This window comes from Arthrobacter sp. EM1 (assembly GCF_029964055.1).
GTDB lineage: Bacteria > Actinomycetota > Actinomycetes > Actinomycetales > Micrococcaceae > Arthrobacter.
In genome coordinates this window covers 1205114-1261711 of sequence record NZ_CP124836.1, presented here as the reverse complement: position 1 = coordinate 1261711, position 56598 = coordinate 1205114, and the positions used below count along the sequence as shown (strand labels likewise).

Sequence of the window (56598 nt, the reverse complement as noted above, 5' to 3'; positions counted from 1 at the left end):
GCCCGCAAGCCCGGCGCCCCTACTGTCCGGGGAGCCCGCGGATCCGACGCGGCGCCCGCCGGCCGAAAAGAACCATATCCCGAGGCCGGCAAGCAGCAGGACCCCGACGATCAGCAGAAGCCAGAACATCCACGCCCAGCCCATGTCAGATCCGTATCCACCCATCATTTACCTGTCTCCTTGTTCCGCGAAACCGGTACTGACCGGCATGCAGTGATATTTATGAGGCTACACCCTCATACCCGTGGGGGTATATTGTTTTGTGTTCTCGTGATGAAGACGCCGAACAGGACCATGACCGGGTCGCGCATCGCTGGGGTCAGGGGGCATTAGCGGGACGGAACGTGATTCCGCTGTCGGTGGAGACGACGAGCCCGCTGGCAGTGGCGGCCCAGATCCAGAGGCCTTCATCCGGGCCTTTCACTGCCGCCACTGCCGCCACTGCCTGGACCGTGTCCTGGATTTTGCCTTTTCGGGTCCAGGTCGCGCCGGCGTCTGCGGAGGTGTGGACTGTCCCGCCGGGTTCGACTCCGACCGCCTCGGCGGGGCTGGCGAAGGCGGCAAACTGGACCACGGGTCCGGAGTCCACCATGGTCCAGGTTTGACCGCCGTCCGTTGAGCGGCGGATCCCTTGCTGGGTGGTGGCCAGTACGGTGTCGCTGGTGGGGTTTCCGGCGAGGACGGCCGGGACGAAATCAGCGGCCACCGTGTTCCAGGTCTTGCCGTCCGGGCTGGTGCGAAGTGCGCCGTCGAAGCCGACGATCCTGGATTTGGTCGCGGTGAGCGCGTGGAAGTCGGATTCACCCTGGCGGGAGAGCGTTTCCCACGTTCTACCGGCGTCGGTGGATCTGATCAGCCCGATCGGGTTGGACAGGTCGGAGCCCTCTCCGGGGTGTCCGGATGCGTAGAGGACGCCGTGGTCCGTGCCGCCTGTGAAACCCATCAGGTCGTTGGTGGCGCCGATTTTGGTGGCGGGTTGTTTCGTGACGTCAAATAGGCCATCGTGCGTGGCCAGCAGCACCTGGCTGGTCTCGCTGTTGACGCTCAGCCCGTGAACATGGGCGTCCGGCAGGCCGGTGCCGGTGCCGGCCGGTGAGGGTGCTGCCGTGCCGGAGGAGGGACTGCACGCCGAGAGGGCAAATATGAGGCTGGCGCCGGCTGCCAGGACGGCTGCGGCGCGGCGCCGGGGACGGGAGGGACGGGGCATGGGGACTCCAGGGATTCAGGTGGGGCATGGCAAGGGCGTTGGCGCCGGCCCGTGAAGGGCCGGCGCCGGAGGACACCGGTCAGAGGGTGGCCAGCAGGTCCTGCATTTCCTTGATTTCCGCTGTCTGGGAGGTCAGGATTGCCTTGCTCAGCTGGATGGCGTCGGGGTTTTTGCCTTGGCTGATTTCAGTCTGGGCCATCGTCACGGCGCCTTGGTGGTGGGCGATCATCCCGCCCAGGAACAGCTTGGCCGCTTCGGTTCCCTGAGCGGCGTCGAGCTTCTTCAAGTCGTCATCGCCCATCATCCCGTCGCCCATGCCATGGCCGGAAGCCATCTGGGCCGGTTCGTTCCAGGTCTTGAGCCAGCCTGTCATCTGCTCGATTTCGGGTGCCTGCGCGGCCTTAATCTTGGTGGCGAGAGCGGTGATCCGGGCATCCATGCCCTGTTTCTTGAGCATCACGTCGCTCATCTCCACGGCCTGGGCGTGATGCGGGATCATCCCTTGGGTGAACATATTGTCCGCCGCGTTGTGTTCCGAGGCAGCCGGGACTGAACTGGAGGACATCCCCATCCCGTTTTGTCCCATGCCCGGCATGGAGCTGGCAGGTGTATTTCCGGAGGTCCCCGCGCAGCCCGATAGGGCTATGACGGCGGCAATTCCAAGGGCAGAAATGGTCAGAGTTTTCTTCATGGAGTTCAAGTCCTTTAATCATCAAATCGTCGTTGTCGCACGACTGCGGATAACACGCCCATCACCGGCCTGAACAGCCGGAAGGTGCGTATCGGGTAAGCGGGGCGCGCCGAGCAGGATACGGCGCAGCTTGGCCGTTTACGTCCGGCTGATGGAAAGTTGGCCCGGAGAAGGACTTCGCGGAATGAACCCGTACCCGGTAGGGGAATCGCCGGTGATGGGCCCGCCGCTGGAAGTCAGGGGCGTTGTGCCCGGCGGCGGAGCTTCCAGTGGCGTGTTCCCGGGAGAGGGGACGCAGTTCCCGCCCATGGCGGAGATCATCGTGCACCCGCCCGTATCGGCGCATGACAGTCCTGGTGCGTGCGTGATACCCGGCGCTGCGGTGGTCCCCGGGACCGCGGTGATGTCCGCGAAGTGGCCGCGGTGCTCCGGGGCCTGCATGTGGGGCAGCGCCGCCCCGGTGTCATGACCGGTGGCCGACGCCGGCATGGCATGGAGCGCCCCGGTGTTATGACCGGTGGCCGGCGCCGGCATGGCGTGCGTGCCGGTCATGATGTGCATCCCCAAAATGCCGGCGACGAGCGCCAGCGTTCCCGCGAGAAGGGCCGCACCTCGGAGAAATGCCGTGGCACGCCGGGCTGAGATGGCGGTCATGGTGTTCCTCCTTCCGTGCGGTCTGGTTGGCTTCAAGGTTACCGGCCCGGGACGGGCCCGGGCGGCTGCCGGGGCTCAGCGGACGTGGGAGGGATTGAGTTTCAGCCGGCGCAGAAGCTGTGCGTTCAGGGCGACGACGATGGTGGAGACGGACATCAGTACCGCTCCCGCGGCGGGGGAGAGGACGACTCCGGCGAAGGCCAGCACACCGGCGGCGAGGGGGACGGAGATGATGTTGTAGCCGGTGGCCCAGATGAGGTTCTGCCACATTTTCCGGTAGCTGGCCCGGGACAGGTCCAGCATCGACAGGACGGCCCGGGGGTCGTTGCCGGCCAGGACCATGACCGCCACGATCGCACAGGTGATCGATCAAGATCCGCTCTGGGTCGTCGCCGCGCTGCCCGCCCAGCATGCGTTAACGACGGAGGAGGCAGAGATCATCGGGGTGCTGGCTTTGGATTCGGGGACCGGCTCCCACCGCCAAAACAGCGAGGACAGCGATGCAGGATACCCAGAGGCCGGATGCGGCGATGACGGGGACAATGATGGCTGCAGCGGCCGGTTAACTTTTTGGGAAGGCCATGGCAGCAGGGCCTACCAGTTCCTTCAACCCGCCCTCGAGGCCGGCCCGCCTAACGACTGGCCAGGCTCAGCGAGCTCGTGGTCTGCTCCGGATCAATTGCCATGTCATGCCGCTCCCCCCGCATTCCTGCATGAACTGGTATCAGAGCGGAAAACCCGGACCGGCCGCAACCCAAAGTCGATCTAAAGAATAATCAGCAAGTCATGTTGTACGCGGCCCTGGCCGCCATGAAATGGTGTACGCGTAAACCCAAGGGAGGACGAACGAGGATGAACCCCCAGCAGAGACCCCGCAAGGAGGCAACCGGCCGGCCGTAGTCAGCCCACTCCCCCACAACCGAATAGGTCTATCCGGGACCCAACACATCCGGAACATCAGATCAGAGGCGAGAGTGTGGACACTGTCCACACGAAGAAACACCAAAAGCCTCTGACCTGCGGAAACACTGTGCCCGAGGTGGGACTCGAACCCACACACCTTTCGATACCGCATTTTGAGTGCGGCGCGTCTGCCAATTCCGCCACTCGGGCGCGGAGTACACCAGGAAACAATCGCAGAGACACAGTGCTGTGAGCAAGGCGATCGCTTCCAGTGCGCGAAATTACTCTACATGCAGATAGGCTGAATTCCAGAATCGCGCCAGTGACGCCGCATCGAACATGTCCGGTCCCAGCAGCGCAGCGGTGACAACCTAAGATGGTCTAGTTCCCGCCGCACCTTTCCAAGGAGTTCCCGTGTCAGAACAGACGGAGTCAAACACCACGTCCAAGCCGGCGCGCCGCGTGGTTGTCGCCGAGGACGAGACCCTCATCCGGCTCGACATCATCGAGATCCTGCGGGGTGAAGGCTACGACGTCGTCGGTGAAGCGGACAATGGCGAAAAGGCCGTCCAGCTCGCCGAGGAACTTAAGCCGGACCTCGTCCTGATGGACGTCAAGATGCCAATCATGGATGGCATCACCGCTGCTGAGAAAATCGTCAAGGCCCGGATCGCCCCCGTGGTCCTGCTCACCGCATTCAGCCAGAAGGAACTCGTCGAGCGCGCCCGCGACGCCGGCGCCATGGCCTACGTGGTCAAGCCCTTCACTCCGGCGGACCTCATCCCCGCCCTGGAGATCGCACTCTCCCGCCACGAGGAGATCAAGGCCCTCGAAAGCGAAGTGACCGACCTCCAGGAACAGTTCGCCACCCGCAAGCTTGTGGAGCGCGCCAAGAGCCTCCTGACCACCAAGATGGGACTGACGGAGCCGGAGGCGTTCCGTTGGATCCAGAAAACCTCGATGGACCGCCGCCTGAGCATGCGTGAGGTGGCCGAGACCATCATCAACCAGGTCAACTAGCCGGGCCGGGAACACCATAGCCTGATTCGCACGACAAAAGGGAGGGTCCCCGCCAGTGGCGGGGACCCTCCCTTTTGTCGGCAGTGACGGAACTAGATTTTGCTGTTCCGCTTCTTCCGTTCCGGCCACGGGCCCACCTTGTCCTTGGTGACCTCGGTGTTGCCGTGGCTTCCGGCGTCCGCGAGGTCGCCGACACGGTGTACCTTCAGCATATTCGTGGAACCGGCCTTTCCGGGAGGCGAACCGGCGGCAATAACCACCATGTCACCGTCGTCAACGAGGTCCATGTCCAGCAAGCTGCGGTCAACCTGGGCAGTCATCTCATCCGTGTGGCCCACCATCGGGACCAGCACCGGCTGGATGCCCCACGTGAGCGCCAGCTGGTTCCAGACGTGCTCCACCGGGGTGAAGGCGAACACCGGACGGATCGGACGCAGGCGCGACAAACGCCGTGCCGAGTCGCCGGACTGGGTGAAGGTACAGATGTACTTCGCATCCAGCTGATCGGCGATTTCGACGGCGGCACGGGTGATGGCGCCGCCCCGGGTCTTGGGCTTGGTGCCCAGCGGGGGGACGCGTTCCAGGCCGTGGACCTCGGTTGATTCGATGATCCGGGCCATCACCTTGACGGTCTCGATCGGGTACTTGCCCACGCTGGTCTCGCCAGAGAGCATCACGGCGTCGGCACCGTCGAGCACTGCGTTGGCGCAGTCAGAAGCCTCAGCGCGGGTCGGGCGCGGGTTGTCGATCATGGATTCGAGTACTTGGGTTGCCACGATGACCGGCTTGGCCCAGCGTCGTGCAAGTTCGACGGCTCGCTTCTGCACGATCGGCACTTCCTCCAGGGGAAGTTCCACACCGAGGTCGCCACGGGCCACCATAATGGCGTCGAACGCGTCAATGATCTCCGGGAGCTGCTCAACGGCCTGGGGCTTCTCGATCTTGGCGATCACCGGTACGCGGCGGCCTTCTTCGTCCATGATCTCGTGGACGCGGGTGATGTCCGAGGCATCGCGGACGAAGGAGAGGGCCACCATGTCCACGCCGCGGCGCATGGCCCAGCGCAGGTCGTCCTCGTCCTTTTCGCTCAGTGCCGGGACGTTCACGGCAACGCCGGGCAGGTTGATGCCCTTGTTGTTCGAGACGTACCCGCCAACGATCACCTGGGCAACCACCTTGACGGCGTCGACGTCGATCGCCCGAAGGGCAACCTTGCCGTCGTCGATCAGCAGCGCATCGCCGGGGTTGACGTCCTCGGTGAGGGTCTTGAGGGTCGTGGAGCAAATGTCCTTGGTGCCCGGGACATCCTCGGTGGTGATGGTGAAGGTGTCGCCTACAGCCAGCAGGTGCGGCCCGTCCACAAACCGGCCGAGGCGGATTTTCGGCCCCTGCAGGTCGGCCATGATGGCAACTGCCTTGCCCAGCTGACCGGCAGCCTTGCGGACGTTCTCGTATGTGTTGTCGTGCACGGCGTAGTCTCCGTGGCTCATGTTCATCCGGGCCACGTCGACCCCGGCTTCCAGCACGGCGAGCGTGTTGTCAAAGCTCGCGATCGCCGGTCCGAAGGTGGCCACAATTTTTGCGCGTCTCATATACCTACCCTAGTTGTCTCTTGGTTGTTTTAAGTTGTCGCGGGGACGAACGGCTGGCGTCCGTCCCGGCACCGGGAGGGGCCGGACTACAGGACGGCCATGGCCCGGTCGCTCGGGGATACTGGTGCCGGAAGAATGGTGCTGCCCATCAGGAACTTATCCACCGCCGCGGCGCAGGCGCGTCCCTCCGCGATGGCCCAGACGATGAGTGACTGGCCGCGGCCAGCGTCTCCGGCGACGAAGATTCCCTCCGTGTTGGTCATGTAGTAGCCGTCGCGGGCCACGTTGCCGCGGCCGTCGAACTCGGCGCTGACCTGCTCGGTAATCCCTGCCGGTTCCGGACCGGTGAAGCCGAGCGACAGCAGGACCAGATCGGCCGGGATGATCCGCTCGGTGCCGGCCTTCGGGAGCCGCTTGCCGTCGACGAATTCGGTTTCGGCTACCTTAACTCCGGTAACTACGCCGTTCTCGCCTACGAACTCCACTGTGGAGGCGAGATAGGTGCGCTCGCCACCTTCCTCGTGCGCGCTGGCCACTTCGAACAGGGTCGGGAACGTCGGCCAGGGCTGGTGGCCGGCCCGCTCCGCCGGCGGCTGCTTACCGATCGCCAAGGTGGTCACCGACGCAGCCTGGTGCCGGTGCGCGGTCCCGAGGCAGTCCGCGCCGGTGTCGCCGCCGCCGAGGATCACCACGTGTTTGCCGGCCGCGCTGATCTGGTTCTCCACGCTCTCCCCCGCCACCACACGGTTGGCCGGGACAAGGTAGTCCATTGCGAAATGCACTCCCTCAAACTCGCGGCCCGGGATCGGCAGGTCACGCGGTACGGTGGCGCCGGTGGCGACGACAACTGCGTCGTACCGGCGCCGGAGCTGCTCCCAGGTCACGTCGCTGCCGACGGCGACGCCGGTCCGGAAGCGGGTGCCTTCGGCCTTCATCTGCTCCAGGCGGCGGTCAACGTGCTCTTTCTCCATTTTGAAATCAGGGATTCCGTACCGCAGGAGGCCGCCGATCTTGTCATCGCGCTCGTAGACGGCGACAGTGTGGCCTACCCGGGTCAGCTGCTGGGCGACGGCGAGTCCGGCGGGACCGGAACCGACGACGGCGACCGTCTTACCGGACAGGCGGGCCGGCGCCAGCGGGTTGACCCAACCATTCTCGAACGCCTGGTCAACGATCGAGACCTCCACCTGTTTGATGGTGACTGCCGGCTGGTTGATCCCCAGCACGCAGGACGCCTCGCAGGGTGCCGGGCAAAGCCGGCCGGTGAACTCGGGGAAGTTGTTGGTGGCGTGCAGCCGTTCCATGGCTTCCTCGCCCTTATCCCGCCAGATGAGGTCGTTCCACTCCGGAATGAGGTTGCCCAGCGGGCAGCCCTGGTGGCAGAACGGCACACCGCAGTCCATGCAACGGCCGGCCTGGGCCTTCAGGACACCGTTTTCCTGCGCCTCATAGACCTCTTTCCAGTCCATGATGCGGACCGGGACGGGGCGGCGCGGCTGTGTTTCGCGCTGACGTACTTTCAAAAATCCGCGTGGATCAGCCACCGGTCACCTCCAGGATTCGAGACCAAACTTCTTCACCGTCGGGGTCCAGCCCCTCTTCGATGGCATCAAGACGGGTTTGCAGGACTGCCGCATAGTCGCGCGGCAGCACCTTGGTGATGCGGGCCGCTGTGTCGTCGAAGTTCTCCAGCAGCCGTGCCCCCAGCAACGACCCGGTTTCCTCGGTGTGCTTGAGCAGCAGTCCGTGGACTATATCCCGGTCCTCGGCATCCAGCTCGTGCAGCTGCAGTTCGCCGGATTCCAGGGCCTGCTTGTTCACGCGTTCGGTCTTCAGGTCCAGCACGTAGGCCGTCCCGCCGGACATGCCGGCACCGAAGTTTCGGCCGGTACGCCCGAGGACGAGCGTCTGGCCGCCGGTCATGTACTCGCAGCCATGGTCGCCGATTCCTTCAGCCACCGCCGTAGCGCCTGAGTTGCGGACCATAAACCGTTCGCCGACCTGGCCCCGCAAATACATCTCGCCGCTCGTGGCACCGTAGCCGATCACGTTGCCGGCGATCACATTGCGTTCCGCCGGGAAGACATTTGTGCGGTCCGGCCGGACAATGATGCGGCCTCCGGAAAGCCCCTTGCCGACATAGTCGTTGGAGTCGCCGAACATCCGCAGCGTAATACCGGCCGGCAGGAAGGCTCCAAGTGACTGCCCAGCGGTGCCCGTCAGGGTGATGTCGATGGTGTCCGTCGCCAGCACGTCGGTGCTGAAGGTCTTGGTGACCACATGACCGAGCATCGTGCCGACAGAGCGGTCGGTGTTGATAACATCCACGGCGATCCGAACCGGGGTCCGGTCACTTAGGGCTTCCGCAGCCATCGCAATCAGGCGCTGGTCGAAGTGCTTGTCCAGCTCATGGTTCTGTCCGGTGAGGTTGCGCAGCGGGGCCTCGTCGTCGAACTCGAGCCCATGCAGAATCGGGTCCAGGTCCAGCCCGTCGGCCTTCCAGTGATTGATCGCTTCGCGGGTGTCGAGCATCTCGGCGTGGCCAATCGCTTCCTGAATGCTCCGGAAGCCAAGCTCGGCCAGGATCTCCCGGACCTCCTCGGCGAGGAATTCGAAGAAGTTCACCACAAATTCCGGTTTACCGCTGAAACGGGAACGCAGCTCCGGGTTCTGCGTTGCGACGCCCACCGGACAGGTGTCCAGGTGGCAGACACGCATCATAATGCAGCCGGACACCACCAGCGGGGCAGTGGCAAAACCGAACTCCTCACCACCGAGCAGCGCGGCGATCACAACGTCCCGGCCGGTCTTGAGCTGCCCGTCCACCTGCACCACCACGCGGTCGCGCAGCCCGTTGAGCATCAGGGTCTGCTGGGTTTCGGCGAGTCCGAGTTCCCACGGCACACCGGCGTGCTTCAGCGAGTTCAGCGGCGAGGCGCCGGTTCCGCCGTCGTGCCCGGAGACCAGCACAACGTCGGCCTTGGCCTTCGTCACGCCGGCGGCTACCGTGCCGATTCCAACCTCGGAGACCAACTTGACGTGCACCCGCGCGGAGGGGTTGGCCCGCTTCGCATCGTAAATCAGCTGGGCGAGGTCCTCGATCGAGTAGATGTCGTGGTGCGGGGGCGGGGAGATGAGCCCGACGCCGGGCGTCGAGTGCCGTGTCCGGGCCACCCAGGGGTAAACCTTCTGTGCCATCAGCTGACCGCCTTCGCCGGGCTTGGCACCCTGCGCCATCTTGATCTGGATGTCATCGGCGTTGGTCAGGTAGAGGCTGGTCACGCCGAAACGCCCGGAGGCAATCTGTTTGACCGCCGAGCGCCGCGTCGGGTCGAGCAGCCGGTCCACGTCCTCGCCGCCTTCACCGGTGTTGGACTTTCCGCCCAGCCGGTTCATGGCGATCGCGAGGGTTTCGTGGGCCTCCTGGGAGATCGAGCCGTAGCTCATCGCGCCGGTGGAGAACCGCTTGACGATGCTGGAAACAGATTCCACTTCCTCCAGCGGGACCGCGGGACGCAGCCCGGCCTTGAACTTCAGGAGCCCGCGAAGGGTCATGAGGTTCTCGGACTGGTCGTCAACGCCGCGGGTATAGGCCTTGAAGATGTCATAGCGGCGCTCACGGGTGGCGTGCTGCAGCCGGAACACGGTCTCCGGGTTGAACAGGTGCGGCTCGCCATCGCGGCGCCACTGGTACTCACCGCCGCCGAGCAGCGGCTGGTGGGGCTGCTCAATGCCGTTTTCGGGGTATGCCATCCGGTGGCGGGCGGCGACCTCCGCGGCAATGACGTCCAGGCCGATCCCGCCGAGCTGGGAGTGGGTGCCGGAGAAATACTCGTCCACCAGGTCCTGGCCCAGGCCAAGGGCTTCGAAGGTCTGGGCCCCTGTATAGGAGGCCACTGTGGAGATGCCCATCTTTGACATGATCTTCAGGACACCCTTGCCGAGGCCCTTGATCAGGTTGTAGACACCGTCATGCTGGGTGACCCCAACAACGTCGCCCGCGGAGATCAGCTGTTCCACTGATTCCATCGCCAGGTACGGGTTCACGGCGGAGGCACCGTAACCGATCAGCACGGCGACGTGGTGCGTTTCCCGGACGTCGCCGGCCTCGACCACAAGGGCAGTCTTGGTGCGGTTGGCGCTGCGCAGCAGGTGGTGGTGCACGGCGCTGACAAGCAGCAGCGAAGGGATCGGCGCCCACTGGGCGTTGGAGTCGCGGTCCGAGAGTACAACGTACTGCACTCCGCGGTTGATGGCACCGGACACCTGCTCGCAGATTTCAGTCAACCGAGCGCGCAGCGCGTTCTCGCCGCCCTCGGGGCGGTACAGGCCGCGGACCTTCATGGCGACCCTGTCCCCGTCGGGGCTCTCGATGTTCGCGATCTTGGCGAGCTGGTCATTGTTGATCACGGGGAACGGCAGCGAAACCTGCGGCTGGCGGACCTGCTTGGTGTCCAGCAGGTTACCGTTTGGGCCGATGGCACAGGTCAGCGACGTGACCAGTTCCTCGCGGATGGCGTCCAGCGGCGGGTTGGTGACCTGTGCGAAGGACTGCACAAAATAGTCGAACAACAGCCGGGGCCGCTTGGAGAGCACAGCCACGGGAGTGTCCGATCCCATGGCTCCGAGCGGCTCCGCGCCGGTCCGGGCCATCGGGCCGAGCAGAATCTTCAGTTCCTCGGTGGTGTAGCCAAAGGTGCGCTGGCGGATATTGACCGAGGCCGCCGTATGGACCACGTGCTCGCGTTCGGGCAGGTCCTTCAGGTCGATCAGGTTTTCCTTGACCCAGTCCGCCCAGGGGTTGGCCGCCGCCACCTCGGCCTTGACCTCTGCGTCGCTGATGATCCGGCCGGCGTCGGTGTCCACCAGGAACATCTTCCCGGGTGAGACGCGCCCCTTTTTCACCACCTTGGAGGGTTCGACGTCGATCACACCGACCTCGGAGGCGAAAATGATCAGGCCGTCTTCGGTGATCCAGAACCGGCCCGGACGGAGCCCGTTGCGGTCCAGGGTGGCGCCGACGAGGTTGCCGTCGGTGAAGGAGACGGCGGCGGGACCGTCCCACGGTTCCATCAGCATGGAGTGGTATTCGTAGAAGGCACGGCGGGCCGGGTCCATCGTGGCGTGGTTTTCCCAGGCCTCGGGGATCATCATCATGATCGAGTGCGTGATCGGCCGGCCCGAAAGCCAGAGCAACTCCGCTACCTCGTCGAAGGAGGCCGAGTCGGAAGCGCCCGGGGTGCAGATCGGGTACAGCTCCTCCGGCGAATCCCCCAGCAGCGGGTTGGCCAGCTGGGACTGGCGGGCACGCATCCAGTTGCGGTTTCCCTTGACCGTATTGATTTCGCCGTTGTGGGCGATGGTCCTGAAGGGCTGGGCCAGCGGCCAGGACGGGAAGGTGTTGGTGGAGAAGCGGGAGTGGACGATCGCGAGCTTGGTCTTAAAGCGTTTGTCCGAGAGGTCCGGATAAAACGGCTCGAGCTGGGCCGTTGTGAGCATGCCCTTGTAGACGATGGTCCGGGAGGACAACGACGGGAAGTACACGCCGTATTTGTTCTGCGCCCGCTTCCGGATCCGCCAGGCCCGCGAGTCGAGTTCGTTGCGCTCCAGCACTTCCCCGTTGCTGGAGGCAAAGAAGGGCTGGGAGAAATACGGCATGCAGGCCCGGGCCATCGCCCCGACCAGGTCAGCGACGATCGGCACCTCACGCCAGCCGAGGACCGTCATGCCCTCGTCCGCGGCAAGGCTTTCGATGCCCGCCTTCGCGGCGTCGGATTCGCGCTGCTCGGCCGGGAGGAATGCCGTCCCCACCACAAACTGGCCGGGGGCGGGAAGCTCGAAGTCGGTAACTGCGCGGAAGAATTCGTCCGGGACCTGCATCAGCAGTCCGGCGCCGTCGCCGGTTCCCTCGTCGGCGCCCACGGCACCGCGGTGCTCGAGGTTGCGCAGGGCTGTCAGGGCCGCGTCAACAATGTCGTAGCCCGGCTCGCCCCGCAGCGTGGCGATAATGGCGAGGCCGCAGGCGTCCTTCTCCTGCTCCGGGTTGTAGAGTCCGGCCGCTTCGGGAAGCGCCGCGAACCGCTTGAAAGGTGACATGGCGGCCTGGTTCGGCTCGGACCAACTGGGGCTGTGCAGGGTTTGGGTCATGGGAGACGTCCTTCCTCCTGATCGTGCGTATGGGAGGGACAACATTGGCCCGAATCGGTGCGCCGGTGTGACGGGTGCAACAGAGTATGTTCTTACTCGAATTGTAGGCCAGCGCCGCTTCCTGCACTAACAGTTACGCGGCCCCGGCCCGGGCTTGCTCGAAACACCAACTGTTTAATGTCCGTTGCTTCCCTGCCGCCACGACGCTGTGGAACGGGCCTTGCGGGGGGTGACCCCACAGCCCGGCTTTCGGGGACTGAGCTACTTGGTGCCCTCAGCCTCCGGCGCGGTCCCGGTGCTCTGGCGTCCGGGTGTTCCGGCTGCCGGTGCTCCCGCGGCGGGCTTGGTGCCGCCGCCGGGTTCCTGTGACGTCCCAGCTGGGGCGGAAACGTGACCTGGACCGCTTTGGTTCTCAGGGAGAGTATCACGCAATTCACTATCTGAGACAGCAGAATCCGAATGGTGGACGTCGCCAGAGGACGCCGGAACGGTCGCCGGCACCTTGTTTTCCGCGCCGTTTCCGGCCTTAGTACCCTCCGCGGTGGGGGCGTCATCTGCGGCATGGGCCGCGTCATGGTCGTCCGGAACCGTGATTTCCTCCGCATCCGCGTCGGCGTCCGTATCCGCATCGGCGTCCGACGGCGCACGGCCCGCCAGGTACACGGTGTCGAGCTCGGTGCGCTTGCGCAGGCCCAGGATGACGAAGATGGCCAGCGCGCCCAGCAACACGACGATGCTGGTCCACACGTTCAGCCGGGTGGTAATGCCGAAGAAGGTGATCTGCTCGGCGTCATCGATCCGCATCGCCTCGATCCAGACCCGGCCCAGCGTGTAGTAGACCGCATACAGGGCGAACAGCCGGCCGCGGCGGAAACGGAACTTGCGGTCCAGCAGCAGCAGGATGCCCACCCCGGCCAGGCTCCACAGGGATTCGTAGAGGAAGGTCGGGTGGAAGAGTGTGCCAGCGGCCATACCCGGCGGGAAGTTCGGATTGTCCGCGTCGATCTGCAGCCCCCACGGGAGCGTGGTGGGCCCGCCAAAGAGTTCCTGGTTGAAGTAGTTTCCCCAGCGGCCGACCGCCTGGGCCAGCAGCAGCCCGGGTGCGGCGGCGTCGAGGAACCCGCTCAGTTTGACACCTGCCCTGCGGCAGCCGATCCACGCGCCCACGGTGCCAAGCAGCACGGCGCCCCAGATCCCCAGACCGCCGCGTTGGAGCTGCGGGATCAGGGACAAGTCGCCGGTGCCGTCGAAGCCGGGGCCGAAATAGGCATCCGGCGAGGACACCACGTGGTAAAGCCGGCCTCCGATGATGCCCAAGGGGATGGCCCAAATGGCGATGTCCCAGACGCTGCCCTCCGGGGCGCCGCGCTTGGCCCAGCGGACGGACGTGAGCCACAGCCCCACGACGATGCCCAGCAGGATGCACAGGGCGTAGGCATGAATGCGCAGTGACCCCCATGGCAGCGGGATGTCGAAACCGGACCATTCCGGGCTCGGAATACTCGCGGGGATCATCGCTGCCGCGTGGAGGACTGACTGCATGTGTTTAAGCTTCTTCCCTGGTGAGGCCGGTACTGAGGTCTTTCGTCAAGGACGCTACCGCATCGACGCCGCCGTCGCCGATGGCCACGACCAGCGCGGTGCCAACAATCACGCCGTCCGCGTAGGCGGCAATCTCGCGGACCTGGTCCGCGTTGGAGACGCCCAGTCCCACGCAAACCCGTTCAGCGCCGGCAGCACGCGCGGCGGCGACGACGTCCTTGGCCGCGGAGCTGACCGACGTCCGGGCCCCGGTGACGCCCATGATCGAGACGGCGTAGACAAAGCCCCGGCTCGCGTCAACGGTGCGCTTCATCCGCGCCGGTGAGGAGGACGGTGCCACCAGGAACACCCGGTCCAGGCCGTATTTGTCCGAAACGGCCATCCATTCGGCGGCTTCGTCCGGGATCAGGTCCGGGGTGATGAGACCGGCTCCCCCGGCTTCGGCGAGCTGGCGGGAAAAGTCCTCCACACCCATCCGGACCACGGGATTCCAGTAGGTCATGACCAGCACCGCAGCGTCAGTCTTGCTGGTAATGCCGCGGACGACGTCGAAGACATCCTTAACGTGGAAGCCCTTGGCGAGGGCCTGCGTCGTCGCTGCCTGGATGACGGGGCCATCCATCACCGGGTCCGAATACGGGATGCCGATTTCGATCAGGTCCGCGCCGTTCTCCGCAAGGGCGATGCCGGCTGCGATGGTGTCTTCCACGCTGGGGAAACCGGCCGGAAGGTAGCCGATCAGAGCTGCACGGCCCTCGGCCTTGGCGCGGTCAATGGCCGCAGCGGACTTGCTGGCGGTCCGGGCCGCCCCGGCGTCGGTCAGGTCATTCACAGCTGTTCCCCTTCGGCGGCGATCTCGTGTTCGGGTGAATCCTTATCCAGCAGGTCGAACCATTCGGCGGCGGTAGCCACGTCCTTATCGCCGCGGCCGGAGAGATTAACGATCATGATCTTCTCGGCTGCCCTTCCGGGCCCGACTTCGGCAGCGAGCCGCTGGCCCACCTTGATAGCACCGGCCAGCGCATGCGCGGACTCGATCGCCGGGATAATCCCCTCGGTGCGGCAGAGCAAGCGGAAGGCGTCCATGGCTTCACTGTCAGTGATCGGTTCGTAGCTCACCCGTCCAATGTCCGCGAGGTAAGAGTGCTCCGGTCCGACGCCGGGATAGTCCAGGCCTGCCGAAATAGAGTGCGATTCGATGGTCTGGCCGTCGTCGTCCTGCATCAGGTAGGAGCGTGCGCCGTGCAGCACTCCGGGCTTGCCGAGCGTGATGGTGGCGGCATGGCGGCCGGTTTCGACGCCTTCGCCGCCGGCCTCGAATCCGTAGATCTTCACCGAAGGATCATCCAGGAAGCCGTGGAAGAGGCCAATGGCATTGGAGCCGCCGCCGATGCAGGCGCACACCGCGTCGGGCAGGCGGCCGGTCTGCGCCAGGATCTGGGCGCGGGCTTCCTCGCCAATGACCTCGTGGAAGTACCGGACCATGGCCGGGAACGGGTGCGCCCCGGCGACCGTGCCCAGCAGGTAATGCGTGTTGTCCACGTTGGCCACCCAGTCGCGCAGCGCCTCGTTGATGGCATCCTTGAGGGTCTGGGAGCCGTTGGTCACCGGAATGACAGTGGCCCCGAGCAGTTCCATCCGGGCCACGTTCAGGGCCTGCCGGCGGCAGTCTTCGGCGCCCATGTAAACAACGCATTCCAGGCCCATCAGGGCGGCGGCAGTAGCGCTGGCGACGCCGTGCTGCCCGGCGCCGGTCTCGGCGATGAGCCGGGTCTTGCCCATCCGCTTGGCCAATAGTGCCTGGCCCAGGACGTTGTTGATCTTGTGCGAGCCGGTGTGGTTCAGGTCCTCGCGCTTGAGGAAAAGCCGGATTCCGCCGGCGTGCTCGGCGAAGCGCTTGGCTTCGGTCAGCAGCGAAGGCCGGCCGGAGTAGTTCTTGTTCAGCTCCGCAATTTCTGCGGTGAACTCGGGATCGGCCTTGGCCTTCTCGAAGGTGTCTTCCAGCTCATCCAGGGCCGCGATGAGTGATTCCGGCATCCATCGGCCGCCGTAGGAGCCGAAGTAGGGTCCGGGGGCATGCCGCAGGGATTCTCCACCCTGCAGGAACGCGTCCACGGTGCTTTCGCCTGAGCTGGCTGCTGGCGCATCGACCATCAGTCTCACCATCCTGTTCCACTGCTTATTTGATCTGGGGGCCGCACGGAAGCCTGGCCGGCTCCGGACGGGCATCGCCCGGCCGGAGCACGGATCAGGAACGTGCGGCGATTTCTTCTGCTCCTGCGGCCATAAATTCGGCGATCCGCTCCCGCGGGGTCGCGTCGCTGACCAGCGTTTCGCCCACGAGGACGGCATGGGCGCCGTTGGCGGCATAGTGCCGGACGTCGTCGACGCCGCGAACACCCGATTCCGCGATGACCAGCGCGCCGGCGGGGATGTCACCGGCGAGTTCGGCGAAGACGGCACGGTCGACGTCGAGTGTCTTAAGGTTGCGTACATTGACCCCGATGATCCGGGCATCGGCAGCAACAGCCCGTCCGACTTCTCCGGCGGTGTGCGTCTCGACAAGTACGTTCATCCCGAGTTCGCGGCTAAGGGCCGTGAACTCGCGCAGTTGCGCGTCGGACAGGGACGCCACGATCAACAGGATCAAGTCGGCCCCGTGTGCCCGGGCCTCCCAGATCTGGTATTCATCGATCATAAAGTCCTTGCGCAGCAGCGGAATGTCCACGGCTGCCCGAACGGCGTCGAAGTCGGCCAGCGAGCCGTTGAAGCGGCGCTGTTCGGTCAGGACGCTGATCGCGGCGGCACCGCCGTCGGCGTACTGCACCGCCAACGAGGCGGGGTCAGCGATGCTGGCGAGGTCGCCTTTGGAGGGACTCCGGCGCTTGATTTCGGCGATGACCTTCAGCTGCTCCCGGCTCGCCGAAGCGCCGCCAAGGGCGGTCCAGGCGTCGCGCGCAGGCGGGGCTGCAGCCGCGCGCTCCTTCAGTTCTGCGAGCGTCACAAGGCGCTGGCGGCCAGCCATATCCTCCCTGACACCGGCATTGATGTCATCGAGAACGCTCACCCTTAGTGGCCGGCGTTCTTCAGCTTGCTGCCGCCAACACCGTATCCGGCTTTGCGCATGGCGAAACCAATGACCAGGCCGATCGCCATCACCACGCCGCCGGCGATGAAAATCGGGGTGTTGGCGATAACAAAGGCGATCGACATAATGAGCGCGCCGACCAGCATGACCAGGACGGTGGTCCAGGCGGCCGGGCTGTTGCCGTGGCCCGTCGGTTCGCTGTGGTCAACGTCGTCGTAGGAGTAGCCGGTTCCGGCAGCCGGCTTGGGGGCGGAAACAGGGGCATTGCTCATGGGAATCTCCTCAGGGTAAATACTGCTTACATTCTGCCATTTATTGTCCGTGTAGTTGGCCGCGCCCGCGGAATCGGCTCAAGTGGGGTCGTCACCGCGGGACAACCGGTCCCAGCTGTCGATCTCGTCAGTTGGGCCGGCCGGCGCCGCAGCCCCGCCGGCGGCGGCAGTTGCCGCGGTGTCATATTTTGTGCGCGAGCGCCAAAAGCGGCCTGCGGGGATGATCAGCAACGCGCTGAGCCCCAGCAGGACGCCGGCGACGACGGCGAGGACCGGGAACACCGTCACGTCCACCTGGACGTCGCTGCCGGAGATTCCGGTGGCGGCGGCGATGGAGCCCTGGGCTGCGGCCGCCGGGTCCGCGAGGACGAGCACGGCGGCGCCGACGATGCCGGCGGCGGCGAGCAGGATCAGCGCGGTGATGATCCAGCGGGCGATCCGGCCGGCAATCGACGCGGCCAGGCCGCCGGCGAGTGCCACCAGGGCCAGTGCCGTGACTGTGGTGGCGGCTTTGCTGCCTTGCACGTGCAGGCCGTCCTGGCTGCTGACGGCCGCCCCGAGCTGGGCCGGATCGAGGTGGACGGTTAGCCAGCCCTGCGTTGTGGTGCCAAAGACGGCAAGTGCCAGCGCCGTAATGGCCAGGACCAGGGTGGACTTACGTGCCCAGCGCGGAACCACCGGGCTGGTGCTCTTCACGACGGTGCCGCTCATGGCTGCGTCCCGGGAATGGAAATCGAGTCCGCCGTGATGTTGCGCAGCGACCGGGCAGAGTGGACGGCCCGCATCGGGGCGGCGGCCTTGTTGACCGTCTCCAGCGCCTCGGCGGCGTTGACGGAGTCGGCCACAATGCCGCCACCGGCCTGCACGTAGGCGCGTCCTTCCCGCAGCAGGGCAGAGCGGATGGCAATCGCCATGTCCATGTCGCCGGCGAAGTCAAGGTAGCCCACCACTCCCCCGTAGATCCCGCGGCGGTGCGGCTCAAGTTCGTCAAGCAAGCGCAACGCCCGCGGTTTAGGAGCGCCCGAGAGCGTTCCGGCGGGAAATGTCGCCTTCAGCACTTCGTAGGCGGTGGCGTTGGGGGCCAGTTTGCCCACCACTGTGGAAACCAGATGCATGATGTGGCTGAACCGCTCGACTTCCATAAACTGGGTCACGTCAACGGATCCGGCGACGCAGACCTTGGACAGGTCGTTGCGGGAGAGATCCACAAGCATCAAATGCTCGGCGCGTTCCTTTTCGTCGGCGAGGAGTTCTTCAGCCAGCGCCGTGTCCGCCTCAACGGTTTTGCCCCGCGGTCTGGACCCGGCGATGGGATGGGTGATGACGTCCTCGCCGGTCACGGTCACGAGTGCTTCCGGGGAGGACCCGACGATGGAGTACTGCCTGCCGGCAGTATCCTCGAGGCTGAAGATGTACATGTACGGGCTGGGGTTGGTATTCCGCAGAACCCGGTAGACGTCCAGCGGATCCGCGCCGCATTCCATTTCGAAACGCCGGGAGATGACCACCTGGAACACTTCGCCGTCGACGATCGCTTCCTTGCCGCGGTCCAGGGCGGCGAGGTAGTCCGCTTCCTCCCAGCGTTCCTGCACGCTCGAGGCGAAGTCGAGTGCGGCGGCGTCGAGCACGGAGACCGGCTGCCGGACGGGGGCGCTGACCTTGGCCAGCAGGGCCTTGACCCGGGCGACGGCGTCGTGCCACGCCTCGTCGACGCGCTCGGTGCTGTTGTCGAAGTTGATGGCGTTGGCAATCAGCAGCACGGTGCCGTCCATGTTGTCGTGCACGGCCATGTCAGTGACGAGGTTCAGCGCCATGTCGGGCAGCTGAAGGTCGTCCTCGGGCGGGCTGGTCAGCTTTTCCCAGTGCCGGACGGTTTCCCAGCCGAGGAATCCGACCAGGCCGGAGGTGAACGGGGGCAGGCCTTCGAACCGGTCGGTGCGGAGGGCCTCGACGGTGTCGCGGATCGCGTCCACCGGGCTGCCGCCGAGCGGGACGCCGACCGGCGGTTCGCCGAGCCAGTGCGCCTGACCGTCCTTGGTGGTTAGGGTGGCCCGGGACCGGGCACCGATGAAGGAGTAGCGGGACCAGGCGCCGCCGACAGCCGCGGATTCCATCAGGAACGTTCCGGGCTGGCCCTGGGCGAGTTTGCGGTACAGCCCAATCGGGGTCTCGGCGTCAGCCAGCACCTTGAGCCGGACGGGGATAACACGGCTGTGGCCTGCGAGTTCACGGAACTCCGCCAGGCTTGGGCTAATGATTCCAAGGTCCTGCATGGCTGTGATTTCCGCCTGTTCTTTCAGTGGTGGTCCTGATGGTTGCTTGGCTCTGGCCGGATAGCGGCGCCGCCCCGGTGCGGTTGTCCGCCGCGGTCAACTGCCGGGTCAGTCGGCGGGGCCGGTGACAGCGTCGAGATCGCGGCCCGCAAAACAGGTCCGGGTCCCGGTGTGGCAGGCGGCACCGACCTGGTCCACCCGGACCAGCAGCGCATCGCCGTCGCAATCCATGGCGAGCGACTTGACCCACTGCACGTGACCGGAAGTGTCGCCCTTGCGCCAATACTCCTGGCGGGAGCGGGAGAAGAACGTCACCCGCCCGCTGGTCATGGTGCGGCTAAGTGCCTCGTCGTCCATCCAGCCCAGCATCAGCACTTCATGGGTGTCAAACTGCTGCACAATCGCTGCGACCAGCCCGGCGCTGTCGCGTTTTAACGCTTCGGCGAGCCCTGCGGGGAGCGGGCCCGCAGGCGCGGCAGGAACGGTCGCGGCGACGGCGTCCCCGTTATCCGGAGATCCATCAAGCGGGTGGGCACTACCAAGGGCGGGGGCGGGCTGCTCAGACATCAGCTCAAGTCTAGTGCCTTCACTCGGGCCGGCGCCCAGTTGGCCCGCGGTCCGCTTGCAGCGCGGTCCGCCGAGGATCGGCGCCACCGCGATAAGATCGGGGCCGCTAATGCCAAAACTACGGCAATTCAAGTGCACACGAGCCGCTGTCTCGTGCTAGTTTCACAAGTGATGCATTTCGTCGATCCCTCCCGAGAATTCTTGGCCGAAACCCTGCTCGCGGCCGGCCCTGACTCCCCCACGCTCTGTGCCGGGTGGCAAACCCGGGACCTTGCCGCGCACTTGTACCTGCGCGAGCGGAAGGCCGCCGTTGGTCTGGGGCTGCTGGTGAAGCGGCTGGCCAAGGCATCGGACCAGGCCACGGCCGCACTGGCAGCGAAGCTCACGGCGCCGGAGGAGTACACCAAGCTGGTGAGGTTATTCCGTGCCGGTCCCTCCGCGTTCTCGCCAATGAAGATCAAGGCCCTGGACGAAAGCGCCAACCTGATCGAATACTTCGTCCACACGGAAGACGTCCGCCGTGCCGTCGACCGCTGGGCGCCCCGTGCCCTGGACGAGGACTACTCCGACGCCCTCTGGGACGATCTGATCAAGCGCGCCGCCATCTTGTACCGCGGCGTGGACCTGGGCATTGTGCTGGTGCGCCCTTCTGGCCCCCGGCACGTCGCCAAGCGCGCACCGGTATCCGTGGCGATCGTTGGCGAGCCGGGCGAGCTCCTGATGCACGCCCACGGCCGGACCCGACATTCGCTCGTAACCTTCGAAGGCCAGCCGGACGCCGTCGCGCTCCTGCAGTCAGCCGAAGTCGGGCTCTAGGCCGCGCAAACGCCCTCACCCCGCAAGCTCGGCCAGCGGACCCTGCGGGCGTGGCCCAGGCGCGACCAACCTTCTTTTTGCGTAATTGCGCTTAGCGGACGTCGAACCCTGCTGCCCGGATGGCTGCCTTGACCTGGGCGATCATGTCCAGCGGTCCGAAGTGGAAGACCGACGCGGCGAGGACAGCGTCCGCGCCGGCCGCCACCGCCGGCGGGAAGTGCTCAGGTTTCCCGGCTCCGCCGGAGGCAATGAGCGGAACCTTGACTGCTGCCCGCGCCAAGCGGATGAGCTCCAGGTCGAAGCCGTCCTTGGTGCCGTCGGCGTCGATCGAGTTCAGCAGGATTTCGCCGACCCCGCGGTCGGCAGCTTCACGGGCCCATGCGATTGCGTCGATCCCGGTGCCTTGCCGGCCGCCGTGTGTGGTCACCTCGAAGCCGGAGGGGGTGGGCTGCGAGCCGGGGCGGGTGCGCCGGGCGTCGAGGGACAGGACGAGGACCTGGGAGCCGAAGTGCCGGGTAATCTCATCGATCACCCCGGGACGCGCGACGGCAGCGGTGTTTATGGCGGCCTTGTCCGCGCCGCAGCGCAGGAGCCTGTCCACTTCTGCAACACCACGGACGCCGCCGCCGACGGTCAGTGGAATAAAGACTTCCTCCGCGGTCCGCCTGACGACGTCGAACGTGGTCTCCCGGTTACCCGATGAGGCCGTGACGTCCAGGAAGGTCAGCTCGTCCGCGCTGCCGTTGTCATACCGGTGCGCGAGTTCGACAGGGTCGCCGGCGTCGCGAAGCCCTTCAAAGTTGATGCCCTTGACGACGCGGCCGGCATCGACGTCCAGGCACGGGATAACGCGGACAGCTACAGCCATGACTTCTCCTGGTATTGGCTCACGAAAAAATTTCCGACGCCGCTCAGATGCGGCAGGCGTGGATGGTGCTCACCAGAATGGCGCGGGCACCCAGGTCGTATAGTTCGTCCATGATCGCGTTTGTCTGTTTCTTCGGCACCATCGAGCGGACGGCAACCCAGTCCGAATCGCGCAGCGGCGACACTGTGGGCGATTCCAGGCCAGGGGTCAGGGCTGCTGCTGCTTCCACCAGCTCCTTGCGGATGTCGTAGTCCATCAAAACGTACTGCCGCGCCACGAGAACACCCTGCAGGCGCCGGATCAGTACCTCGGCGGCGGCGTTCCGCTCGCCGGCGCGGCCGATCAGCACGGCTTCGGAGCGCAGGATCGGCTGGCCGAAAATCTCCATGCCTGCTGCTTTGAGGGTGTTGCCGGTTTCAACGACGTCGGCGATCGCGTCCGCGACGCCGAGCCGGACGGAGGACTCAACGGCGCCGTCAAGGCGGACCACCCGGGCGTTGATGCCGCGCTCGGCAAGGTAGCCGCGGAGCAGTCCGTCGTAGCTGGTGGCGAGGCGTTTGCCTTCAAGCTCTTCGACGGCGGTGAAGTCGCCGACCGGGCCGGCGAAGCGGAAGGTGGAGGCGGCGAAGCCGAGCGGAAGCAGTTCCGCGGCTTCAACTTCGGCGTCCAGGAGCAGGTCGCGGCCGGTGATGCCGACGTCGAGCGTTCCCTGGCCGACGTAGACGGCAATGTCACGCGGACGGAGGAAGAAGAATTCAATGTCGTTGTCCGGGTCAACCATGACCAGTTCGCGGGTGTCGCGGCGCTGGCGGTAGCCGGCCTCGGCGAGCATGGCGGAGGCAGCTTCGGACAGGGATCCCTTGTTCGGGACGGCAACTCTGAGCATGGGGAAGGTCTCTCTTGGTTGGGACGAAGTCCGTTCAGAAACAGTCCGTCCGGGAATTGTCGGTTCAGGCACAGCGGGCCACGCAGTACACCGGGTTCGCAGGCACGGCCTGCCGGTTCCCGGAGCGGACGTGGCTAGAGATGCTTGTAGACGTCTTCCAGGCTGAGTCCCTTGGCCAGCATCAGAACCTGCAGGTGATAGAGCAGCTGGGAGATTTCTTCAGCGGCGGCTTCATCGGATTCGTACTCGGCAGCCATCCAGACCTCGGCTGCTTCCTCCACGACCTTTTTTCCAATGCCGTGGACTCCGGAATCCAGTTCGGCGACGGTGCGGGAACCCTCCGGACGGACGGCTGCCTTTTCACTCAGTTCTGCGAACAGCGATTCGAAATTCTTCACACCCGCAAGCCTACTTCCTCGAGGGGGGAGGGTGCCTGCCGGGCCGTTCCGTGACGGGCGGGATGTGGGCGATGACACAGTCCGCAAGGTCCGGCCGGCGCTGCCCGGGGTACGGCCGGCGCTGCCCGGGGTACGGCCGGACCCCAACCGCCGCGGCTTAGCTGAATTGTTTGAGCGTCACCGCTGTCGCCAGTGCGGCGGTGACGGCCTCGTGGCCCTTGTCCTCGGTTGAGCCGGGCAGCCCCGCCCGGTCAATACCCTGCTGTTCCGTGTCACAGGTCAGCACACCGAAGCCGACCGGAACGCCGGTGCGCACGGAGACTTCCGTCAGTCCGAGCGTGGCTGCTTCGCAGACGTACTCGAAGTGCGGGGTGCCGCCGCGGATTACGACGCCGAGCGCGGCCACCGCGTCGAAGTGCGGTGCCAGCCGGGCGGCGGCGACGGGGAGTTCGAAGGTGCCGGGGACCCGAAGCACTGTCGGCTCGTCGATGCCGGCGTCTTTCGCTGCGCGCAGGGCGCCCTCCAGAAGCCCGTCCATGATCCGGGTGTGCCAGCTCGCTGCCACAATGGCCAGTTTCAGCCGGGAGGTCTCCTCCGGCTGAAAGGTGCTGAGGTCAATCTGTGGTGCGCCGTGTCCGCTCATCTGGGAATCCTTGTTCTGCTCAGTTGTGGTGTGCGTGTCAAAACGTGGGAGCGGCCCGTGGCGGGCTGCTGCCGGTTAGTCAGTCGTGGCTGTTCTCGAAGCCGCCCGGACCCGATGCCGGCGCCACCGGCTGCACGTCCAGGACCAGCCGGTGGTCCATCCGGTCCTTTTTCGTCTGCAGGTACCGGATGTTCTGCTCGCGGGATGGAACTTCGGTGGGCACCATCTCCACAACACGGACCCCGGCCTGCGCCAGCCGGTCCTGTTTGTCCGGGTTGTTGCTCAGCAGGCGGACCTCGTGGAGGCCCATGTCCGCGAGGATCTGTGCCGCGGCCTGGTAGCTGCGGGCATCCACGGGCAGTCCGAGCTGTTCGTTGGCCTCGACCGTGTCGAAGCCTGCCTCCTGCAGGGCGTAGGCCTTCATTTTGTTCGCCAAGCCGATTCCCCGGCCCTCCTGGCCGCGAAGGTACAGCAGGGTTCCGCCGAACTCGTTGATCATCTCGAGGGCATACGCGAGTTGCTCGCCGCAGTCGCAGCGGTACGAGCCGAAGACATCTCCGGTGAGGCACTCAGAGTGCAAGCGGACCAGCGGAGCCTGCCCGTCGACCGGTGGCAGCGGGGAGCTGACGGCCAGGTGCTCGGCGCCGGTGGCCTGATCGGTCCAGGCTTGCGCCACAAAGTTGCCGAAGGCCGTGGGCAGCTGGACGATCGGGCCTGCGCTGACCGGATGCGGCAGGTGTTCGGCCGCCAGCTGTTCTTGTGCTTCAGACGTCGTCATCGTTTCTCCTCCATTAAACGGGGTCCGTTGGATGACTGGCGGGCTGCGCCGCCTCGAGGTAGGCCACCAGATCCGCAATCGAGATCAGCGGGCAGCCGTGCTCAAGGGCGAAGCCGCGAAGTCCGTCCAGCCGCATCATCTCTCCGTTGTCATACACCACTTCTGCAATCACACCCACGGGCTCGAGTCCGGCCAGCTTGCACAGTTCTACAGCCGCTTCGGTGTGCCCGGCGCGTTCCCGCACTCCCCCGTTAACGGCCCGGAGCGGAAAAACATGCCCGGGGCGGGTCAGAGCCGCCGGCTGGCTCCCGGGATCGGCAAGGATCCGGGCTGTCAGGGCGCGGTCCGTGGCGGAGATCCCGGTGCTCACGCCCAGCGCGGCGTCGCAGGACACTGTGTAGGCGGTGCCCTTGGCATCCTCGTTGATGTCAACCATCGGAGGCAGCGCGAGGGCCTCGGCCCGGCCGCCCTCGAGCGGCACGCAGATCACACCGGAGCTGTACCTGATGGTCCACCCCATCAGCGACGGCGTGGCATGCTGCGCGGCGAAGATGATGTCGCCTTCGTTTTCGCGGTCCTCGTTGTCCACCACCAGGACGGGACGGCCGGCGGCAATTGCGCGGACGGCGTCTTCAATCAGGTCGAGCCCGGCCGGCGCGGTAACGGGTGCGGGCCCGGCCGCGTCGCCGGCTTGGCTAAGGATGCCTTGACGGGCAGGAATGTCCTTGACGGTGTTCACGCTGTTGCCCCCTCCGCGCGTACTGCTGCTCCCCCGGCTGCAGCGCCGGAAAAGGCGAGCAGGCGCTCAGTGTACTTCGCCAGCACGTCAACTTCGAGGTTCACGCGCCCGCCAAGTGCTTTGGCGCCCAGTCCGGTGTCGGAGAGTGTGGTGGGGATCAGCCCCACTTCGAACCACGGGGCCGGTTCGGCGGCCGGGCTCACCGCCGTCACGGTTAGCGACACGCCGTCGACGGCAATCGAGCCCTTCTCCGCGATATAGCGGGCCAACCCCACCGGAACACCGAAGCGCAGCCGGTCCCAATTGCCCAGCGACTCGCGTTCGAGCAGTTGCCCGACGCCGTCGACGTGGCCCTGGACAACATGCCCGTCGAGCCGGCCGCCGGCCGGCACGCAGCGCTCGAGATTAACGGGGTCCCCGGGGGCAAGCTCGCCTACTGTGCTGCGGGTGAGCGTCTCGCCCATCACGTCTACGCTGAAGTCCCGGCCGTCGATCGCCGTGGCCGTGAGGCAGACGCCGTTGACGGCGATGGATCCGCCTAGGGCCAGCCCCTCGGTGCTGGCGGGAGCGTGCAGCCGGACGGTGGCGCTGATGTCACCATTGCGTTCAACGGACAACACCTCCCCCTGCTCGGCAATAATTCCGGTGAACATCAGTTGCCTCCTGCGGCGGTGTCCGCGCCTGCGCGGGACGGGGTTGAATCGGCTGAAGAGTTGTGGGCGGCCGGCACTGCAGCCGGCGCGTTGCCGGTCCCCGCCGGGGTGGTTGGCGTGGGGCCGGTTGGCGTGGGGCCGGTTGGCGTGGGGCTCAAGTGCAGCCGCAGGTCTCTGCCAAGCAGCTGAACCGCGCCGCCGGACGCCGGATCCCAGTCCCACCTCTGGGCGTTCGCCAAAGTGGAGATGCCCAGGTCGTCCAGGGCCGGAGTTCCGGAACCGAGCAGGGTTGGGGCCAGGTAGACGATCAGTTCATCCACGAGCCCGGCGGCCAGGAAAGCACTCAGGATCCGGGAGCCGCCTTCGACCATAAGGTGGCGGACACCGGTGGAAAACAACGACTCCAGGGCCTCCAACGGCTCACGGGTGGGCAAGTGCAGCACCTTGCCGTCGGAGCCGTGAACGGCGGCGTCTTCGGGGATCCCCCGCAAACCCATCACAGCGCGCAACGGTTGCCGGCCGGCGGGTTTCCCGTCCGGTCCCCGGGCAGTGAGCCGTGGGTTGTCGACCAGGACCGTTTGTGTGCCGACCAGGATTGCGTCGATCCGGCCACGGAGGGCATGGTTGTCCGCCAGCGATTCGGGGCTCGAAATCCATTGGCTGGTGCCGTCGCTGGCGGCGATCCGGCTGTCGAGGGTCTGGGCGATGTGCAGGGTGACAAAGGGCCGGGCGGCAGCAACGGCGTCGAACCAGCGCCGGTTCATGTCCAGCGAGGCCTCGGCGCAGAGCCCGGAGCGGACGCGGACGTCCGCTCCGCGTAGCGTGGCCGCACCACCGGCCGCCGGGTCGTGTGGGTCATCTACCGCGTAGACGACGTCGGTAATACCGGCTTCAATGATCGCCTGGGTGCACGGCCCGGTGCGCCCGCGGTGGTCACACGGTTCCAGTGTGACCACCATCGTGGTGCCACTGAGGTCGATGCCGGCGGCTTTGGCTTGGTCAATGGCGTCCGCTTCGGCGTGCGCGGTGCCCGCCCCGCGGTGGTAGCCGGTGACGATGGGGGTTCCCGCGGCGGAAATCACGACCGCGCCAACCAGCGGGTTCGCGCCGCGCGGCCCCTGCAGCGCCGCAGCCAGGGCGGCGTCCATGGCGGCAAGCTCGGCGGTACTGAAGCCTGCAGCGGCCAGCGCCTCGACCGTCGTATCGGGCGTGGTATTCAGGACGCTCATCAACACCTCACCGGGCTTTCGCAAACCGTGGTGGTGGTCAAGAGCCATCGCAGAGAGTACATCTGGTTGCCGTTCCTTCCCTCAAAAGCGCGATGGCTCCGGGGGCATACGACAGCAACATTCCGCGGCGCCGGCAGGGCTCCGCAGTAACAGCTGTACGTGCTTCTCTCATCCAGACTTTAACTGTCGGTACCGGAGTTCCACCGGTTCAACCGTTTGCCGGCTATCTTCCCGAGGGAGGCGCCGGCGCGCGGGTCGCGGACTATAACCGCCGGTTCGGACTTACACCGACCCCGGAGCACGTATGTGTGTAGCTATTCTGGCACAACCGCCGGGCAGCCGCGGGTATTCCCCCGACCGGATGTTACGGCGTTGGTCCTTGGCGCCCGCGTTGCCGGCCTCAGCGTTAGCGTTGCCCGGCGGCCCGAAGCCGTTCGATGGCCTCTCCCGGATCCTCGGCACCGTAGACGGCGGAGCCGGCGACGAACACGTTGGCACCGGCGTCCGCGGCGCGGCGGATGGTGTCCTCGGTGATTCCGCCGTCGACCTGCAACGCCACCTGGAGGCCGGACGCGTCGATCGCCGCGCGGGCCCGGCGGATCTTGGGGAGCGTGAGGTCCAGGAAGGCCTGGCCACCGAAGCCCGGCTCCACAGTCATGATCAGCAGCATGTCCAGTTCCCCGAGCATGTCAAGGTATGGTTCGACGGCGCTGCCCGGCCGAAGGGCCATCCCGGCCTTCGCGCCGCGGGCCCGGAGCTCACGCGCGAGCTTGATCGGCGCGATGGAGGCTTCGGCGTGGAAAGTCACCGACGCGACCCCGGCCTCCGCGTACGCCGGAGCCCAGCGGTCCGCATCGTTAATCATCAGGTGGGCATCCAACGGCACCGGGCTGACCTCCTGCAGCCGTGCAACGACAGGTAAGCCCAGCGTGAGGTTGGGCACAAAGTGGTTGTCCATCACATCGACATGGACCGCATCCGCGTTGCCGATCCGGCGCAGTTCTCCTTCGAGGTTCGCGAAGTCGGCGGAAAGAATGCTCGGGTTGATACAGCACGTGGCCATGTGGAATTCCTTGTCATTCTGCTCGGATGTCCCGGTGCGGGTCGCTGCTCTTTAGTGCTTCAGTATTTCGTGTTGCTCAGGCTAATTTGTGGATTAGCGCCAGGAACATGGCGTCGGTCCGGTGCACGTGGGGCCACAGCTGGGCAGTGAGCTCGTGTCCGGCGTCGAGGTGGCCGGTGAGGCTGACGCTGTCCAGCACCGCACCGGCGTCGAGCAGTTCAAGGTCGTCGCGTTTGCGCAGCACATCGCTCACAACTGCGGTCGTTTCCGCCGGGTGCGGCGAACACGTCACGTAGGCCACCACGCCGCCGGGCTTCACGGCGTCCACTGCGGACTTGAGCAGTTCCCGTTGCAGCGGGCCGAGGTCCGTCAGGTCCTTGGGGGTCCGGCGCCAGCGTGATTCCGGCCGGCGGCGCAGGGCGCCCAGGCCGGTGCAGGGCGCATCAACCAGGACACGGTCGAAGCTTTCCGGCATCTCGGTGCCCACCTCGCGGCCGTCCCCGGTGCGCACATGCCAGACTTCGTGCGGGACCGCGGCGAGGGCCTGCCGGACGAGCTTCGCGCGGTGCGCGGCGGGCTCGTTGGCCAGCAGGGTGGCCCCGTGTTCGCGGGCCAGTGCGCCGAGCAGGGCTGCCTTGCCTCCGGGTCCGGCGCACATGTCCAGCCATCGTTCAGCCGGACTTTCCGACCCGGCGGTGCTGTCGCCGGTTCCTCCCTCGCCGGTCCTCGTTGTGCTGCCGCCAAGGTCGACGGCGGCCAGGGCCCGGGCCACGAGCTGGGAGCCAACGTCCTGAACACGGGTGGTGCCTTCCCGCACGGACGCGAGCCGGCCGAGGTCTCCGCCGCTGGAGAGCGCCGAGCCTTCGACGAGTTCCCCGGGTGTGGCGCCGCCTTCGAGCGCCTCGTCCAGGCTGCCGAGCCCGGGCAGCGCCACAAGGTTGACCACGGGAGCGGCATTGTCCGCTTCAAGCAGGTCACCGATTTCGCTGACGGGACGCCCGTGGGCCACCAGGGACTGCCGGAGCGCCCGGACAATCCATTCGGGGTGTGCGTAGCGGATGGCTGCCTTTTTGGTCTCATCCGTCTCATCGCTGAGCAGCAATTCCAGCCACTCCTCAAAGTTTCGGGCTGACACCTTGCGCAACACGGCGTTAATCAGGGTCGATGGCCCGGCGCCGATCACCGCGCGGGCCAGGCCCACTGTCTGGTCCAGCGCCGCGTGGGCGGGGACCCGCATGGCCAGCAACTGGTGTGCCCCGATCCGCAGCGCATCAAGGATCGCCGGGTCCAGCTGGTCCAGGGGCCGGTCCACGCAGCGGGCCAGGATGGCGTCATAGGTTCCCTGGCCACGCAGGGCCCCGTAGCTCAGTTCCGTGGCAAACCCGGCGTCGCGCTTGTCCAGGCCGTGGTGCCGGATCCGGGCGGGGAGGACGAGGTTCGCGTAGGCGTCCTCGGCTGCGACCGCGCGCAGCACTTCGAAGGCCACAAGCCGGGCCGGGTCCGCCCGGCGGGTTCGCTGGGACGGCGCGTTCTCGGTGAAACCGCGCTGCGGACCACGGTTCCGTTCCCGGCCCTGAGCATTCCGATGGCTGCCGTCGCGGCCGCGGCCGCCCTGGCCACCGCTTTGTCCGGCGCCGCGCTGGCCGCCTGAACCGCCGCGCTGGGGGCCGTTGCCCCGGCCGCTCGTCCCGGACTCACTCATTCGAATACCACGCTTTCCAGTGTTGCCTGTCCGCGCGCCCAATCAGCGGCGGTCATCATTTTTTTGCCTGACGGCTGGATCCGGGTGAGTTCCACCGGGTGCGAACCGGTGCCCACCAGCACTCCTTGACCCGCCAGTGCCAGCTGACCCGGTTCCAGGTCGCGGCCCGCTGGCCGCAGCAATACCGGTTCCAGCTTGATCCGCTGGCCGCCGAGGGTAGTCCACGCACCGGGTTCAGGGGTGACCCCGCGCGCCCGTCGTCCGATGGCCAGGGCCGGTTGCTGCCAATCGAGCCGGCCGTCGTCGAGGGTCAGTTTGGGGGCTGCGCTGATGTCGCCCTGCTGCGGCACCGCGGCGGCTTGGCCTGCGTCCACCGCGGACAGGGTCTGGGTCAGCAGCACGGCGCCGCTGTGGGACAGCCGCTCGAGGAGGGCACCGGCGGTGTCCTCCGGCAGGACTGCTTCGGTCAGGGTACCGAACACCGGGCCGGTGTCCAGGCCTTCCTCCAGCAGGAAGGTGACCGCGCCGGTGACGTCGTCGCCGGCGATCAGGGACCGCTGCACGGGAGCCGCGCCGCGCCAGGCCGGCAGCAGAGAGAAATGCAGGTTGATCCAGCCATGGCGGGGAATGTCCAAGGCCACCCGCGGGATGAGCCCGCCGTAGGCCACAATTGCTGCGACGTCCGGGGCGGCAGCCGCTATTTCTGCGGTCACGGCGTCGTCGACTTTCGAGGCATGGATGATCTTGATGCCCAGTTCCGCGGCGCGGGCAGCCACTGGCGACGGCGTCAGCACGCGTTTGCGCCCGAGCGGCGCGTCCGGCCGGGTCAGGACGGCGACAACGTCAAAACCCGCCGCCACCAGCGCATCCAGGGAGGGCACAGCCACGGCCGGTGTTCCGGCGAAAAGGACCCTCACTGGGAGTTGCCGAAAGCGCCGAAACTGCTGGAACCGAAGCTGGTGCCGACTGTCCTGGCCCGTTTCGCCATGGTCTGCTCCGTAATGGAGTCGTAGTTGGCGTTCCGGATCGCGCGCAGTGCGCTCTTGCGGTCTTCGCCCTCCAGCCGGTCGGTGAAGAGGATTCCGTCCAGGTGGTCCGTTTCGTGCTGGAAGGCCCGCGCCAGCATTCCTTCGCCCTCCACCGTGACCGGGTTTCCGTGCAGGTCCACGCCGGTGACACGGGTGTGGCGCCGGCGGCGGACCGGAAAACCAAGACCCGGGATGGAGAGGCACCCCTCAACTTCGTCGGGTTGGAAGTCTGCACTGTTCTCCAGCACAGGGTTGATGATGTGTCCCTCGACGCCGCCGATCCGGTAGGTGAAGACCCGCTGGCTGACGCCGACCTGGGGTGCGGCCAGGCCCGCACCTTCGACGTCTTCCATGGTTTCGGTCATGTCGGCAACAAGCTTCGCCAGCTCAGGCCCGAACTCCGTCACGGGATCGGCAACTGTGCGCAGCACAGGATCCCCGATGATGCGGATATTCAAAATGGCCATGTGCAGTCTGTCCTTACAGTGGGCGGCGATGGGATCCAGTCCAGTTTAGTTGCACATCAGCCCTTGACCCGGACGCGGCCAGCAAATCCGTCCGGGTGGATCGATGGTCTGCTCGCGCGGTGTAGGTGTCCGGTTTGACTGGCTGTGGCTTCCGGATGCCGGGGCTGGTCCGTTCTGAGGGCAGGGAAGCGGGCCGGGATTAGGGCGGGGATCTGCGGTCCGCACGGAGTCGCCAAGGCTGTGTCGCGCAAAATGTCAGACCCCCCGAGCAGAATGTTTATATGGAAGCCAGCAGGGATTTCATCACCGTCCGGGACACGGACCGGCGCGTAACTCCGGCCGGGCAGTCCGGAGTGGATGATGCCCTTGCCACACTCCGCGCAGTGGGCTCGACGGCAGTCGAAGCTGCTGCGGGGCTCGGGTTCGCGTCAGCGTCGGATTTCGCCGGCACCGTAGAGGAGCTCTCGCGGGTCGTGGAGTATTTGCAGGTTGTGGCAACCGGCGCGGTGGAACGGACCCGGAAGCAGGCGGCGGCCACAACAGCAGGCATTGTCGCTGGCAACTCGTGGACCACGGGCTGGCGGGAGGACCCCGGCACCGGGGCCGGCTGCGGCACGGGTGCGGGTGCGGGTGCAGAACCCGAGGTTCGTGCTGCCGGCCGGGAGGTCGCGGCCGGGTTGGAGCGCGCGGCTTGGGGCGAACCGGCACGGCGATCCTTGGACGCTGCGCCGGCCCCGGCTGTTGCGGTGGACGACGGGTACCGGAACGTCACGGAGTTCCTAAGGGCGCGGTTGCGGATCAGCTCCGCGGAGGCCCGGCGCCGGCTCTGCCTCGCCGGAACCCTGTTGCCCCGGCAGGGATTCACCGGGCAGGACCTGCCTGCGCTGCGCGCCGAGCTTGGTGCCACGGTGGCAGCCGGAGAGGTCCCGTCCCGGTCCGCGACCATCATCACCCTGGCCCTGGACCGGGTGCGGCACGTCTGCGACGAGGCAACCGCCGCCCGGATGGAGCACGCGCTGACCCGCACCGCCGCGGACAACGACCCGGACTTCCTCGCCCGCGTGGCCCGAAGCTGGACCGATGCGATTGATCAGGACGGCGCCGAACCCTCCGAAGAACTGCTCCGCCAACTCCAGGGCGCCTTCATCCGCAAACCCCGCCAAGGCCTCGCGCACCTGGAAATCTTCGCGACCACCGAACAGTTCGAGCACCTCCTCACCGTCATGAACACTGCCACCAACCCGCGGACCAGCGCTGCAGTGTACGCCGAAGCGTCAGGTGCATCGGATGCGTCAGGATCGTCGGGTGCGTCAGGAACGTCGGGTGATCCGGGTCTCGGAGGGGCCGCGGCAGCACAGTTGGACCTTCGTTCGCGCCCACAGAGGCTGCTGGACGGCCTGGTCGGAGCCTGCAAGGTCGCCCTCGCCACGGGATCCCTGCCGGCCGCGGGTGGACTCAGGCCGCAGGTTATGGTCACCATCGATTACCGCGGGCTACTGGCCCTGCTCCGAACCAGCCAGGACAGCCGTTCAAACCAGACCAGCCGTGCAAACCGGCAGGCCGGCACCAGTGATTCCGCCGGCCGGACGATGGCCCATACCGGGTCCCTGCTCTTCTCCGGGCCTGTCAACGCCGCCACGGCACGGAAGATCGCCTGCGACGCGGACATCATCCCGGTGCTGCTCGGCAGCGAAGGCAGGGTCCTCGACATCGGCAGGGCCACACGGGTATTCCCGCCGCACATCCGCAAAGCCCTCATCGCCCGCGACCAGGGCTGCGCGTTCCCCGGCTGCACAATCCCGGCGTCCTGGTGCGAGGCCCACCATGTCGACTACTGGTCACGCGGCGGCACTACCGGAACTGACAACGGAACCCTGCTGTGTTCGCACCATCACCATGTAATCCACAAGGAGCAATGGACCATCCAGGTCCGCACCGGGGTTCCCTGGTTCATCCCGCCACCGCACGTCGACCCACGCCAGCAACCCCGGCGCAACACCTACTTCCACCTTGCAAGCACAGAATTCACCGCCAGTTAGCTCTGCCAGGCAGATACACGGCATAGCCACAAGCACGGTGTCGGCTGGCCCATGCACGGCGCATGCGGATTGGTGCCCCGCGTTCCTGCCACCGGGGACCGAATGTTTTAGGGTAGGCCGATGCCTGGCATCCAGGGGTACTGGCTGCCACGTTTGTCACTGGCACGCACCTTCTAGACCCCATCGACTACCGGGAAGTCAAGGCTCGGCTCGAGTCAGCTGGCGGTGGTTGGGTTCGGCCCCCAACTAAAGTTCCTCTTTGGCAGATCCTGAACCGCCTAGCCGACGACGCGGCATATCCTTTGCACGGCTCCGCCGATCCGGGAATTAACGTTTTTGAAACGCCGACCCCTGTTGACTACTCGCCTGATGACTTAAGCGAGCAGAAAGCGGTCTTCGCTCCCAGTGACGTACGGATACCCCTGGCTGGCCTAGATCCAGAGTCCGAGCAGGGTATTCCGAGGCGGCGCCGCGAAATGCCACGCTTGGCTGCGTCCGAACCGCTGTTTCTGCTGACATCCAGGTGGCGGAGTTCCGCAGCGACGCCTGGAAACGATGACGCTGACGTGACGGCGCCCGGAGCCACCTCAGCGGGCTACCGGCGGCGCGATCGGCAGGAGGGCAGTTCCGGCCGCTGTGGTGTCGGCGGACATTTCCCAGACGCGCCGCAGGGCGCAGAACTTCCACCAATGGTGCTTGAGGACGTCAGGGTTGGCGCGCAGCGGACGGACTTCAGTCTGCCCAATCGCCACCGCTAACAGGATCGGGGATTCACCGTGCTGCCAGGCTTCCCACTCCCCTGCCACGGGATCCACCAGGCTTTCCTCGGCCTTCATGCCGGCCACGAGCTGCATCACCACTTTGTCATCGAGTGGTTTGACTGTGCCATCTCGGCTGGTGCCCTTGGTTTTGTAGTCGATGAGGCAGGTGCGGCCGTTAATCCTGGCGACAAGGTCCAAGGTCCCGGCATAGCCTACGGTCTTGTTCCAGACCGTGATTTCCGGGGCAACGGGTTCCACTTGGAAGAGTTCCCACCACTCGTCGAACCTGGCCGCGAAAGCTTCCTCACCGTTCTCGGAGAGGGCCTCGCGGGTTTCCTTCATCTGGTGCGGCCGGCCCAAGGCACGCAAAGCCACTTGCTCACAATAGTTGTGCACCCGGTCTCCGCGTTTCGCGGCATCGTCGCGGTAGGTTCCGGCCGCTTTGGCGGCACGGCTCACCGCCTGGCGAAGCTTGGCCGGACTGCCGAGAATACCGGGCAACCCGGGGTCCTGGGCGAGGCTGTTGGCGCCCATGTAGCCAAACCAGCCGTCCAGGCCATGGGGCTGCTGGCCGATCACTGTGGTAATCGAGGGCACGGAAAACTGCTCCGACGTGGACCGGGCATACATCCGGCCGTGATCCGTGGCGTGGGCAAGAAGTGGGGCGGTCATAACAAGACTCTTTCACGGGGGTAAGACAGTGCAGAACACCGCGATCCGCTCAACCGAGGCTCACACCATGCGGCTCACCAGAACGATCGCCGGTGGCAGGAACTCAGGACGAAGCCCGCAGCATTTAACTGAATGGTCCGCCCCGCTCACTGAGCGGGGCGGACCATTTAGTGCGTGGGCGATACTGGGTTCGAACCAGTGACCTCTTCGGTGTGAACGAAGCGCGCTACCACTGCGCCAATCGCCCCAATGCCATTGAATGCTAGCCCACCCTGAGCAAATTTAGAAATCGGGGCGGCACGCTACCGTGATGGCGCCGTATGCGTCCTTCAACACTGCCCTGCTGAACTGCGGCCCGCTGGGAGGGCCACCGGGCTGCGACCGGAAAAGCCTTCCCTAATTACATGGCTGTAATTCGAAAAAAACCCTAGAATTCAGGGATGCAGCGGTCTTGAAGTCAGTCATCGTCGGCTCGATTTGTAAGTTCCCTGAACCTCCTATAGAGTTCTTACTCGTTGGAACGCGAGGAATTGCCGATTGCGGCGGGGATTTGCTGACAATAATGCGGACGTAGCTCAGCTGGTAGAGCACCACCTTGCCAAGGTGGATGTCGCGAGTTCGAATCTCGTCGTCCGCTCGCAGGACACTGTCACGGTAAGGTTCTTTGGAATCGTATCTACACGGTGGGTTGGCCGAGAGGCGAGGCAGCGGCCTGCAAAGCCGTATACACGGGTTCGAATCCCGTACCCACCTCGGTGAAAACCCTGGTTTCCGGTGCAGATCGGATGCAAGGGGCGATTGGCGCAGCGGTAGCGCGCTTCCCTGACACGGAAGAGGTCACTGGTTCGATCCCAGTATCGCCCACCAGAGCAAGGCAACTTGCTTGATGCAGTACCACCGGCCAAGCCGGCATGGACTAAAATGCGGACGTAGCTCAGCTGGTAGAGCACCACCTTGCCAAGGTGGATGTCGCGAGTTCGAATCTCGTCGTCCGCTCTCTTCATTGCAATTCCACTCCGGATACTTCCGGTTGCGGGCGATTGGCGCAGCGGTAGCGCGCTTCCCTGACACGGAAGAGGTCACTGGTTCGATCCCAGTATCGCCCACCACAAGAGCAGCTCCCCCGGAGCTGCTCTTTTTTGTGCCCGGCCCCTTGTCCAGGGTTATAGGGTTAGCGGCCAAAATGCGGGTTATAGGACAAAATGTGTGTCAATGCCGGGCGCGTCAGGTGCGTCCTGCCCATCCTCTTCTGGCCAACAGCCCTTCGTCAGCTCTGAGTCCGGCCCCTCCGGTCTGCTGGCCTGAACGCTGGGAGGAATCGCCTCTTACCCTGTGAGCGGACACCCTTGGCACCCCCGCCAGCTCCGGTTAGGGTAGAAAATGCAGGAGCGATCTGGCTCCACGACCGAAGGGAGGTGCCCGTGGGATTACTTGACGATCTAAAGGGCAAGGCTCAGCAAGTTATTGGTGGCAACGAACGAGCCATCAAGGACGGCATCGAAAAGGCCGGCGACTTCGTCGACTCTAAGACCGGCGGAAAGCACGCCGACAAGATCGATGCCATGCAGCGCGGCGCTTCCGGCTTCGTGGACAAGGCGAACGAGAAGCCCAATACGGCTCCTGTCGCCGATCGAACTCCCGTGGCCGATGAGCCGCCCGCCGCCGGCGAAGACCGCCGGCCAGGCCTCTGACCCAGATACGTCAGCGAGGTGCCGGTCCCGCCGAGAGGCGGTGCCGGCACCTCCGGCGTTTAACGGCTCCGGCGTTTAACGGCTCCGGCGTTTAACGGCTCCGGCGTTTAACGGCGCCTCGACTACACGGACCAACCACTGGCCAAGGCGAGCCCCCTACGGCACGCCAGCGAATGACTCGCCGCAGCTGCGGAGCAGGATTCGCTACGAGGGCTCGCGGTTCTGGCCTTCCCTGGCCAGTGCGGTAAGGCGTGAGACGGCCCGGAAGTACTTCTTTGTATACCCGCCGGTCATCATTTCTTCGGTGAAAAGCTGGTCGAACGGCACACCGCTGGCAAGGATGGGCACGTCTTTGTCGTAGAGCCGGTCCGCGAGTACCACGAACCGCAGCGCCACTGCCTGCTCGGTGATGGTGTGGACGTTTTTCCAGACCACGCCTTCGATCCCGTCGAGCAATTGACGGTAACGGCTCGGGTGGACACCGGCCAGATGGTCGATCAGGGTGCTGAACTCATCGCGCGCCACTGTCTTTCCATGGAACTCCGCCTGCATGCGGTGCGTCAGCTGTTCGTTGGGCAGCGGCTGCGGCGCGGCGGGCAGACCTCGGTGGCGGAAGTCCTCACCATCAATCCGGACCACGTCGAACTGGTCCGCCAGGACCTGGATTTCCCGGGCGAAATCGACGGCGGCAAACCGGCCGTCGCCGAGTGAACCGGGCAGGGTGTTTGAGGTGGCCGCGAGCTTGACCCCGGCGTCGGCCAGTTCGCGCATCAGCCGGGACATCAGCACGGTGTCGCCCGGATCATCGAGCTCAAATTCATCGATGCAGACCAGCTTGTAGTGGCTCAGCGCCTCCACGGTTTTGCGGAAGGAAAGCGCCCCGACCAGGTTTGTGTATTCCACAAAGGTGCCAAACGCCTTGGGCCCCGGGGCGGCGTGCCACAGCGAGGCGAGCAGGTGGGTCTTGCCGACGCCGAAGCCGCCGTCGAGGTAGATCCCCGCCCGGGAGATGTCCTTTTTGCCGAAGAATCGTTTGAAGAGGCCCTCCCCATCGCGCGACCCCACGTTGGCCGCAAAAGCTTCCAGCGCGCCGACGGCGGCACTTTGGCTGGGTTGGGCCGGGTCCGGCCGGTAGCTGGAAAACGACACCTCACCAAAGCGCGGCGACGGATAAAACCCGTTAAGGAGTTCGTCCACTGAAACGGCCGGGGTGCGGGCGGTGAGCTGTTCGATCTGTACCAAGGTGGTCCGTTCTGCTGGTCTCTTGTCCCCAAAAAGAATACCGGCAAAGCGCGCGCCGACTGTCGGCCCGAGGAGTGTAGCCGGACGGCGCGTGACGAAGGCCATATTTCCGTCCGTGAACCAGGGGAGGAAATCCCGGCGGGCCGTGGTTAGTGTTGGAGAAGGCCCGGCGCCGTGCTCGATCCTGCAACGGCCCGGCCTCCTGACCGTTTCAGTGAAAGGCCACCAAATGCCCTACCCCGTTGAGCAGAATGAGAAGTTCGCCGGCTACGCCCACCCCGAGCGCCTAGTGTCCACCGAATGGCTGGCCGCCGCGATCGAATCCGGCGACCTCAACGACGGCCGGCTGGTGGTGGTGGAATCCGACGAGGACGTCCTGCTCTACGAGGTCGGCCACATTTCGGGAGCCGTGAAAATCGACTGGCACACGGACTTGAACGACGAGGTTACCCGCGACTACGTCGACGGCGCGGCGTTTGCTGCCCTCGCGGCGGCGAAGGGAATCTCCCGCGACAGCACAGTTGTCATCTACGGCGACAAATCAAACTGGTGGGCCGCCTACGCCCTCTGGGTCTTCGAGCTCTTTGGCCACAAGGACGTCCGGCTGCTCGACGGAGGCCGGGACAAATGGGTCGCCGAAGGTCGGCACCTCACCACGGACAAGCCTGCCGTCGCCCCGGGCGAGTACCCCGTCGTCGAGCGGAACGACGCTCCGATCCGTGCCTTCAAGGAAGACGTCATGGCACACTTCGGCAAGCCCCTGATCGACGTCCGCTCCACCGAGGAGTACACCGGCCAGCGCACGCATATGCCCGCCTACCCCGAGGAAGGCGCCCTGCGTGGCGGACACATCCCCACTGCGGCGTCCATTCCCTGGGCCCGGGCAGCCGCCGAGGACGGCACCTACCGGACCCGCGCCGAACTTGAGTCGTTGTACCTTGGCGAGGCCGGGCTGAAGGCGGGAGACGATGTTGTGGCGTACTGCCGCATCGGCGAGCGTTCCAGCCACACGTGGTTTGCACTCAAGTACCTGCTGGGCTTTGAGTCAGTGCGCAACTACGACGGCTCCTGGACCGAATGGGGCAACGCGGTCCGCGCCCCGATCGTCAAGGGCGCTGAACGCGGCAGCGCGCCGGCTGCCGGGTAGCCCGCAGGCTGCTCCGGGCTCCGGGCGGAATGCGGGCGCCGAGCGTGCGGAAGCTGGAAGACGTAAGCTGGACGAGATGAATACTCCTGCCCTCCCCACCGCACTGGCCGAAATCGTTGACGACTTCCAGGCCGTCACGGAACCCGACCGGCTCCAGCTGCTCCTCGAGTTCTCCCGCGAACTTCCGGAACTCCCGGACCGGCTCAAGGACCACCCGGAGCTGATGGAGCAGGTGGTGGAATGCCAGTCGCCGCTGTATCTGACCATTGAAACGGAGCAGTCCGACGGCGGCGCGGCAGAACGCGTACAACTCTTTTTCAAAGCTCCCCCCGAAGCCCCAACCACCCGCGGCTTTGCGAGTGTCCTGCATGCGGGTCTTGACGGCCTGAGCCCGGCCGAGATCCTGGCAGTCCCGGACGACATGCCCGAACTGCTGGGCCTCACCCGCGCCATCACGCCGCTTCGGATGCGCGGGATGACCGCTATGCTGGGCCGGATCAAACGCAAAGTTGCTGCCCTTCCGCAGCAGCCCTGACCGACGCACGGATCGTATGGCACGCAAGCAAGCTTCACAGGGAACCCCGGCGACCGCCGCGCTAACGGCTGCCGGGGTTCCTTTCCTCGTCCACCCCTACAGCCATGACCCGGCCGCCGCCAGCTACGGGCTGGAAGCCGCGGAGGTACTCGGCGTCGATCCCGCACGCGTGTTCAAAACCCTGATGGTCGACGTCGACGGCCGGCTAGCCGTCGGTGTTGTGCCGGTGAGCGGCAACCTGGACCTCAAGGCGATGGCGGCCGCCCTCGGCGGCAAGAAGGCGGCGATGGCGGACCCCGCGGCGGCCGAACGCCGCACCGGCTACGTTTTGGGCGGCATCTCGCCGCTGGGACAACGGCAGCCCTCCCCCACCGTGGTCGACGCCAGCGCACTGGCCCTGGAAACGATATTTGTCTCCGGCGGTCGGCGCGGCCTGGACCTTGAGCTAAGCCCGGCCGAATTGATCCGGCTTACCGGCGCCCGCACGGCCCGGATCGGCACCGGCAGGAACTAGCCGGCTTCCGCACGCCGGGGGTGCAGAAAAGAGCAATGTTGTCGGCAAACATTGCCGTCAACTGTCGACCCGGCGGGGCTCCGGCTCCGGATTCGGCTGGCCAGGGTTAGGGCGGGGCGCAATCTGCTGCCCCAGCCAAGCCGTGACCAGCCGCTCCCAGCGCTCCGGATCCACGTTCCATTCCTTGGTGTGGCGGGCGCGGTCGAAGGTCTCGAAGGTAACCATCTCCGGGTTCTTCTCGGCCAGGGCCGCGGACGGGCCGTAGGGGACGTATTCGTCGTCGACGCTGTGGATGATCAGCGTCGGCGTCCGCAGTTCCACCGCACGGGATACCCAGTCCATCGCCTTCAGGTCCACCGGGGCGGCGAGGCCGGTCAGCCGCCGGCCCAGCTTGTGGCTCATCATAAGCTGCCCGTAGCGGCCGACCGCAGAGGGAATCCTGTTGAGTTCTGCATGGTGCGCCAACACATTCACCCAGTTAATGACCGGGGCATCGAGCACCATCGCGCGGATCAGGGGGTGGTAGCGGGACAAATCGGCGGTCTGGAGGCAGATGGCCCCGCCCATGGACCAGCCAAAGAGCACCACTTCACGGGCGCCGTGGCTGAGGGCAAAGCCGATGGCGGCCTCAACGTCGCGCCACTCGGTGGAGCCCAGACCGTATCGTCCGTCGTTCGCCGAAGGCGCCAGCCCGTCATTGCGGTAGGAAATCAGCAAGCTGGTCAGGCCCAGTTCCCGGGCAGTCGGGACGGCCCGGAGGCATTCCTGCCGGCTCGCCCCCCGGCCATGGACCATGATCGCCCAGATCCCGGACTCGTGCGGGCCCCGGACCAGCCAGGCCGGCGCTGTTCCGCCGTCGACGTCGATGTCCACGTCTTCCGGGGGCAGGCCGATGCTGGCGGGATCCGGGAACGCGGCTCCGCTCCAGTAGCCGCGGCGGGCCGTGCTGAGGTCGCCGCTGTAGACAGCCTCGACTTCCCGCTGCACGGTGCGCTCTGCCGGCGAATAGGACACGATCCGGCCGATCCGGGCGTGTCCGCGTCCGCCGTCGAAGAACAATCCATAGACGCCCTCGACCGTGGACTCGGGCGTCGCGGCGAGGATCACCTGCAACCCGTGTCCGGCCCGGATGACGGCGAGAATTTCCTGGTCCTCGTCCTTGACCTTGGCGGGGGTGATCACGCGGCGGGCGAAATACAGGGCGAGTGCGGAGGATCCGGCAGCCAGCAGCCCGGCCGCTGCACTGCCGCCAATGATGCCGCCGAGGGCCCATTTAGCAATGCCCTGGGCCGAAGCGTCGGTTGCGGTGGCAGCAGCGGAGCGGGTGGCCCGGCCGCGGGCGGCGGGGATCCGGTGCGGATCCGGCAGGAGGCGGAGGGAAGAAGCCATGGCACCATTCTTACCGAAGTCCGCGCCCGGCACGGCATCCGGGGACATCTGGCCGCAAACCGTGCGGGCGTACCGGTGCGCGACTAGGCTGGGGGCATGAGTGATCCAATCGTCATTTTGACAGAAGAGCCCCTCGGCGCGGACGACCGCGTCAACATTGAAACACTGCTCGCCGGAGGTGATACCCCGCTGGTGGTCCTGGTTCCGGCCAGCACGGAGCGGCACCTGCTGGTGGATTTCCTGGAGAATCTCTCCTTGCTGGAAATTTCCAAGGCCTTCCGTGAACTGACGGCACACTCCGACCCTGCGGGGGAACGCGCCGAAGCCGCGGAAACCCTGGCCGCCTCGCTCGCAGCGCTGGCAGGACTCGGCAGCGGCGTGACCGGCGAAATCGTTGAGGGCAAAGCCGTCGACGGAATGGTCGCCCGGGTCAAGGAACTCGGCGCCGGGCAGGCAGTTGTCATCACCCGTCCGCATGCCGTGGCAGACACCTTCCACACGGACTGGGCCACCAAAGCCCAGGACAAGCTGGGTCTTCCGGTCCTGCATCTTTATGCCGGATCGGGATTTATCGGGGACTCCTGAGCGTTACTGAGGCTATGAGCATCTTTACAAACAGGCCAAAAGTCACGCCCGTCAAGGATCCCGCCGCCGAAAGCGCGGGCGGATCCGATGCCGGCAACGCCAGCCCGACGGTGGAAAAATCCGACGAGCAGTGGCGCCAGGAACTGAGTCCGGAGGAGTACCGCGTGCTCCGCCAGGCAGGGACCGAGCGCCCGTACACCGGCGAGTACTGGGACTCCCACACCGCTGGCGTTTACCAGTGCCGCGCCTGCGGCACGGAGCTCTTCACCAGCAAGGAGAAGTTCGATTCGCACTGCGGCTGGCCCTCCTTCTGGGCCCCGCTGGCGGACGGCACCGTCCGGTATATCCATGACCGCACCCAGGGCATGGAGCGTGTGGAAGTCCGCTGCGCCCACTGCGATTCGCACCTGGGGCACGTGTTTGAGGGCGAGGGGTACGGAACCCCGACCGACCAGCGCTTCTGCATCAACTCCGTTTCCCTGAAGCTGGTTTCGGCCGGCGACGCCGGGCAGTAGTCCGCACCGGGTACGGCTGCGACCAGGACCCCCGGCGGCACCGCAGCAGCGGCGCCGCCGGGGGTCCTCTGCAGTGCTCGCCGGTTCGCCCCGCCCGAATCTCCGGGAAGCCCCGCGGCCGCTGGAGCTGGCCGGGGTCCTGCGGGCGGTTTGCCCCAGACTTTCTTATGCTCAAGCTTGTTTTGCGTTAGTACCTCTGTTTGCTTGCTACGCTCGTTTCAGCTACTGACGAGCGACGCTCCCAGCAAACAGAAAGGCGCCAGCTGACGATGACTACCACTGCTGTCACCACCACTGCCCCGATCACGGCCGACTCCCCGGCGTGGATGGAGCTCAAGGCCGCCGCCACCGCGCTGCAGGCACTCCAGGTCCAGGACGGCTCCGTGCCGGAGACCGCCAACCACGAACCGGCCCGCGGATATGTCCGGACGATCTCGTCGTCCATCACGGCTCTCGCGCCGTCCTTTCCGCACGACGCCGACTACCTCACCCTCCTTGTGACCGACTTCGGCCGCTGGGCCGACGGCGGCTTTGGCGTGCCCGATTTCCTGGACTCCCTGCAGGCCTTCCAGCCGCAGCAGCACCGGGTCAACGGCCTGCAGCACCTTGTGGTCTTTCCGATGTACACGCAGAACGGCAGCAGCAACCGCCTGGTCGAGGCCGTCCTGATCGAGGTCATCTGGCCCGAGTTCATTGCCGGGCTGGAGGAGGGCGACTACTCCAACAAGCTCTTCGTGCCGATTCGTTTCCTGGATTTCACCCCCGGTTACAACACCAATTCCGCGGTGCTGTTCCCGGAAACCGTCGCGGTCCGCCAGACTCCTACCTTCACCTGGGGCGCCATCTTTGCCGACCGTGAAGCAGCCCGCTTCCGCCGCGTGCTCAGCGCCGCCGCGGACATCACCTCGCTGCAGCTGCCGGAGGACGCGGCAGCCCTGCTGACGGACCAGGAGCTGACCCAGGAAACCTTTGTGATGTGGGACCTGATCCACGACCGCACCCACATGCGCGGTGACCTGCCCTTCGACCCCTTTATGATCAAGCAGCGGATGCCGTTTTTCCTGTACTCCCTCGAGGAATTGCGCTGCGACCTGACCGCCTTCCGCGAATCCGTGAAAATCGAAAAGGACGAGGACGCCGATCCGGAGGCCCGCCGGCACGCCAAGCTGGTCCAGTACGCCGTTATCTTCGACCGGATCTTCCGCTTCGCCATTACCGGCAGCCGGGTGCGCAACTACGACGGTCTGGGTGGCCAGCTGCTCTTTGCCTGGATGCACCAGCACCGCGTCCTGCACTGGACCGACAGTAAACTCAGCATCGACTGGGACGAGGCCGCCGACGTTGTGGTTGAACTCGGCGCCAGGATCGAAGAGCTCTACTGGCGCTCCATCGACCGGCCGAAGATGGCGCACTGGCTGGCCGCGTACGAGCTGATTTCCGGCACCGTCACACCCAACCCGTCGTCCGTCTGGGCCAAAGGTCCGGATGCGCTGCCGCTGGCCGGCCCGCCGCGCGGACTCACCGACCAGGTCCTCGACGACGAGTTCCCGCTCTCGATGTTCTACGAGGCACTTGAGAAGAAAATGCGCCCGGTCATCGAATCCACGGCCGGCATCACGGGCACCTCGGAGACCTCAAATACCAGCACGGCCATGAACGCCGCATGAGCGCCGGACGGCCCCTGAACGTGGTGGTCACCGGCGGCAGCGGCCCGTCCGGAATCGCCGCGGCGCGCGCGCTGACTGGGGCCGGGCACACGGTCTTCACCGTGGGCTCGGACCGGGCCCGGATTGAAGCGGCCGCCGCGGAAGCCGGAAGCGCAGTCACGCCACTGGTGTGCGACCTCGCGGACCTCGCTGCAGTCCGGTCGCTGCACTCCACCGTGCACTCGATGCTGGCCGGAAAAGGCGGGGGCGTCGACGGCGTCATTCATCTGGTGGGCGGCTGGCGCGGCGCCAAGGGCATCACCGACCAGAGCGACGAGGACTGGGACTTCCTGGAACGCGGCGCAATCACCACGCTGCGCAACGTCTCGCGCGTGTTTTATGACGATCTTGCGGCGTCCGACGCCGGCCGCTTCGCCATGGTGTCCTCCACTGCCGTGGGCCGGCCGACGGCTGGCGGTGCCAGTTACGTGGCTGCCAAGGCGGCAGCCGAAGCGTGGACCCTGGCCGTGGCCGACGGTTTCCACCGCGGGCAGGCGGGGGCCGCCGGTCCCGGCAGTGCCGCCGTCCCCGTTGAACAGCAAAGCGCGGCGGTGATTTTTGTGGTGAAAGCCCTCGTGGATGCCGCCATGCGCGCGAAGTCGCCGGAACGCACCTTCCCCGGATTCACCGACGTGACGGAACTGGCTGCGGCCGCCGTCGGGCTCTTCACCTCCCCCGCGGCGGAACTCAACGGCCGGCGCGTACTGCTTGGGCAGGTGCCGCAGCCCTGACCGACCCCTTGCGGCTTAGTGCCGGGGCCCGGATCTCCTTAGACTGAAAGAGTGAGCAAATCGATGACAAGCACAGTTGAAACTGCCCCCGCCAGCACAGCGGTGCGGCTCCACGATCCCGCCGTCCGCGGCTTTGCCTCGGATAACTATTCCGGCGTACATCCGGAGGTACTGGCGGCCCTGGCCGCCGCCAACGAGGGCCACCAGGTTTCCTACGGCGAGGACGACTACACCGCCCGGCTCCAGCAGTTGATGGAGGGCTACTTCGGCGCAGGGATCGAGTGCTTCCCGGTCTTCAACGGCACCGGCGCCAACGTGCTGTCGCTGCAGTCCCTGCTGCCTCGCTGGGGGGCCGTGGTTTGTGCCTCCACCGCACACATCAACATGGATGAGAACGGCGCCCCTGAGCGGATCGGTGGCATCAAACTGCTCCAGGTCCCCACAGCGGACGGCAAGCTGACTCCGGAGCTAATCGACAAGGAAGCCTGGGGCTGGGGCGACGAGCACCGCGCGCAGCCGCTGGCCGTGTCCATCACCCAGACCACCGAACTCGGCACCTGCTACACGCCGGACGAAGTGCGGGCGATCGCCGAGCATGTCCACTCCAAGGGCATGAAGCTGCACATGGACGGCGCCCGGCTGGCGAACGCTGCAGCCCACCTGAATGTGCCGCTGCGGGCGTTCACCCGCGACGCCGGCGTCGACATCCTCTCCTTCGGCGGCACCAAAAACGGCTTGCTCTTCGGTGAGGTCGTCATCGCCCTGAACCCGGCCGCGGCCCAGGGCCTGATCTACCTGCGCAAGATGAACATGCAGCTCGCCTCCAAGATGCGGTTTATGTCCGCGCAGTTCATCGCCCTGCTCGAAGGGGACTTGTGGCTGCGCTCCGCCTCGCACGCCAATGCCATGGCTGCCCGGCTTCGGGCCGGCGTCGAATCCATCCCCGGCGTCGAGCTAAGCCAGAAGACGGAGTCCAACGGCGTGTTTGCGGTCCTGCCGCCCGGCGTGGCGGACCGGCTGCGCGCGTCCTTCCGTTTTTACGACTGGAACGAGGCAGCCGGCGAGGTTCGCTGGATGTGCTCCTTCGACACCACCGAAGACGATGTTGATTCCTTTATCGCCGCCATCAAGCGCGAGCTCGCCGCCGGTTGATCCCGGCAGTGCGCCCGCCGCCCTCGCCCGCCCAAAGCCGGAGCGGGCAGCGGCGGCGAGCCTGCAGGGCTTGTGCACACTCCGTGCATAATCTTCCATTGTGAACGCACTCGACCAGGTTCCGGCAGATTTTCTTTTTGCCCTGGGAACCCTTCGGCAGGCACGAACCCGGGGTGAACTGCGCCTGGAAGAAATCCCGGCCCCGGCGCGGCTGGCACCGTTCGCTGTGGCACTCGGGGCGGAGGTTGTTGCGCCCGGCGCATCAACGTCTTCCGGCGCAGTCCATGGACCCGCGGCGGCCGCCCTGGCGCGAGCGTCCGAGAGCGAGGACATCGAACTGGCCACCGGCCGCTTTATCCTGCTGCACGATCCCGACGGCTCCGCGGTCTGGGAGGGGGAATTCCGGATCGTTACCTACATCCGCGCGCAGCTGGAACCGGAGATGGGCAATGACGAACTGCTGGGTTCCGTTGCCTGGACCTGGCTCGTCGAAGCCCTGCAGGACCATGCCGCACCGTACCGCTCGGCCGGCGGCACCGCGACCAGGGTACTGTCCGAAAGCTTCGGAACCCTCGAAGGCCGACCCAATTCGATCGACATCGAGCTCAGGGCATCCTGGACTCCGGCCACCCCGGACATCACCTCGCATCTGGAAGCCTGGTCCGACATGGTCTGCACGTTCGCCGGCCTGCCGCCGCTGCCCGACGGTGTCACAGCCCTGCCGCGCCGGCGCCGGGGACGGGCCTGGTTTGGAAGCTGACATCGGCCGCAAGGACGGGCACACCGACTCCTTTTGGCGGATGCGCGGCCCGCAGCACCGTGTTATCGGTAAACTAAACCCATCATGACCCCTCAAATTCCGGAAATCAGCACGGCAGGCACCGTACAACATCAGACCGAGGCCGCTGACGCCACAGCCCACATCGCCGTGGACGGCTTCGACAGCCTGGTTCCCGAGGTGATCGACCTTGACGCCCCCCGCGACGGTGTGCCGCTCGTTATTGAAACCATGTCCGGGCTGGAACGCTGCGCGGCTGCCCTCGCCGCAGGCCATGGCCCTGCCGGAGTCGACGCCGAACGCGCTTCCGGTTTCCGCTACGGCCAGCGCGCCTTCCTGGTGCAGATCCGCCGGGAGGGCTCCGGCACCTGGCTGATCGACCCGGAACCCTTTGGCGACCTTGGCATCATCAACGAGGCCCTGCGCGGCGTCGAATGGATCCTGCACGCCGCCAGCCAGGACCTGCCGTGCCTCTCCGAACTCGGCATGTGGCCGGACAGACTCTTTGACACCGAACTCGCCGCCCGCCTCGCCGGGCTTCCCCGGGTGGGCCTCGCTGCGGTGATCGAGCAGCTGCTGGGCTTTGGCCTCGCCAAGGAACACTCAGCGGCCGACTGGTCCACCCGGCCGCTGCCGGAACCGTGGCTCCGCTACGCGGCACTGGATGTCGAAGTTCTTACCGAACTGCGCGAGGAGCTTATCGAACTGCTCACCGCCGACGGCAAACTGGACTTCGCCGAACAGGAGTTCGCCGCCATCCTGGGCGCCGGCCAGGCACCACCCCGGGTCGATCCGTGGCGGAAAACGTCCGGACTGCACCAGATCCGCGACCGGCGCCAGCTCGCCGCGGTGCGCGAGCTATGGCTCGAACGGGATTCGCTGGCGCAAAACCGCGACGTCGCCCCCGGCCGGCTGATTCCCGACTCCGCCCTGGTCGCGGCGGCGAAGGCGATGCCCGGCACCGTGCCCCAGCTGCTGGGGACCAAAGGCTTCCACGGCCGCGCAGCCCAGCGCGAGGCACCGCGCTGGCTGCGCTGCATCACCGCCGCCCGCGCCCTCGAGGACCTTCCTCCCCTGCACCTGCCCACCAACGCTCCCCCGCCCCCGCGGGTCTGGGCCGACCGGGACCCGGAGGCCGCCGCCCGGCTCGCCACCGCCCGCCCGCTGCTGCAGGCCAAGGCCGAAGAACTGAACATGCCTTTGGAAAACCTGTTGACCCCGGACTACCTGCGCCGTGTCTCCTGGCGTCCGCCCGTGGAGTTCAGCGAAGAGGGAATCGCCGAGGAACTGGCGAACCTCGGGACCCGGCGGTGGCAGATCGAACTGGTCACCCCGCTCATCGCCGAAGCCTTCCGCAACCCGCAGCCACTGCCGGTCAAGGAAGCCAAGACCGTGCCGGCCCCGGACAAAGCAGGCTAAGCCCGGCAGCCGCCCTCCCGGCCCGTTGCCAACCCGCCTCCATGCGGCCCGGCCACCTACTCCTTGCCAGCTATGTTACTGACAAGTAACATGTTGTCTGATGTCGCCCGGTTCCCTGCTGTCCTCGGCGTTTGCGCGCGGGGCAGGGGTCCGGCACCCAGGTCTCGATGAGGAGTAACACGTGAGCCACACCCGGAGCACCCCGAATCCGCGCACCATCCGTGAGGTCGTCTTCGTCGACGGCGTCCGCACCCCGTTCGGCCGGGCCGGCGAGAAGGGCATCTACGCCGGAACACGGGCCGATGACCTCGTAGTGAAATGCATCCGCGAGCTGATGCGCCGCAACCCGTCCCTGCCGGCCGAACGAATCGACGAAGTGGCCATCGCCGCGACAACACAGACCGGTGACCAGGGACTGACAATCGGCCGCACCGCGGCCCTGCTGGCCGGACTGCCGCGGACCGTACCCGGCTTTGCGATTGACCGGATGTGCGCCGGCGCCATGACGGCCGTGACCACCACCGCCAGCGGTATCGGCTTCGGTGCCTACGACGTTGTGATCGCCGGCGGCGTGGAACACATGGGCAACCACCCGATGGGGGCCGGTGCGGATCCCAACCCGCGCTTTATGTCCGAGCGGATTGTGGACCCGGCAGCCCTGAACATGGGCAACACGGCAGAGAACCTGCACGACCGCTTTCCCGCCATTACCAAGGCACGCACCGACGCCTACGCCGTCGCTTCCCAGGACAAGCTTGCCGCAGCATACGCGAAAGACCAGATCCAGCCGGACCTGGTCCCCGTGGCCACCATAAAGCCGGGCCGGGGCTGGACCGTCAACACGGTGGATGAGCCGCCGCGCCCGGGCACCTCCGTGGCGGACCTCGCCACGCTCAAAACCCCCTTCCGCGCCCACGGCCGGGTCACGGCAGGCAATGCAGCAGGCCTCAACGACGGCGCCACCGCCGCACTGCTGGCCTCCGCCGAGGCGGCCGAGGAACTTGGCCTGCCGGTGAAGATGCGCCTGGTCAGCTACGCCTTCGCCGGCGTCGAGCCGGAAGTTATGGGCATCGGCCCGGTCCCGGCCACCGAGAAGGCCCTGAAGAACGCCGGACTCGGCATCGAGGACATCGGCCTGTTCGAAATCAACGAGGCCTTCGCCGTCCAGGTGCTCAGCTTCCTGGACCACTTCGGGATCGCCGACGACGATCCCCGCGTCAACCGCTACGGCGGTGCGATCGCCGTCGGGCACCCGCTCGCTTCGTCCGGCGTCCGGCTGATGAACCAGCTGGCCCGCCAGTTTGCCGAGGACCCGGGCGTTCGCTTCGGAATGACCACGATGTGCATTGGCCTGGGCATGGGGGCCACCGTCATCTGGGAAAACCCGCACCACGCCGATTACGGCACCGACTACACCACCACCACGACTGGAGCCGCAGCATGAGCGCCGCCGATTTCCATAAGCTTGCCGAGCTGTTCCCGAACGAGACGGTAACGCACTCCTACGTCCAGGACATCGCGCTGCCGGCTGTCAACGGCAAGAGCCCCGGCACCTTCGCGCTGCTCACGCTCGACAACGGCCTGGACCACTCCAAACCCACTACCTTGGGCCCGAACACGCTGATCGAGCTCGGCACCGCCCTGGAGGGGCTGCGGGACCGTGCCGCGCGTGGCGAGATCGCCGGCGTTGGCGTCACCGGCAAGCCGTACTTCCTGGTCGCCGGCGCCGACTTGTCCACGGTCAAATCGGTCAGCGGCCGCGAGCAGGGCCTCTGGATGGCCCAACTCGGCCACGATGTCTACGCCACGCTGGCAAACCTCGGGGTTCCCAGCTTCGCCTTCATCAACGGACTGGCCCTCGGCGGCGGGCTGGAGATCGCCCTGCAGTCCACCTACCGCACCGTCTCCACCGGCGCCGGTGCGCTGGCACTGCCGGAGGCGTTCATTGGCCTGATCCCGGGTTGGGGCGGCGTCTACATCCTGCCGCGGCTGATCGGCCCGGAGAACGCCGTTAAGGTGATGATCGAGAACCCGCTGAGCAACAACCGCACCCTGACCGGACCGCAGGCCTACAAACTCGGCGTAGCGGACGCCATCTTCGAGCCCGCCGACTTTGTCGAGCAGTCAGTCGCCTGGGCTGCGCGGGTTATCGCGGGTGCCCTCACGCCCGAACGCGCCAATGCCGTCGACCCCGCCGCGCCGGAGGTGGCCGATCGCTGGGCCGGCGCCGTCGCCGCGGGCCGCGCCTTTGTCGAAACCAAGACGTCGAACGCCTCCCCGGCCCCGGCCAAGGTGCTGGACGTGCTGGAAGCAAACCGCACCATGACCCAGGCTGAGTCGGCGGAGCTCGAGTGCCGGACCCTAGCGGACCTTATGCAGACCGACGAGTTCCGTTCCACTGTCTACGCCTTCCTGGATCTGGTGCAGCGCCGAGCCAAGCGCCCCGCCGGCGCCCCGGACCGCAAACTCGCCCGTCCGGTCACAAAAATCGGCGTCGTAGGGGCCGGCCTGATGGCCAGCCAGCTCGCGCTGCTCTTTGCCCGCCAGCTCAAGGTGCCGGTGGTGATGACGGACATTGACCAGGCCCGGGTGGACAAGGGTGTGGGTTACGTGCACGCGGAGGTGGATAAGCTGCTGGCAAAAAAGCGGATCAGCGCGGATGCCGCCAACCGGACCAAGGCCCTGGTCAGCGGCGCGGTTTCGAAGGAAACCTTCGCCGACGCCGACTTCGTCATCGAGGCCGTCTTCGAGGAACTCAACGTCAAGAAACAGGTCTTCAAGGAACTTGAGGCGATCATTTCGCCCGAGTGCATCCTGGCGACCAACACCTCCTCGCTGTCCGTCACCGCCATGGCTGAGGACCTGGAGCATCCGGAGCGGCTCATCGGCTTCCATTTCTTCAACCCGGTGGCAGTGATGCCTTTGCTGGAGATTGTCCGGGCCCCAAAGACCGACGACGCCGTACTGGCTACCGCGTTCGAACTGGCTAAGGGCCTGAAGAAGTCCGCAGTACTTGTCAAGGACGCCCCCGCTTTTGTGGTCAACCGCATCCTGCTGCGCCTGATGGGAGAAGTGACGGCCGCCTTCGACGAGGGTACCCCCGCCGGGGTGGCGGATAATGCGCTGCGCCCGATGGGCCTGCCGATGACACCTTTCGTTCTCGGGGCCATGGTGGGCCTGCCGGTCGCGCAGCACGTCCAGGAGTCCCTGCACGCTGCGTTCCCCGGCCGGTTCACCGTCTCGCAGAACCTGCAGAACCTGATCGATCACGGGGTCCGGTCCATCTGGGACCCGGCCTCGGTGACGGCCGGTACGCCGACCATTCCGGCCGAGACCCAGGCCCTGATGTCCTTTGGGGATTCGCCGTCCACCGCCGGGGAGGTGCTGCGCCGCACTCAGGACGCCCTCGCCGAGGAAATCGGACTGATGCTGGACGAGGGTGTCGTCGCCGGTCCGGAGGACATCGACCTTTGTATGATCCTCGGTGCCGGCTGGCCGATGTTCCTTGGCGGCATCACCCCGTACCTGGACCGGGTCGGCGCCTCGGAGCGTGTCACCGGCCGGAAGTTCCTGGCGCCGGGTGTGGCGTCCGAGCCGGCCTAACGCCCGGAGCGGCCGGACGGTCGAAGTGACCTAACACCCCGCATGCCGGCGGCACTCCCGGCGGCGGGCATCAGAGTTCCTGAAGCCCGCCGCCGCTGCGCGTTAAGGTCGCTGGGCGTTCAGGTCGCTGGGCGATCAGATAAGGTGCGCAGTGGCCGCTGCCTAGCCGGCGTCGTGAGTAACCCGCAACGCCGTGCGGGCACGCGCAGCGGTTTCCCGGGCGACAGCGAGGCCATCTAGAAAAGCGCGACTTTCGGCGTTCGCGGGAAGAGGTCGTTGAGTTCGTCACGTTCCGCGGCGGTGGGGATCCAGGCCACGGCGGCGGCGTTTTGCCGGACCTGCTCCGGCCGGGTGGCTCCGGCGATAACACTGCTCACCGAGCGCTGGGCCGCAAGCCAGGAGAACGCCACCTGGATCTCGTTCAGGCCCCGCTCGGCTGCGAAGGCGCCCAGGGCCGCCAACTGTTCCCAGTCGGCGTCGTGGACCAGGTTCGTGCGGGTGTGGCTGAGGCGCGAACCCTCAGGTGCGGTGTCCCTGGCGTATTTGCCGGTCAGCAGGCCGTTGGCCAGCGGGAAGTACGGCAGCACGCCCAAGCCGTAGGCGTCCGCGGCCGGAGTGACCTCAAGCTCAGCGCGGCGGTCAAGCAGGTTGTAGTGGTTCTGGCTGGAGATAAACCGGGCTCCACCGCGGGCACGGGCCACGAATTCGGCTTCGGCGATCTGCCAGCCGGCACGGTTGGAGTGGCCGATGTAGCGGACCTTGCCGCTGCTGACGAGCTCATCGAGGGCATCGAGGGTCTCCTCGATCGGGGTCAGCGGGTCGGGTGTGTGGAACTGGTAAAGGTCGATCCAGTCCGTCCCGAGCCGGCGGAGCGAGGCCTCCGCAGCCTTAATGATGTACCGGCGGGAGCCACGGGCACCAAAGTCATTGCCGTTGGCACCGCCCATGTCCATCCCGAACTTCGTGGCGACCACTGCCTCGTCGCGGCGGCCGTTCAGGGCCTTGCCCAGCATGGTTTCGCTCAGTCCCGGTTCCCGGCCGTAGGTGTCCGCGACGTCGAAGAAGGTTATGCCGGAGTCCAGCGCCGCATGCACCACGGCGTCGGTCCCGTCCTGCGACTCGGTCGCCGTATTGGCCCGGCCAAGGTTATTGCAGCCAAGTCCAACGACGGAGACGGTCAGTCCGGAATTTCCCACGCGGCGGTATTCAGTCATGTACTTCAGCCTATAACGGCCCGGGCCCGTCCGCGGGCCGCTGCGGCGGCCGGCGTCCGGTGTGCTGCCCGGGGCCGCGGAGGGTTATCCGGCGGTCAGCTCCAGCCCTTGATCGTCGAGGGCATCCTGGAGCTGGGCCAGGGTCCGCGGACAGATGCCGTGCATTCGGGCAAGTCCCCGCCCGCCGCGTGCCGCCACCTGTTCGAGTGACTCGACTCCGGCGTGTGCGAGGGCCCGGCGGGCCGGAGCCGAGATCCCCCGCGGCAGCGGGGTACGGCCCGGTTCAACGGATTTCGCCGCCATCTGGAATTCCTTTCCGTCGGGGTCCCCAAAAAATGGTCTGCAAGCTGCCCGTGGAGCGGCCCGCGGAACTAGAGGCTAAAGCTGTTCGCCGGCTTGGCTGAGTACTTGAGTCGAAAGCTGGACCCGTCGGTAGCGGCGCCGATGCTCAACTTGGTGAAGTCGAGGTCCTCGCCCCGAATGCAGACCTTGATGGCATTAACCGCCTTGTTGACGTCCGGGGTCAGGATAAAGATGTTGAGCTTGGAATCGGAAAATTCCGAGCGGTCCACTATTCCGAGGCCCCGCCACGCGAGGTGGCTGATCAGTGCGTCCTTGGCCTTTTCCTCGAGGTAACGGTCGCGATCCGTGCCACCCTTGGTCTTCAGTGCATACTGGGCCACGACCCAGAACTGCCCGTCCTCGGGGATTTCGGCAAAACCGTCTTCGGCGCACTGCACGGCGAAGGCATCCATCAGTCGCTCGGCAGCGCCGGCGTCGGCGACGTCGGTCTCATCGGTTTTGCTCTGGTGCCCGACGACGCCGTGGTTCATCACAAATTGGCTGTAGTCCTCGTCAAACCAGGCCTCCCTGAATTCGAGGACACCCTCATCGTTGCGCTTGTAAACCCGGATAATTCCGCTCATGCCCGTCCTTTCCTGAACCATTCGCGGTCTGTGCCGTCGAAGGGTGGCTGTTCTGCCTTGACGGCCTGGTAAAGCTGATCCGATGCGGCGCTGATCCGGGCCGCCACGTCCTCGGGGTAGTCCATCTCCACTCGGTGCTCGGCAAACTCGTCCTCATCGTCCACGTAGACTCCGCGCTCCGCGGTACGGATGACGTCCAGGTCCATGTCGATCAGGTGGAACTCGGTGACGCCGGGGCGGATGGTTCGCCAGCCGTGGTCCGTCGCGAGATCCACGTACACCCTGACGCCGGCGGGATGGCCCGCTGCGTAGAAGGTGGCGACGTACTCGCCGCTTCGCGGAACCAGCAGCACGGCGTCCGATTCGGTGTAGAACGCGGCGCCCGGACGCGAACAGAACTCGTTGGTTCCCTGGAAGATCCACCAACCGTGGACGTCCTCGCCGAGGTAGGTACCGGGCACCACCCAGTGGGCCTTGCCGTTCCATTTGCGGTTCCGGGAGACTACCAGGTCTCCCGGAACCAGGTCCTTGGGGGTCCTCACAGAATCGGCAGGCTGCCGGTGCTGGGGTGTTCCTGGCCGGGGAGGGGACGCGCGAACGGTACCTTGGTCCCCAGGACCTGAGCCACGACGTCATGGGTGATCTGCTGGGCGGTCAAGCCGACCCGTTCGAGCACCTGGCTGCGGGTTCCATGGTCCAGGAATTCCACCGGCAGGCCCACTTCGTTCAGGGCGGTGTCCACTCCGGCGGCGCGCATTTCCTGCCTGATCCGGGACCCGACCCCGCCGGCGCGGACCCCGTCCTCGATGCAGATGACGAGCCGGTGGTGGGAGGCGAGGGCGACGATGGATTTCCGGACCGGCAGGACCCAGCGGGGGTCCACCACTGTGGAGCTGATGCCTTGCGCCCCGAGGCGGTTGGAGACGTCCAGGGCGAGTTCGGACATGGCCCCGACGCTGACGATCAGGACGTCGTTCTCGCTGGAGCCGACCGGGCGCCGTGCCAGCACGTCCACGCCGTCGCTGAGCCGCTCGACCGCCTCAACTTCGGCCCCGACAGTGCCCTTGGAGTAACGGATCACACTGGGGGCGTCTTCGATGGCGACGGCCTCGCGCAGCTCCTCACGCAACCGGTTGGCGTCCCGGGGCGCGGCGAGGTGCAGGCCTGGCACGATTTGGACCATGGCCATGTCCCACATGCCGTGGTGGCTGGCGCCGTCGGGCCCGGTAACGCCGGCCCGGTCCAGGACGATTGTGACACCGGCTTTGTGCAGGGCGACGTCCATCAGGAGCTGGTCGAAGGCGCGGTTCAGGAAGGTCGCGTAGACAGCGACGACCGGGTGCAGTCCCCCGAACGCCATGCCGGCGGCGGAGGTGAGAGCGTGCTGTTCGGCGATGCCGACGTCGAACACCCGCTCCGGGTGCCGGGCAGCAAACTTGTGCAGGCCGACCGGGATCAGCATGGCGCCGGTGATGCCGACGATGTCCTTTCGCTCATCGGCGATCTCGGCGATCTCGTCGGCGAAGACGGCGGTCCAGGATTTCGCTCCGCCGGCCTCGGTTGGCGCTCCCGTCTCCGGGTCAATAATCCCGACGGCGTGGAACTGGTCCGCTTCGTGTGCGCGGGCGGGCGCGTAGCCGTGACCCTTTTCGGTCATGGCATGCACAATCACCGGCCCGGCGTAATTCTTCGCGGTGGACAGTGCGTGCTCCATGGCCTGGAGGTTGTGGCCGTCGACCGGACCGATGTATTTCATCCCGAGGTCCTCAAACATACCCTGCGGGGCCCACCAGTCCTTAACGCCCTTCTTCATGGCGTGCAGGCTGCGGTAGGTGAACTGGCCCGCGGGTCCGCCGTTCTGCAGCTTGCGCCGCCACCAGTCCAAGGTGCCTTCGTAGGCAGGGGCGGCGCGGAAGGAATCGATGGTGGGGCGCAGCGAGGCGAGGTAGTCAGCGAATCCGCCCACGGTCGGGGCGTAGGAGCGGCCGTTGTCGTTTACGACGATCACCACCCGGCGCTTTTTGTCGGCCGCGATGTTGTTGAGGGCTTCCCAGGCCATTCCGCCGGTCAGCGCGCCGTCACCCACCACGGCGATAACGTAGCGGTCCCCGTCGCCGGTGAGCTGCCGGGCCCGGGAGATCCCGTCCGCCCAGGACAGCGAGGACGATGCGTGCGAGCTTTCGACGATGTCGTGCTCTGATTCGGCGCGGTCCGGGTAGCCCGACAGACCGCCTTGCTGGCGCAGGGTGCTGAAATCCTGGCGTCCGGTGAGGAGCTTGTGCACGTACGACTGGTGGCCGGTGTCAAAGACGATGCTGTCCCGGGGAGAATCGAAGACCCGGTGCACAGCGATGGTGAGCTCCACCACACCAAGGTTCGGGCCCAGGTGGCCGCCGGTCTGGGAGACGTTGGCGATCAGGAAGTCCCGGACCTCGGCTGTCAGCCGGTCCAGCTGCGCCTCGGACAACTTACTCAGGTCCTGCGGGTTGCGGACGGTCTCCAAGATTCCCAACGGCCCCTCCTTCGGGTGGTAGACATGCCTTTTAACTCTAACGCCTCAGGCATGGCGCCGGTGCCGGGCCACGAAAGCCCCGGTCCGTCGGGAACGGGCCGGGGCTTTCGGGTTGATACTTCCGGACTGCGGCTAGTTCGCGGAGATCTGCCGCAGCACGTACTGCAGGATGCCGCCGTTGCGGTAGTAATCGGCCTCGCCCGGGGTATCGATGCGCAGGACCGCATCGAAGCTCGTGACG

General features: G+C 66.2%; 53 protein-coding genes, 7 tRNA genes, 1 pseudogene and 1 riboswitch (2 of these 62 only partly in view). Of the genes and pseudogenes, 22 read left to right on the top strand and 39 right to left on the bottom strand.

What is annotated here, in order from left to right; translation table 11 throughout:
• The 5 genes and pseudogenes from QI450_RS05620 to QI450_RS05600 all read right to left on the bottom strand — a co-directional run.
• Positions 1-168: the 5' portion of an SHOCT domain-containing protein gene (locus tag QI450_RS05620; RefSeq protein WP_226774848.1), read on the bottom strand. It extends 105 nt beyond the left edge of the window; the window shows 168 of its 273 coding nt (coding positions 1-168); the start codon lies at positions 166-168; its stop codon lies beyond the left edge, outside the window.
• 151 nt (positions 169-319) lie between these two features.
• Complete coding sequence (locus tag QI450_RS05615; RefSeq protein WP_226774847.1) at positions 320-1207, bottom strand: F510_1955 family glycosylhydrolase; 888 nt, start codon at positions 1205-1207, stop codon at positions 320-322.
• Positions 1208-1286: 79 nt separating this feature from the next.
• The gene (locus QI450_RS05610) at positions 1287-1898 is read right to left on the bottom strand and encodes a DUF305 domain-containing protein (protein WP_226774846.1); all 612 of its coding nucleotides are present in this window, start codon (positions 1896-1898) and stop codon (positions 1287-1289) included.
• Positions 1899-2036: 138 nt separating this feature from the next.
• A complete protein-coding gene (locus QI450_RS05605) occupies positions 2037-2552 on the bottom strand; it encodes a hypothetical protein (protein WP_226774845.1) in 516 nt (171 codons plus the stop codon).
• A 75-nt stretch (positions 2553-2627) separates the two neighbouring features.
• Positions 2628-2894: pseudogene (locus tag QI450_RS05600) on the bottom strand (heavy metal translocating P-type ATPase); the annotation flags it as partial.
• Between QI450_RS05600 and QI450_RS05595 the strand changes: the two are divergent.
• A complete protein-coding gene (locus QI450_RS05595) occupies positions 2893-3321 on the top strand; it encodes a hypothetical protein (protein ID WP_226774844.1) in 429 nt (142 codons plus the stop codon). The pseudogene QI450_RS05600 and the gene QI450_RS05595 sit on opposite strands and share 2 nt — an antisense overlap.
• Positions 3322-3583: 262 nt before the next feature.
• Here QI450_RS05595 and QI450_RS05590 read toward each other — a convergent pair.
• Positions 3584-3665, bottom strand: a tRNA-Leu gene (locus tag QI450_RS05590).
• Between the two features lie 204 nt (positions 3666-3869).
• On the opposite strand from QI450_RS05590, the gene QI450_RS05585 reads away from it, so the two are divergent.
• A complete protein-coding gene (locus QI450_RS05585) occupies positions 3870-4475 on the top strand; it encodes a response regulator (RefSeq protein ID WP_282359818.1) in 606 nt (201 codons plus the stop codon).
• 92 nt (positions 4476-4567) lie between these two features.
• Here QI450_RS05585 and pyk read toward each other — a convergent pair whose 3' ends face one another.
• The 11 genes from pyk to hisI form a co-directional block, all read right to left on the bottom strand.
• Positions 4568-6067 (bottom strand): pyruvate kinase, encoded by a 1500-nt coding sequence (gene pyk / locus QI450_RS05580; protein ID WP_226774842.1) that lies wholly within the window; start codon positions 6065-6067, stop codon positions 4568-4570.
• Positions 6068-6153: 86 nt separating this feature from the next.
• Complete coding sequence (locus QI450_RS05575) at positions 6154-7611, bottom strand: glutamate synthase subunit beta (protein WP_226774841.1); 1458 nt, start codon at positions 7609-7611, stop codon at positions 6154-6156.
• Positions 7604-12214, bottom strand: coding sequence for a glutamate synthase large subunit (gltB, locus tag QI450_RS05570; protein ID WP_226774840.1), 4611 nt, complete (start codon positions 12212-12214; stop codon positions 7604-7606). The genes QI450_RS05575 and gltB overlap by 8 nt, the downstream gene beginning before the upstream one ends.
• A 261-nt stretch (positions 12215-12475) precedes the next feature.
• A complete protein-coding gene (lgt, locus tag QI450_RS05565; RefSeq protein ID WP_226774839.1) occupies positions 12476-13756 on the bottom strand; it encodes a prolipoprotein diacylglyceryl transferase in 1281 nt (426 codons plus the stop codon).
• 4 nt (positions 13757-13760) lie between these two features.
• Positions 13761-14588, bottom strand: coding sequence for a tryptophan synthase subunit alpha (gene trpA / locus QI450_RS05560; RefSeq protein ID WP_226774838.1), 828 nt, complete (start codon positions 14586-14588; stop codon positions 13761-13763).
• Positions 14585-15910, bottom strand: a complete 1326-nt coding sequence (gene trpB / locus QI450_RS05555; RefSeq protein ID WP_226774837.1) for a tryptophan synthase subunit beta — start codon at positions 15908-15910, stop codon at positions 14585-14587. The genes trpA and trpB overlap by 4 nt, the downstream gene beginning before the upstream one ends.
• A 94-nt stretch (positions 15911-16004) precedes the next feature.
• Positions 16005-16823 carry an indole-3-glycerol phosphate synthase TrpC gene (gene trpC, locus QI450_RS05550; protein WP_226774836.1) on the bottom strand — a complete coding sequence of 273 codons (819 nt, stop codon included), beginning with the start codon at positions 16821-16823 and terminating at the stop codon, positions 16005-16007.
• 2 nt (positions 16824-16825) lie between these two features.
• Positions 16826-17116 (bottom strand): HGxxPAAW family protein, encoded by a 291-nt coding sequence (locus QI450_RS05545; RefSeq protein WP_226774835.1) that lies wholly within the window; start codon positions 17114-17116, stop codon positions 16826-16828.
• 78 nt (positions 17117-17194) lie between these two features.
• A complete protein-coding gene (locus QI450_RS05540; RefSeq protein WP_226774834.1) occupies positions 17195-17827 on the bottom strand; it encodes a Trp biosynthesis-associated membrane protein in 633 nt (210 codons plus the stop codon).
• Positions 17824-19389 (bottom strand): anthranilate synthase component I, encoded by a 1566-nt coding sequence (locus QI450_RS05535; protein WP_226774833.1) that lies wholly within the window; start codon positions 19387-19389, stop codon positions 17824-17826. The genes QI450_RS05540 and QI450_RS05535 overlap by 4 nt, the downstream gene beginning before the upstream one ends.
• A 108-nt stretch (positions 19390-19497) precedes the next feature.
• Positions 19498-19956, bottom strand: a complete 459-nt coding sequence (gene hisI, locus QI450_RS05530; protein ID WP_226774832.1) for a phosphoribosyl-AMP cyclohydrolase — start codon at positions 19954-19956, stop codon at positions 19498-19500.
• A gap of 171 nt (positions 19957-20127) precedes the next feature.
• On the opposite strand from hisI, the gene QI450_RS05525 reads away from it, so the two are divergent.
• Complete coding sequence (locus QI450_RS05525) at positions 20128-20772, top strand: TIGR03085 family metal-binding protein (protein ID WP_226774130.1); 645 nt, start codon at positions 20128-20130, stop codon at positions 20770-20772.
• A gap of 91 nt (positions 20773-20863) precedes the next feature.
• On the opposite strand, the gene hisF is transcribed toward QI450_RS05525, so the two are convergent.
• The 12 genes from hisF to def all read right to left on the bottom strand — a co-directional run bounded on the left by hisF (position 20864) and on the right by def (position 31226).
• Positions 20864-21640 carry an imidazole glycerol phosphate synthase subunit HisF gene (gene hisF, locus QI450_RS05520; protein WP_253033081.1) on the bottom strand — a complete coding sequence of 259 codons (777 nt, stop codon included), beginning with the start codon at positions 21638-21640 and terminating at the stop codon, positions 20864-20866.
• A gap of 43 nt (positions 21641-21683) precedes the next feature.
• Complete coding sequence (gene hisG / locus QI450_RS05515; protein WP_226773562.1) at positions 21684-22526, bottom strand: ATP phosphoribosyltransferase; 843 nt, start codon at positions 22524-22526, stop codon at positions 21684-21686.
• Between the two features lie 134 nt (positions 22527-22660).
• The gene (locus QI450_RS05510) at positions 22661-22924 is read right to left on the bottom strand and encodes a phosphoribosyl-ATP diphosphatase (RefSeq protein ID WP_024367461.1); all 264 of its coding nucleotides are present in this window, start codon (positions 22922-22924) and stop codon (positions 22661-22663) included.
• Between the two features lie 157 nt (positions 22925-23081).
• Positions 23082-23567 (bottom strand): 6,7-dimethyl-8-ribityllumazine synthase, encoded by a 486-nt coding sequence (ribH, locus tag QI450_RS05505; protein WP_226773561.1) that lies wholly within the window; start codon positions 23565-23567, stop codon positions 23082-23084.
• A gap of 79 nt (positions 23568-23646) precedes the next feature.
• Positions 23647-24345, bottom strand: a complete 699-nt coding sequence (gene ribA / locus QI450_RS05500; RefSeq protein WP_226773560.1) for a GTP cyclohydrolase II — start codon at positions 24343-24345, stop codon at positions 23647-23649.
• Positions 24346-24358: 13 nt separating this feature from the next.
• Positions 24359-25048: a 3,4-dihydroxy-2-butanone-4-phosphate synthase gene (ribB, locus tag QI450_RS05495; protein WP_226773565.1), complete on the bottom strand. Its 690-nt coding sequence runs from the start codon at positions 25046-25048 to the stop codon at positions 24359-24361.
• 32 nt (positions 25049-25080) lie between these two features.
• Positions 25081-25737, bottom strand: coding sequence for a riboflavin synthase (locus QI450_RS05490; RefSeq protein WP_226773559.1), 657 nt, complete (start codon positions 25735-25737; stop codon positions 25081-25083).
• A complete protein-coding gene (ribD, locus tag QI450_RS05485; protein WP_226773558.1) occupies positions 25737-26966 on the bottom strand; it encodes a bifunctional diaminohydroxyphosphoribosylaminopyrimidine deaminase/5-amino-6-(5-phosphoribosylamino)uracil reductase RibD in 1230 nt (409 codons plus the stop codon). The genes QI450_RS05490 and ribD overlap by 1 nt, the downstream gene beginning before the upstream one ends.
• A 155-nt stretch (positions 26967-27121) precedes the next feature.
• A riboswitch (FMN riboswitch) is annotated at positions 27122-27272 on the bottom strand.
• Positions 27273-27372: 100 nt separating this feature from the next.
• Positions 27373-28029 (bottom strand): ribulose-phosphate 3-epimerase, encoded by a 657-nt coding sequence (gene rpe / locus QI450_RS05480; protein ID WP_226773557.1) that lies wholly within the window; start codon positions 28027-28029, stop codon positions 27373-27375.
• A 76-nt stretch (positions 28030-28105) separates the two neighbouring features.
• On the bottom strand, positions 28106-29731 hold the full coding sequence (locus tag QI450_RS05475; protein ID WP_226773556.1) for a transcription antitermination factor NusB: 1626 nt from the start codon (positions 29729-29731) through the stop codon (positions 28106-28108).
• On the bottom strand, positions 29728-30648 hold the full coding sequence (gene fmt, locus QI450_RS05470; RefSeq protein ID WP_226773555.1) for a methionyl-tRNA formyltransferase: 921 nt from the start codon (positions 30646-30648) through the stop codon (positions 29728-29730). Before fmt ends, QI450_RS05475 begins: the two co-directional genes overlap by 4 nt.
• Positions 30645-31226, bottom strand: coding sequence for a peptide deformylase (def, locus tag QI450_RS05465; RefSeq protein ID WP_226773554.1), 582 nt, complete (start codon positions 31224-31226; stop codon positions 30645-30647). Before def ends, fmt begins: the two co-directional genes overlap by 4 nt.
• Positions 31227-31507: 281 nt before the next feature.
• On the opposite strand from def, the gene QI450_RS05460 reads away from it, so the two are divergent.
• On the top strand, positions 31508-33265 hold the full coding sequence (locus tag QI450_RS05460; RefSeq protein WP_226773553.1) for an HNH endonuclease signature motif containing protein: 1758 nt from the start codon (positions 31508-31510) through the stop codon (positions 33263-33265).
• Between the two features lie 587 nt (positions 33266-33852).
• Here the strand turns inward: QI450_RS05460 and QI450_RS05455 are convergent.
• Positions 33853-34698, bottom strand: coding sequence for a cytochrome (locus QI450_RS05455; protein WP_226773552.1), 846 nt, complete (start codon positions 34696-34698; stop codon positions 33853-33855).
• A gap of 175 nt (positions 34699-34873) precedes the next feature.
• A tRNA-Val gene (locus tag QI450_RS05450) sits at positions 34874-34945 on the bottom strand.
• Between the two features lie 317 nt (positions 34946-35262).
• On the opposite strand from QI450_RS05450, the gene QI450_RS05445 reads away from it, so the two are divergent.
• From QI450_RS05445 to QI450_RS05420, 6 genes are all read left to right on the top strand, one after another.
• A tRNA-Gly gene (locus tag QI450_RS05445) sits at positions 35263-35335 on the top strand.
• A 45-nt stretch (positions 35336-35380) separates the two neighbouring features.
• Positions 35381-35451, top strand: a tRNA-Cys gene (locus QI450_RS05440).
• A 39-nt stretch (positions 35452-35490) separates the two neighbouring features.
• Positions 35491-35565, top strand: a tRNA-Val gene (locus QI450_RS05435).
• 56 nt (positions 35566-35621) lie between these two features.
• Positions 35622-35694: transfer RNA gene (locus QI450_RS05430), tRNA-Gly, on the top strand.
• Between the two features lie 38 nt (positions 35695-35732).
• Positions 35733-35807 (top strand) — tRNA-Val (locus QI450_RS05425).
• A 312-nt stretch (positions 35808-36119) separates the two neighbouring features.
• A complete protein-coding gene (locus tag QI450_RS05420) occupies positions 36120-36389 on the top strand; it encodes an antitoxin (protein WP_282359829.1) in 270 nt (89 codons plus the stop codon).
• A gap of 204 nt (positions 36390-36593) precedes the next feature.
• Here the strand turns inward: QI450_RS05420 and zapE are convergent, their stop codons facing one another.
• Positions 36594-37631, bottom strand: coding sequence for a cell division protein ZapE (gene zapE / locus QI450_RS05415; RefSeq protein WP_226773564.1), 1038 nt, complete (start codon positions 37629-37631; stop codon positions 36594-36596).
• A gap of 229 nt (positions 37632-37860) precedes the next feature.
• Here zapE and QI450_RS05410 point away from each other — a divergent pair, with 229 nt between their 5' ends.
• The 3 genes from QI450_RS05410 (at position 37861) to ybaK (ending at position 39827) form a co-directional block, all read left to right on the top strand.
• A complete protein-coding gene (locus tag QI450_RS05410) occupies positions 37861-38778 on the top strand; it encodes a sulfurtransferase (RefSeq protein WP_226773550.1) in 918 nt (305 codons plus the stop codon).
• A 76-nt stretch (positions 38779-38854) separates the two neighbouring features.
• Complete coding sequence (locus QI450_RS05405; RefSeq protein ID WP_226773549.1) at positions 38855-39313, top strand: SufE family protein; 459 nt, start codon at positions 38855-38857, stop codon at positions 39311-39313.
• Between the two features lie 16 nt (positions 39314-39329).
• Complete coding sequence (gene ybaK, locus QI450_RS05400) at positions 39330-39827, top strand: Cys-tRNA(Pro) deacylase (RefSeq protein WP_226773548.1); 498 nt, start codon at positions 39330-39332, stop codon at positions 39825-39827.
• Between the two features lie 57 nt (positions 39828-39884).
• Here ybaK and QI450_RS05395 read toward each other — a convergent pair whose 3' ends face one another.
• The gene (locus QI450_RS05395; RefSeq protein WP_226773547.1) at positions 39885-41216 is read right to left on the bottom strand and encodes an alpha/beta fold hydrolase; all 1332 of its coding nucleotides are present in this window, start codon (positions 41214-41216) and stop codon (positions 39885-39887) included.
• Between the two features lie 96 nt (positions 41217-41312).
• Here QI450_RS05395 and QI450_RS05390 point away from each other — a divergent pair, with 96 nt between their 5' ends.
• From QI450_RS05390 to QI450_RS05350, 9 genes are all read left to right on the top strand, one after another.
• Entirely contained in the window at positions 41313-41801 is a 489-nt protein-coding gene (locus tag QI450_RS05390; protein ID WP_226773546.1) for a hypothetical protein, read from the top strand.
• A gap of 14 nt (positions 41802-41815) precedes the next feature.
• Positions 41816-42316 (top strand): peptide-methionine (R)-S-oxide reductase MsrB, encoded by a 501-nt coding sequence (gene msrB / locus QI450_RS05385; protein ID WP_226773545.1) that lies wholly within the window; start codon positions 41816-41818, stop codon positions 42314-42316.
• A gap of 269 nt (positions 42317-42585) precedes the next feature.
• Complete coding sequence (locus QI450_RS05380; RefSeq protein ID WP_226773544.1) at positions 42586-43983, top strand: DUF6421 family protein; 1398 nt, start codon at positions 42586-42588, stop codon at positions 43981-43983.
• Complete coding sequence (locus tag QI450_RS05375) at positions 43980-44753, top strand: SDR family oxidoreductase (protein WP_226773543.1); 774 nt, start codon at positions 43980-43982, stop codon at positions 44751-44753. Before QI450_RS05380 ends, QI450_RS05375 begins: the two co-directional genes overlap by 4 nt.
• A 63-nt stretch (positions 44754-44816) precedes the next feature.
• Positions 44817-45905, top strand: coding sequence for a low specificity L-threonine aldolase (locus QI450_RS05370; RefSeq protein WP_226773542.1), 1089 nt, complete (start codon positions 44817-44819; stop codon positions 45903-45905).
• A 97-nt stretch (positions 45906-46002) separates the two neighbouring features.
• Positions 46003-46665, top strand: a complete 663-nt coding sequence (locus QI450_RS05365; RefSeq protein ID WP_226773563.1) for a DUF3000 domain-containing protein — start codon at positions 46003-46005, stop codon at positions 46663-46665.
• An 84-nt stretch (positions 46666-46749) separates the two neighbouring features.
• Positions 46750-48102 carry an HRDC domain-containing protein gene (locus QI450_RS05360; protein WP_282468116.1) on the top strand — a complete coding sequence of 451 codons (1353 nt, stop codon included), beginning with the start codon at positions 46750-46752 and terminating at the stop codon, positions 48100-48102.
• A gap of 181 nt (positions 48103-48283) precedes the next feature.
• Positions 48284-49546, top strand: coding sequence for an acetyl-CoA C-acyltransferase (locus tag QI450_RS05355; RefSeq protein WP_226773215.1), 1263 nt, complete (start codon positions 48284-48286; stop codon positions 49544-49546).
• Positions 49543-51705, top strand: a complete 2163-nt coding sequence (locus QI450_RS05350) for a 3-hydroxyacyl-CoA dehydrogenase NAD-binding domain-containing protein (RefSeq protein WP_226773216.1) — start codon at positions 49543-49545, stop codon at positions 51703-51705. The genes QI450_RS05355 and QI450_RS05350 overlap by 4 nt, the downstream gene beginning before the upstream one ends.
• Positions 51706-51941: 236 nt before the next feature.
• On the opposite strand, the gene QI450_RS05345 is transcribed toward QI450_RS05350, so the two are convergent.
• From QI450_RS05345 to acnA, 6 genes are all read right to left on the bottom strand, one after another.
• Positions 51942-52919 (bottom strand): aldo/keto reductase, encoded by a 978-nt coding sequence (locus QI450_RS05345; protein ID WP_226773217.1) that lies wholly within the window; start codon positions 52917-52919, stop codon positions 51942-51944.
• Positions 52920-53003: 84 nt separating this feature from the next.
• Positions 53004-53222, bottom strand: a complete 219-nt coding sequence (locus QI450_RS05340; RefSeq protein WP_226773218.1) for a hypothetical protein — start codon at positions 53220-53222, stop codon at positions 53004-53006.
• Positions 53223-53290: 68 nt separating this feature from the next.
• On the bottom strand, positions 53291-53845 hold the full coding sequence (locus QI450_RS05335; RefSeq protein WP_226773219.1) for a hypothetical protein: 555 nt from the start codon (positions 53843-53845) through the stop codon (positions 53291-53293).
• Positions 53842-54387, bottom strand: coding sequence for a DUF402 domain-containing protein (locus tag QI450_RS05330; RefSeq protein ID WP_226773220.1), 546 nt, complete (start codon positions 54385-54387; stop codon positions 53842-53844). Before QI450_RS05330 ends, QI450_RS05335 begins: the two co-directional genes overlap by 4 nt.
• Positions 54384-56357, bottom strand: a complete 1974-nt coding sequence (dxs, locus tag QI450_RS05325; RefSeq protein ID WP_226773221.1) for a 1-deoxy-D-xylulose-5-phosphate synthase — start codon at positions 56355-56357, stop codon at positions 54384-54386. The genes QI450_RS05330 and dxs overlap by 4 nt, the downstream gene beginning before the upstream one ends.
• 132 nt (positions 56358-56489) lie before the next feature.
• On the bottom strand, positions 56490-56598 hold the end of the coding sequence (acnA, locus tag QI450_RS05320; protein ID WP_226773222.1) for an aconitate hydratase AcnA. It continues 2717 nt past the right edge of the window; 109 of the gene's 2826 nt are visible here — the last part of the coding sequence; the start codon falls outside the window, past its right edge — the gene reads right to left on this strand; the stop codon is at positions 56490-56492.

Coding starts and splice junctions, on each gene's coding strand:
- QI450_RS05615 (WP_226774847.1), bottom strand. CDS start 1,207: ATGCCCCGTCCCTCCCGTCCCCGGCGCCGCGCCGCAGCCGTCCTGGCA.
- QI450_RS05610 (WP_226774846.1), bottom strand. CDS start 1,898: ATGAAGAAAACTCTGACCATTTCTGCCCTTGGAATTGCCGCCGTCATA.
- QI450_RS05605 (WP_226774845.1), bottom strand. CDS start 2,552: ATGACCGCCATCTCAGCCCGGCGTGCCACGGCATTTCTCCGAGGTGCG.
- QI450_RS05595 (WP_226774844.1), top strand. CDS start 2,893: ATGACCGCCACGATCGCACAGGTGATCGATCAAGATCCGCTCTGGGTC.
- pyk (WP_226774842.1), bottom strand. CDS start 6,067: ATGAGACGCGCAAAAATTGTGGCCACCTTCGGACCGGCGATCGCGAGC.
- gltB (WP_226774840.1), bottom strand. CDS start 12,214: ATGACCCAAACCCTGCACAGCCCCAGTTGGTCCGAGCCGAACCAGGCC.
- lgt (WP_226774839.1), bottom strand. CDS start 13,756: ATGCAGTCAGTCCTCCACGCGGCAGCGATGATCCCCGCGAGTATTCCG.
- trpB (WP_226774837.1), bottom strand. CDS start 15,910: ATGGTCGATGCGCCAGCAGCCAGCTCAGGCGAAAGCACCGTGGACGCG.
- QI450_RS05545 (WP_226774835.1), bottom strand. CDS start 17,116: ATGAGCAATGCCCCTGTTTCCGCCCCCAAGCCGGCTGCCGGAACCGGC.
- QI450_RS05540 (WP_226774834.1), bottom strand. CDS start 17,827: ATGAGCGGCACCGTCGTGAAGAGCACCAGCCCGGTGGTTCCGCGCTGG.
- QI450_RS05535 (WP_226774833.1), bottom strand. CDS start 19,389: ATGCAGGACCTTGGAATCATTAGCCCAAGCCTGGCGGAGTTCCGTGAA.
- hisI (WP_226774832.1), bottom strand. CDS start 19,956: ATGTCTGAGCAGCCCGCCCCCGCCCTTGGTAGTGCCCACCCGCTTGAT.
- QI450_RS05525 (WP_226774130.1), top strand. CDS start 20,128: ATGCATTTCGTCGATCCCTCCCGAGAATTCTTGGCCGAAACCCTGCTC.
- hisF (WP_253033081.1), bottom strand. CDS start 21,640: ATGGCTGTAGCTGTCCGCGTTATCCCGTGCCTGGACGTCGATGCCGGC.
- hisG (WP_226773562.1), bottom strand. CDS start 22,526: ATGCTCAGAGTTGCCGTCCCGAACAAGGGATCCCTGTCCGAAGCTGCC.
- ribH (WP_226773561.1), bottom strand. CDS start 23,567: ATGAGCGGACACGGCGCACCACAGATTGACCTCAGCACCTTTCAGCCG.
- ribA (WP_226773560.1), bottom strand. CDS start 24,345: ATGACGACGTCTGAAGCACAAGAACAGCTGGCGGCCGAACACCTGCCG.
- QI450_RS05490 (WP_226773559.1), bottom strand. CDS start 25,737: ATGTTCACCGGAATTATTGCCGAGCAGGGGGAGGTGTTGTCCGTTGAA.
- ribD (WP_226773558.1), bottom strand. CDS start 26,966: ATGAGCGTCCTGAATACCACGCCCGATACGACGGTCGAGGCGCTGGCC.
- rpe (WP_226773557.1), bottom strand. CDS start 28,029: ATGGCCACGTGCTGTATCAACCCGAGCATTCTTTCCGCCGACTTCGCG.
- QI450_RS05475 (WP_226773556.1), bottom strand. CDS start 29,731: ATGAGTGAGTCCGGGACGAGCGGCCGGGGCAACGGCCCCCAGCGCGGC.
- def (WP_226773554.1), bottom strand. CDS start 31,226: ATGGCCATTTTGAATATCCGCATCATCGGGGATCCTGTGCTGCGCACA.
- QI450_RS05460 (WP_226773553.1), top strand. CDS start 31,508: ATGGAAGCCAGCAGGGATTTCATCACCGTCCGGGACACGGACCGGCGC.
- QI450_RS05455 (WP_226773552.1), bottom strand. CDS start 34,698: ATGACCGCCCCACTTCTTGCCCACGCCACGGATCACGGCCGGATGTAT.
- QI450_RS05410 (WP_226773550.1), top strand. CDS start 37,861: ATGCCCTACCCCGTTGAGCAGAATGAGAAGTTCGCCGGCTACGCCCAC.
- QI450_RS05405 (WP_226773549.1), top strand. CDS start 38,855: ATGAATACTCCTGCCCTCCCCACCGCACTGGCCGAAATCGTTGACGAC.
- ybaK (WP_226773548.1), top strand. CDS start 39,330: ATGGCACGCAAGCAAGCTTCACAGGGAACCCCGGCGACCGCCGCGCTA.
- QI450_RS05395 (WP_226773547.1), bottom strand. CDS start 41,216: ATGGCTTCTTCCCTCCGCCTCCTGCCGGATCCGCACCGGATCCCCGCC.
- QI450_RS05390 (WP_226773546.1), top strand. CDS start 41,313: ATGAGTGATCCAATCGTCATTTTGACAGAAGAGCCCCTCGGCGCGGAC.
- msrB (WP_226773545.1), top strand. CDS start 41,816: ATGAGCATCTTTACAAACAGGCCAAAAGTCACGCCCGTCAAGGATCCC.
- QI450_RS05380 (WP_226773544.1), top strand. CDS start 42,586: ATGACTACCACTGCTGTCACCACCACTGCCCCGATCACGGCCGACTCC.
- QI450_RS05375 (WP_226773543.1), top strand. CDS start 43,980: ATGAGCGCCGGACGGCCCCTGAACGTGGTGGTCACCGGCGGCAGCGGC.
- QI450_RS05370 (WP_226773542.1), top strand. CDS start 44,817: ATGACAAGCACAGTTGAAACTGCCCCCGCCAGCACAGCGGTGCGGCTC.
- QI450_RS05360 (WP_282468116.1), top strand. CDS start 46,750: ATGACCCCTCAAATTCCGGAAATCAGCACGGCAGGCACCGTACAACAT.
- QI450_RS05350 (WP_226773216.1), top strand. CDS start 49,543: ATGAGCGCCGCCGATTTCCATAAGCTTGCCGAGCTGTTCCCGAACGAG.
- QI450_RS05345 (WP_226773217.1), bottom strand. CDS start 52,919: ATGACTGAATACCGCCGCGTGGGAAATTCCGGACTGACCGTCTCCGTC.
- QI450_RS05340 (WP_226773218.1), bottom strand. CDS start 53,222: ATGGCGGCGAAATCCGTTGAACCGGGCCGTACCCCGCTGCCGCGGGGG.
- QI450_RS05335 (WP_226773219.1), bottom strand. CDS start 53,845: ATGAGCGGAATTATCCGGGTTTACAAGCGCAACGATGAGGGTGTCCTC.